Annotated in this window: 36 protein-coding genes; 15 read left to right on the forward strand and 21 right to left on the reverse strand. The window is 76.5% G+C overall.

What is annotated here, in order from left to right; genetic code table 11:
* The 3 genes from VGB14_09965 to VGB14_09975 all read right to left on the reverse strand — a co-directional run.
* The coding region (locus VGB14_09965; protein HEX9993240.1) for a DUF4062 domain-containing protein at positions 1 to 2,205 on the reverse strand (2,205 nt) is incomplete at its 3' end.
* A 20-nt stretch (positions 2,206 to 2,225) separates the two neighbouring features.
* Positions 2,226 to 3,959 carry a glycosyltransferase family 39 protein gene (locus VGB14_09970; protein ID HEX9993241.1) on the reverse strand — a complete coding sequence of 578 codons (1,734 nt, stop codon included), beginning with the start codon at positions 3,957 to 3,959 and terminating at the stop codon, positions 2,226 to 2,228.
* Between the two features lie 3 nt (positions 3,960 to 3,962).
* Positions 3,963 to 4,688: a glycosyltransferase family 2 protein gene (locus tag VGB14_09975; GenBank protein ID HEX9993242.1), complete on the reverse strand. Its 726-nt coding sequence runs from the start codon at positions 4,686 to 4,688 to the stop codon at positions 3,963 to 3,965.
* A 536-nt stretch (positions 4,689 to 5,224) separates the two neighbouring features.
* Between VGB14_09975 and VGB14_09980 the strand changes: the two genes are divergently transcribed.
* Positions 5,225 to 8,404, forward strand: a complete 3,180-nt coding sequence (locus VGB14_09980) for a S8/S53 family peptidase (protein HEX9993243.1) — start codon at positions 5,225 to 5,227, stop codon at positions 8,402 to 8,404.
* Here the strand turns inward: VGB14_09980 and VGB14_09985 are convergent.
* From VGB14_09985 to VGB14_09995, 3 genes are all read right to left on the reverse strand, one after another.
* Entirely contained in the window at positions 8,401 to 9,000 is a 600-nt protein-coding gene (locus VGB14_09985; protein ID HEX9993244.1) for a hypothetical protein, read from the reverse strand. The genes VGB14_09980 and VGB14_09985 overlap by 4 nt on opposite strands.
* Positions 8,976 to 9,275, reverse strand: a complete 300-nt coding sequence (locus VGB14_09990; GenBank protein ID HEX9993245.1) for a hypothetical protein — start codon at positions 9,273 to 9,275, stop codon at positions 8,976 to 8,978. The genes VGB14_09985 and VGB14_09990 overlap by 25 nt, the downstream gene beginning before the upstream one ends.
* A gap of 68 nt (positions 9,276 to 9,343) precedes the next feature.
* Positions 9,344 to 13,243, reverse strand: coding sequence for an amino acid adenylation domain-containing protein (locus tag VGB14_09995; GenBank protein HEX9993246.1), 3,900 nt, complete (start codon positions 13,241 to 13,243; stop codon positions 9,344 to 9,346).
* A 116-nt stretch (positions 13,244 to 13,359) separates the two neighbouring features.
* Here VGB14_09995 and VGB14_10000 point away from each other — a divergent pair, with 116 nt between their 5' ends.
* Positions 13,360 to 15,066, forward strand: a complete 1,707-nt coding sequence (locus tag VGB14_10000; protein HEX9993247.1) for an ABC transporter ATP-binding protein — start codon at positions 13,360 to 13,362, stop codon at positions 15,064 to 15,066.
* A gap of 1 nt (position 15,067) precedes the next feature.
* Positions 15,068 to 15,685, forward strand: a complete 618-nt coding sequence (locus VGB14_10005; GenBank protein ID HEX9993248.1) for an FMN-binding negative transcriptional regulator — start codon at positions 15,068 to 15,070, stop codon at positions 15,683 to 15,685.
* On the opposite strand, the gene VGB14_10010 is transcribed toward VGB14_10005, so the two are convergent.
* Entirely contained in the window at positions 15,621 to 16,922 is a 1,302-nt protein-coding gene (locus VGB14_10010) for a SidA/IucD/PvdA family monooxygenase (GenBank protein HEX9993249.1), read from the reverse strand. The two genes, VGB14_10005 and VGB14_10010, sit on opposite strands and share 65 nt — an antisense overlap.
* A gap of 57 nt (positions 16,923 to 16,979) precedes the next feature.
* On the opposite strand from VGB14_10010, the gene VGB14_10015 reads away from it, so the two are divergent.
* From VGB14_10015 to VGB14_10035, 5 genes are read left to right on the forward strand one after another with little or no spacing between them, the layout of a single operon-like run.
* A complete protein-coding gene (locus VGB14_10015) occupies positions 16,980 to 17,234 on the forward strand; it encodes an acyl carrier protein (protein HEX9993250.1) in 255 nt (84 codons plus the stop codon).
* Positions 17,231 to 18,220: a 3-oxoacyl-[acyl-carrier-protein] synthase III C-terminal domain-containing protein gene (locus tag VGB14_10020; protein ID HEX9993251.1), complete on the forward strand. Its 990-nt coding sequence runs from the start codon at positions 17,231 to 17,233 to the stop codon at positions 18,218 to 18,220. The genes VGB14_10015 and VGB14_10020 overlap by 4 nt, the downstream gene beginning before the upstream one ends.
* Positions 18,220 to 19,236 (forward strand): 3-oxoacyl-[acyl-carrier-protein] synthase III C-terminal domain-containing protein, encoded by a 1,017-nt coding sequence (locus tag VGB14_10025; GenBank protein HEX9993252.1) that lies wholly within the window; start codon positions 18,220 to 18,222, stop codon positions 19,234 to 19,236. The genes VGB14_10020 and VGB14_10025 overlap by 1 nt, the downstream gene beginning before the upstream one ends.
* Positions 19,233 to 20,912 (forward strand): tryptophan 7-halogenase, encoded by a 1,680-nt coding sequence (locus tag VGB14_10030; protein HEX9993253.1) that lies wholly within the window; start codon positions 19,233 to 19,235, stop codon positions 20,910 to 20,912. Before VGB14_10025 ends, VGB14_10030 begins: the two co-directional genes overlap by 4 nt.
* Positions 20,913 to 20,922: 10 nt before the next feature.
* Entirely contained in the window at positions 20,923 to 21,753 is an 831-nt protein-coding gene (locus VGB14_10035) for an SDR family NAD(P)-dependent oxidoreductase (protein ID HEX9993254.1), read from the forward strand.
* Here VGB14_10035 and VGB14_10040 read toward each other — a convergent pair.
* From VGB14_10040 to VGB14_10055, 4 genes are read right to left on the reverse strand one after another with little or no spacing between them, the layout of a single operon-like run.
* Positions 21,716 to 24,892, reverse strand: coding sequence for a BTAD domain-containing putative transcriptional regulator (locus VGB14_10040; protein HEX9993255.1), 3,177 nt, complete (start codon positions 24,890 to 24,892; stop codon positions 21,716 to 21,718). The two genes, VGB14_10035 and VGB14_10040, sit on opposite strands and share 38 nt — an antisense overlap.
* A 52-nt stretch (positions 24,893 to 24,944) precedes the next feature.
* Positions 24,945 to 26,024, reverse strand: a complete 1,080-nt coding sequence (locus VGB14_10045; protein HEX9993256.1) for a hypothetical protein — start codon at positions 26,022 to 26,024, stop codon at positions 24,945 to 24,947.
* Complete coding sequence (locus VGB14_10050; protein HEX9993257.1) at positions 26,017 to 26,547, reverse strand: sigma-70 family RNA polymerase sigma factor; 531 nt, start codon at positions 26,545 to 26,547, stop codon at positions 26,017 to 26,019. The genes VGB14_10045 and VGB14_10050 overlap by 8 nt, the downstream gene beginning before the upstream one ends.
* A 43-nt stretch (positions 26,548 to 26,590) precedes the next feature.
* Positions 26,591 to 27,925, reverse strand: coding sequence for an MFS transporter (locus VGB14_10055; GenBank protein HEX9993258.1), 1,335 nt, complete (start codon positions 27,923 to 27,925; stop codon positions 26,591 to 26,593).
* 29 nt (positions 27,926 to 27,954) lie between these two features.
* Here VGB14_10055 and VGB14_10060 point away from each other — a divergent pair, with 29 nt between their 5' ends.
* Positions 27,955 to 28,329: a VOC family protein gene (locus VGB14_10060; GenBank protein ID HEX9993259.1), complete on the forward strand. Its 375-nt coding sequence runs from the start codon at positions 27,955 to 27,957 to the stop codon at positions 28,327 to 28,329.
* Positions 28,322 to 28,696, forward strand: a complete 375-nt coding sequence (locus tag VGB14_10065) for a PaaI family thioesterase (GenBank protein ID HEX9993260.1) — start codon at positions 28,322 to 28,324, stop codon at positions 28,694 to 28,696. Before VGB14_10060 ends, VGB14_10065 begins: the two co-directional genes overlap by 8 nt.
* Here the strand turns inward: VGB14_10065 and VGB14_10070 are convergent.
* Positions 28,683 to 29,501, reverse strand: coding sequence for an NAD(P)-dependent oxidoreductase (locus VGB14_10070; protein HEX9993261.1), 819 nt, complete (start codon positions 29,499 to 29,501; stop codon positions 28,683 to 28,685). The two genes, VGB14_10065 and VGB14_10070, sit on opposite strands and share 14 nt — an antisense overlap.
* Positions 29,502 to 29,524: 23 nt before the next feature.
* Here VGB14_10070 and VGB14_10075 point away from each other — a divergent pair, with 23 nt between their 5' ends.
* From VGB14_10075 to VGB14_10090, 4 genes are read left to right on the forward strand one after another with little or no spacing between them, the layout of a single operon-like run.
* Positions 29,525 to 30,301, forward strand: coding sequence for an alpha/beta hydrolase (locus VGB14_10075; GenBank protein HEX9993262.1), 777 nt, complete (start codon positions 29,525 to 29,527; stop codon positions 30,299 to 30,301).
* Positions 30,302 to 30,310: 9 nt separating this feature from the next.
* Positions 30,311 to 30,796 (forward strand): inorganic diphosphatase, encoded by a 486-nt coding sequence (locus tag VGB14_10080; protein HEX9993263.1) that lies wholly within the window; start codon positions 30,311 to 30,313, stop codon positions 30,794 to 30,796.
* 3 nt (positions 30,797 to 30,799) lie between these two features.
* Positions 30,800 to 31,309 (forward strand): peroxiredoxin, encoded by a 510-nt coding sequence (locus VGB14_10085; GenBank protein HEX9993264.1) that lies wholly within the window; start codon positions 30,800 to 30,802, stop codon positions 31,307 to 31,309.
* Positions 31,306 to 32,193, forward strand: a complete 888-nt coding sequence (locus VGB14_10090; GenBank protein ID HEX9993265.1) for an NAD(P)-dependent oxidoreductase — start codon at positions 31,306 to 31,308, stop codon at positions 32,191 to 32,193. The genes VGB14_10085 and VGB14_10090 overlap by 4 nt, the downstream gene beginning before the upstream one ends.
* Here VGB14_10090 and VGB14_10095 read toward each other — a convergent pair.
* Positions 32,181 to 32,381, reverse strand: a complete 201-nt coding sequence (locus VGB14_10095) for a ferredoxin (protein HEX9993266.1) — start codon at positions 32,379 to 32,381, stop codon at positions 32,181 to 32,183. The two genes, VGB14_10090 and VGB14_10095, sit on opposite strands and share 13 nt — an antisense overlap.
* Positions 32,381 to 33,595, reverse strand: a complete 1,215-nt coding sequence (locus tag VGB14_10100; GenBank protein HEX9993267.1) for a cytochrome P450 — start codon at positions 33,593 to 33,595, stop codon at positions 32,381 to 32,383. The genes VGB14_10095 and VGB14_10100 overlap by 1 nt, the downstream gene beginning before the upstream one ends.
* A 29-nt stretch (positions 33,596 to 33,624) precedes the next feature.
* Here VGB14_10100 and ligD point away from each other — a divergent pair, with 29 nt between their 5' ends.
* Positions 33,625 to 34,644 carry a non-homologous end-joining DNA ligase gene (gene ligD / locus VGB14_10105; protein ID HEX9993268.1) on the forward strand — a complete coding sequence of 340 codons (1,020 nt, stop codon included), beginning with the start codon at positions 33,625 to 33,627 and terminating at the stop codon, positions 34,642 to 34,644.
* Here ligD and VGB14_10110 read toward each other — a convergent pair.
* The 7 genes from VGB14_10110 to VGB14_10140 all read right to left on the reverse strand — a co-directional run.
* The gene (locus VGB14_10110) at positions 34,634 to 35,803 is read right to left on the reverse strand and encodes a zinc-dependent alcohol dehydrogenase (GenBank protein HEX9993269.1); all 1,170 of its coding nucleotides are present in this window, start codon (positions 35,801 to 35,803) and stop codon (positions 34,634 to 34,636) included. The two genes, ligD and VGB14_10110, sit on opposite strands and share 11 nt — an antisense overlap.
* Positions 35,800 to 36,729 (reverse strand): SRPBCC family protein, encoded by a 930-nt coding sequence (locus VGB14_10115; GenBank protein ID HEX9993270.1) that lies wholly within the window; start codon positions 36,727 to 36,729, stop codon positions 35,800 to 35,802. The genes VGB14_10110 and VGB14_10115 overlap by 4 nt, the downstream gene beginning before the upstream one ends.
* Before the next feature lie 28 nt (positions 36,730 to 36,757).
* A complete protein-coding gene (locus VGB14_10120; protein ID HEX9993271.1) occupies positions 36,758 to 38,767 on the reverse strand; it encodes a copper-translocating P-type ATPase in 2,010 nt (669 codons plus the stop codon).
* A 48-nt stretch (positions 38,768 to 38,815) separates the two neighbouring features.
* Entirely contained in the window at positions 38,816 to 40,003 is a 1,188-nt protein-coding gene (locus VGB14_10125) for a S8 family peptidase (GenBank protein ID HEX9993272.1), read from the reverse strand.
* Positions 40,004 to 40,025: 22 nt separating this feature from the next.
* Positions 40,026 to 41,120, reverse strand: coding sequence for a hypothetical protein (locus VGB14_10130; protein HEX9993273.1), 1,095 nt, complete (start codon positions 41,118 to 41,120; stop codon positions 40,026 to 40,028).
* 22 nt (positions 41,121 to 41,142) lie between these two features.
* Positions 41,143 to 42,789, reverse strand: a complete 1,647-nt coding sequence (locus VGB14_10135) for a RecQ family ATP-dependent DNA helicase (GenBank protein ID HEX9993274.1) — start codon at positions 42,787 to 42,789, stop codon at positions 41,143 to 41,145.
* A gap of 58 nt (positions 42,790 to 42,847) precedes the next feature.
* On the reverse strand, positions 42,848 to 43,429 hold a 582-nt coding region (locus tag VGB14_10140), incomplete at its 5' end, for a hypothetical protein (GenBank protein ID HEX9993275.1).

Here is a 43,429-nt window from a genome sequence, read left to right on the forward strand (position 1 = left end):
GAGGTCCCGCCGGGCCCGCCGGGCGACGGCCTGGTTGGCCCGGCAGGCGGCCAGCCCGTCCCCGTCGCCCGACCGCCGGCACACCGCCTCCTGCTCGGCCAGCGCGGCCTCGGCCCCGCCGAGGTCGTCCACCCCGAGCAGGGCGGCGGCCAGGTTGCCGAGCGCCCCGGCCAGGCGGCGGTCGTCGCCGTCCCGCCGGGCGAGGTCGACCAGCGCCCGGTGGAGGGCGACGGCGTCGGCGGTGTGGCCGGCGTCGGTGAGGAGGCGGGCGACCTGCCAGGCGGCGCCGGGGTCGGCGGCCGGATCGGCCAGCACGGCCGCGTAGGTCGACGGCATGCGGTGGGCGGACCGGGCCTCGAGCGCCGCCCAGGTGGCCCGCAGGTCGGCGAGGTCGCGGCGGTAGGCGGCGTCGAGCACGGCCGGGTCGGCGAGGGCCGCGGCGAGGTCGTCCCACCGCTCGGCCCGGAGGAGCTGCCAGAGGCCCTCGTCGACGGTCCGCGGGGTGGGCGGCCGGGCGAGGAAGTAGTCGGCCAGCCGGGCGTGGGCGGCGGCCGGCCGGTAGCGGTCGGCGACGGCCCGCCGGAACGGGCCCGAGGCCGGGGCGACGAGGCCCGACCGGGTGGCCAGGTGGGCCTCGGCGGCGAGGGACAGCGGCGACCAGGTGGCGTGGGGGAGGGGGCCGTCGGCGCCGGGACCGGCCAGCAGGTCCAGCAGCTCGGGCTCGGACAGCCCCCGCCGGGCCGCCCACAGCAGCGACAGCGCCTCGCCGACGAGGCCGGGGCGGTCCCGCTCGTAGTCCCGCTCCCAGCGGGCCAGCACCCGCTCGAGCAGGTCGTCGACGGTGCCGGCGGCCAGGTGGTGGTCGAGGGCGGCGCCGAGCGTGAAGTGGTCGCCGTGCTGGCGCAGCTCGTCGAGGATGGTGACGAGGGCCAGCGGGTTGCCGGTGAGCGGGGCGGCCACCAGCCGGTCGGTGTGCTCGGCCGACAGCGCCTTGGCCGAGCGGGCGAGGAAGGCGGCGGCCAGGCGGCGGCGCTCGCCCTCGTCGAGGGGCGGGACCCGCCAGGTGGCGAAGCCCCGCTCGGCGGCGGCGTCGAGGGACCGCCCCGGCCCGGCCGACAGCACCACCCGCACGCCCGGCGGCACCACCGGCGGCAGCCAGGCGAGGTCGGGGGCGCCGTCCCGGTCCTCCAGGTGGTCGACCCCGTCGACGACGAGCACCGTCCCCGGCCGGGCCGTGCCGGCGGCGGCGAGGGCGGCGGCGAAGGCCAGCTTCAGCGCGTCCGCCTCGGACGGCGCCTCGCCGGCCGAAGGGTCGAGCCGGGCGACGAGGCGGCGGAGCATGGCGGCCCAGTCCGCGCTCGCGGCCGTCGCCTGCACGTGGTGGACGACGACGGCCGGCTGCCCGGCGGCCCAGGCGGCCAGCACGGCCGACTTCCCCGAGCCCGGCTCGCCGGTGACGACGAGCGCCGGGCCGCCGCCGTCGAGCGCCTCCGCCGCGCCGGGGCGGGGCAGGAACAGGGCCGTGCGCCGCTCGGCCCAGGCGGCCTGCTCGCGCTCCTCCCGCTCCAGCGGGTCGGGGACCTCCTCGGGCGGGAACAGGCGGTCGATCACGGCCAGCAGGTCCTCGCGGACGAGCCGGCCGAGGGTCTCGGGGTCGGGGTAGCCGTCGCGCACCGGGAACCCGCTCGTGCGGATGCGGTCCTTGAGCGCGGCGAGCCGGGCCCTGGCCGCCGGGTCGTCGTCGACCAGCGCCGGCCGCTCGTCGGGCGGCGCCCGGTCCACCCAGGCCGGGTCGCGCAGGTAGAAGTAGGCGTGGCCGGCCATGGCCGGGTCGTTCAGGACGCCGTGGAGGATCTCCAGCTCGGTCACCGAGCGGCCCCGGTCCTCGGCCAGCCAGCCCAGCTGGGCGGCGAGCTCGGCGGGGACCTCGTCGGGCACCCAGCCGTAGCGCTCGCCGAGCAGGCCGATGAACCACGGCCGGCTCCGCTCGATCTCCGCGAGGCAGATGGGCAGGACGGCGCCTTCGGCCTTCTGCTCGTCGGTCACCCCCCAACGCAGGTCGACCTCGGCCCAGGCCACCCCCCGCTCCTCGCAGCGCCGCCGCAGCTCGGGGAAGACCCGCTTGACCAGCTCCTCGCGCTCCTCCTGGAGGTCGCGGAAGGTCGAGGAGATGAAGACCCGCACCGCCCGGCGGTCGTCGCCCACGGGGCGGTATCGAACCACAGCTACCCGGCCACGTCCCCCCGGCGGAGCAGGTAGACGGCGGTCGGCTCGTCCTCCAGCCACGACGAGAACGGGTAGCGAGCGACCACGTCGAAGCCGAGGAGCGGCTCGGACGCCACCACGTGGGTGGCGACCACGCCGGGCGTGTAGAAGCCGACCCACCAGGCGGGCACGTCGTGCTCGCTCAGGATCAGCGGCGGCGGGGGCGGGGGCGGCGCCCCGGGCTCGACCTCGGCCCGGCCCGGGTCGGCCGGCACCGGGACGTCCTCGGGGGCGACGGGCCGGCGGAACACGTGGTAGCCGTCCCACGCCGCGCCGGCGTCGAGCTCGAGCGGGCCGACCCCGGCCGCGAACGCGTCGCGCCCGGCCCGCCAGGTGGCCGACTGGAAGGCGAGGTAGTCGTGGGTGCCGGCCACCGACACGGCGGCCAGCGCGGCGGTCGCCACCCACGCCGGGGCCAGCCGCAGGCGCAGGTCCCGCACCGCCCACAGCACGAGGGCGACGAGCAGGGGCAGCAGCGGCAGCAGGTAGCGGTCGTAGCTGACGACGGTGGCCCGCACCGGGAACGACGACGGGACGACGCCGGCGGCCTGCCAGGTCGCCAGCACGGCGACCAGGCCGGCCGGCCCCCGCCACGCCGGGGCGCGCACGAGGGCCCTGGCCAGCAGCACCGCCGCGGCCACCGAGAGGGCGGCGACCACCCAGCCGACGGCGGCCGTCGTCGAGTACGACAGCAGCGGGGCCCGGCCGCCCCGCAGGTCGCCCGACGGCCCGAGGCCGGCCCGGTCCACGAACTGGGGGACGTAGGGGAAGCCGAGGTGGCGGGTGCGGAAGCCGACGAACCCGTAGGCGAGCACGACCACCCATCCGGCGACGAGCGCCCACCCGAGCCGGGGCATCCTGCGCACCACCCGGGGGAGGGCGACGGCCGCGCCGACGACGAGGGGCAGGGCGAAGAACCCGACCCACTCGAGCTCGACGAAGGCGACCTGGCGGACGAGCGAGAGCGTCCCCCGCACCCCGGCGTCGCCGGCGGCGGCGAGGAAGTCGCCCGAGTTGGACGCCTGGTCGACCAGGCCGGTGACCGTCGCCGCGGTGTAGGCGAGGGCCGTCAGCACGGGCACGAGCGAGACCCGCACGGCCTCCCGGACGGTCAGGCGGCGGGCCACGGCCAGCCACGTGAGCACGGCGAGCGGGATCAGCAGCCCGTGCTGGCGGACGAGGAAGGCGAGGCCGGCGGCGGCCGACCCGGCGACGACCCACCGGCCCGCCCCCTCCCTGGCGAAGCCCCGCACGTAGCCGTAGGCGGCCATCGCCAGCAGGGCGGTGAAGAACCCGTCGGTCATGAACGTGAAGGCGAGGACGTAGCCGAGCGGGTGCCACCAGACGAGGGCCGCGCCGAGCGTGCTCCTCGCCCGGTCCACCCCGAGCTCACGGCACAGCCCGTAGGCGGCCAGGCCGCCGAGCAGCCAGATCACGAACGTCGACACCCGCAGCACCCCGAACGACACGCCGAACACGGCGCCGAACAGCCCGCCCCACAGCACCGGGAACACGGCCGTGGCCGCGGCCGGGAGGATGCGCAGCTCGCCGTCGTGCACGAGCGTCGCCACCGAGCGGGCGTAGATGAAGTCGTCGCTCACGGCCACCGGCGCGAGGGTCGGCACCACGAACGTGGACGCCACGAGCGCGGCGGCGACGAGCAGCAGGGGCCAGTGCCGGCGGGCCAGGTCCACGCGTCAGTCGGGCGCGAGCGCGGCGGACGGCTGGCCCACGGACCGCCGCAGCCGGACCAGCTCGCGGAAGGCCCGGGCGATGACGCGGGGGTCGGCGCCGCTGGCCGTCCCCGCCTGCCGGGGCCGGTGGCTGACCGGCACCTGCTCGATCCGGGCGCCGGCCCGCTGGAGCTTCAGCAGCAGCTCGGCGGAGATGACGGCGCCGTCCGCCTCGAGCGGGCCGACGTCGACCAGCCGGTCGCGGCGCAGGAGCTTGAAGGCACAGTCGACGTCGCGGATGCGCACGCCGAGCACGAGCCGCACGACCTGGGACCACAGCCACGCGTTCACCCGCCGGCCGAGGTGGTCGGCCCGCTCCCTGCGGTAGCCGACGACGGCCTCGGCCCGTTCGGTCAGCGGCAGCAGCAGGCGCAGCTCGGTCGGGTCGAACTGGCCGTCCCCGTCGGTGAGGAACACCCAGTCGCAGCGGGCCGCGCCGAACCCGCTGCGCACGGCCGCCCCGTAGCCCCGGTTGCGGGCGTGGTGGACGACCCGGACGCGGGGGTCGGCGGCGGCCAGCCCGTCGGCGATGGCCGGGGTGGCGTCGGCGCTGCCGTCGTCGACCACGACCACCTCGAAGCGGTCGAGCCCCAGCCCGGCCAGCGCCGCCGTGACCTCGCCGACCGTGCGGGCCAGGTTCCCCTCCTCGTCGTAGGCCGGGAGCACGGCGCTCACCTCGGTCACGGGCACGGCCCGGAACCGTACCGCCGGGCAGGAACCCGGCCGGGCGGTGGCGAAAGGAGGCGCACCGCGAGCCCCGGGAGGGAACGTGCGACACCGACGCCTGCTGCCGGTGGCCGTCGCCGCGACGGCCGTGACCCTGCTGCTCGTCCCCGTGGCCGACGCCGCCACGGGGGCCCTGTCCGTCAACTCGGTGGGCGGCCAGGCCGTCCGCCGGGGCCGGGTGACCAACCCGCTGTCCGGGCCCGTCACCGTGCGGGGCACGGCGTCGGTCACCGACGGGCCCGCCCCCACGCCGGCCACCACCCCGCTGATCGCCGACGCCGGCGACAGCCCCTTCGTCGCCGCCGGCGACCGGGCCACGCTCGCCGGCATGGCCTTCGGGGACGGCGCCGTACTCCTTCGCCTGGTCGACCCCGGTCGGCGCCATCGCCGAGGGCGCCGACTCGGCCACCGCCCTGCTCGACACGGCCGGCGTCGCCCCCGGCACCCACACCCTGTCGTTCACGGTCACCGACGCCGACGGCGCCGTCAGCACCGACACCGTGAAGGTCGTGGTGGCGACGGCGTCGACGTCGACCCTCGTCGACGAGAGCCGGGCCGACACCACCCCCGGCGTCCTCGGCAACGGCCAGCCCGGCACCGTCGACTTCCCGTTCACGGTCGCCCCCGGCACCGACCGCATCGACGTGGCCGCCACGTGGACGGTCCCGGTCAACGACTACGACCTCGTCCTGGTCGACCCGCACGGGGCCGAGCGGGCGCCCGTCGGCGACCCGGCCGGGGTCACCACCGAGGCGACCACCCTGTCCGACCCCGAGGCCGGGAGCTGGATCGCCCGGGTCGAGAAGTTCGCCACCGTGGCCGACACCGTCCACATGGTCGTCACGGCCGCCTCGACCGGCCCCGACCCCCGGCCGGTGGTCGACGCCGGCGGCCCGTACCGCTACCGCACCGGCACGGCCCAGACGCTGGCCGGCACGGTCACCGGCGGCACGGCGCCCGTGGCCGTCGCCTGGGACCTCGACGGCGACGGCCGGTTCGAGACGGCCGGCACCTCGGCCAGGGCCGCCCTGCCCGACGGCCGCCACCTCGTCACCCTGAAGGCGACCGGGGCCGACGGCCTCGAGCGCCGGGAGACGACGTCGCTGCTCGTGGCCGACCCCGCCCGCCTGGCCGCCGAGACCACCCCGCTGACGGTGATCGGGATCGCCGACACCGGCATCAACCCGTACCACCTCGAGTTCTCGGCCACGACCTACCCCGACCCCGACGTGCTGGCCCTCACCGAGAACTTCACCCGCCACCCGTCGGAGTACCTCCCCGGCTACCCGGCCGACGCCGAGGCCCTCGACGTCACGCTCGGCCAGGGCTACTTCCCGGCCGAGGACGCCGACCTGTGGACCCCCGAGCGCATCCAGGAGGGCCGGCTCTACTGGATCCCCGGCACGAAGATCGTGGGCGCCTGGGACGCCGGCGACGCGGCCGGCCTCCAGGAGTCGACCGTCGACGGCAACCCCGACAGCCACCCGATCCTCGACGACAACGGGCACGGCAGCGGCTCGGCGTCGGTGTCGACCGGCAACCGCTACGGCTACTGCCCGACCTGCCTCCTCATGGTCGTCGAGAGCCTCGACGAGACCGTCGCCACCGGCATGCCGTGGGTGGACGTGACCTCCCACAGCTTCGGCTACGTCGGCGGCGCGCCGCTCGGCCCGGCCCTCGGGCCCAACACGGCCACCAAGGCCGCCGTCGAGCGGGGCCAGACGGTGCTGTTCGCCGCCGGCAACGGCGTCGGCAACGCCTTCGACGTCCCCATCTCCACCTACGGCTCGGACCAGACCGGCAACGACTGGACGATCACGGTCGGCGCCCTGCGCCGGGACAACCAGCGGGCCGTCGTCGGCGACGGCATCCCCGTGCACATCTCCGCCTGGGGCGACGGCAACCTGCCGTCGGCGTGCCGGACCGGCACCGTCGGGCAGTGCGCGTTCGGCGGCACGTCGGCGGCCACGCCGTACACGGCCGGCATCTTCGGCACCGTCCTCACCCGGGTCCGCGACGCCATCGGCGACGGCGAGGCCGGCCAGAAGGCCCCGGTGGCGCTGGCCGACGGGCGCACGCAGGGCCAGGTCGTGGCCGAGGGCCTGCCGGTGGACGGCAGCACGTTCCTCGCCGACGGCCTCCTGACCAGGGCCGAGCTCCGCGAGGCCGTGCTGAAGACGGCGTTCCCGTTGGTCGGCGAGACGTCCCCCTACCCGTACCCGCTGACCGCGCCCTACGACCCGTCGACCAACGTGCTGTTCGAGGGGTACGGCGCCGCCACCCCCGAGGGCGCGGCGCGCGCCGTCGACGTGCTGCTCGGCCGCAGCCTGCTGCCCGACCGCTCCGCCGAGGACGAGTTCTTCGCCATGGACGCGGCCGTCCGCGACTCGCTGTACGGCGCCTACGACCGGGACGGCGACGGCGACGAGGACCCGGCCGGCGACCCGGCGGCCTCCGCGGCGGTGGCCGCGCTCGGCCTGACCGCCGCCCAGCTGGCGAGCGTGGACGGCGCGCTGGCCGCCCTCGGCGAGGTCGCCACCCTGCGGCAGGCGGCGGCCAACGAGGCCGCCACCGGCGGGGCGACCACGGCCGCCACCGGCGAACCGGTCATGTACCACCTGCACCGGCGGGTGGCGGCCGAGCCCGACGAGCCCGTCGCCGGGTGCGACGCCGAGAAGAACGAGCAGTACATGGACCGCGAGGACACGTCCGGCGACCTCGAGCCGTGCTTCGAGAACCGGGTGACGACGGTGGCCGCCGCCTACCGGCCGGTCGGCATCTTCGCCTCGTCCGACGTGCTCGACGCCCCGCTGCCGGCCGGCTCGCTCGTCACCGCCGACGTGTACCTCGCCGGCGAGACGCCCGCCGCCGTGCGGCCGACGGCCGTGCTGGTGGCCACCGACCGCGAGATCGCCGAGGCGCCGGGCACGTTCCAGCCGGTGGTCGGCTCCGGCCCCGGCGGGGCGGCGTGCGCCGCCCTCGGCGAGGCGTGCTGGACCCACTACACGATCGGCCTGCGCACCACCCGCCCGGCCTTCGCCGGCGAGCAGGTGACGTTCCAGGTGGCCCTGTTCGGCACCCGGTCGTGGGCCTTCGGCCACGAGGGCGACCACGCCTCCCGGGTCACGATCGTGCCCGCGGCCGTGCCGGCCACCGGGTTCGCCTTCGGCGCCACGGTGACGTCGCCGGCGGCCGGCGAGGCCGTCGAGCAGGGCACCACGGTGGTGGCCGGCGGCTCGTACAGCTTCCCGGACCAGGGCACCGACCCGACCGGCGCCGGCGACCACCCGTCCACCCGCCGGGTGCAGGTGTCCCTCGACGACGCCACGTTCCGCCGGCCGGTCGAGGCCACCCTGGACGACGGGACCTGGTCGGCGCCGCTCGGCCGCCCGGCGCCCGGGGCGCACCGGGTCTACGTCAGGGCGATGGTGGACCGGACGGCGTCGGCCGTGCGGTCGGCCGCCTTCACGGTCCGGCCGTCCACCAGGGTCGAGTGGCAGGTGGTGGAGCGCAACGCCACGCCCGACGCCGCCGCCTGGCGGGACGCCACCGGCCTGTCCACGTGGTCGTACTCGTTCGACACGGCCACGTACGGGACCGGCGCCCGCACCATCGTCACCCGGCTGGTGTCGGCGGGGGAGGTGCTCGCCGAGCAGACGGTGGCCGCCCGCTTCCGCTAGCCCCCGGGCGCGGCGGGGACGGCGAGGAAGGCGGCCCTGAGCAGGGCGGTGCCCTGGGCGTTGGCGCACACGTCGTGGCCGATGCCCGGGGCCACCGCCTCGTCGACCATCGGTGTCCCCGCCGCCCGCAGCAGGGCCTCGTAGGCCCTGGCCTGGTTGACGACCGGGACCGCCTCGTGCTCGCCGAGGAGCACGGTGACCCTGGTCGACTCGTGGAGGAGGTCGGCGCCCGCCGCCCCGACGCTCTCCTCGCCCCACCTGGCCTCGTAGGCCGGGTCCTCCAGCGTGCACGGGCCGGCGAAGTGCTGGAAGCCGCGAGCGGCGTCGATGTTGCGGCGGTTGCCGTCGAGGTAGGCGAGGTCGCCGCGGTCGAGGCAGCCGGCGGCGACGTCGGTGGCGGACGGCCCGCCCGTCGGGATCGCGGCGTCGACGACGGCGTCGAGGCCGTAGTGGGACAGGGCGTGGACCACGGCGTTGGCGCTGGCCGACACGCCGGTGACGCAGTAGCCGCACGCCCCGGGCGACGGCGTCAGCCCGAGCGGGGCGACCACGGTCTCGTGGGCCCAGGCGATCACGGTGGCCGGGCGGCAGGCCATGGCGTGGCTGCCGGCGTCCTCGCCCCGCTCGGCGACGTGCCAGCCGGCTGGGCGACGGCGATCGTGGCGCCGAGCGGGCGCTGCACGCCGGGGCAGGTGACGGTGACGTTCCGGCAGGTGTGGTCGGCCGGGCACCCCGCCCCGGTCACCGGGCGGCCCAGGGTGACGGTGCCGAGCGGGCGGAGGGGCGCCCCGGCGCCGGCCGGGGGCGCGGCCGCGAGGTGGGCGGCCAGCACCAGCGCCAGCACGGGCACCGCCGCGCGCCGCCGCCGCACGGGCGGGCCGGTGGGACCGGGGCGGTCGCGTCGCCGGGCGCCCGGCATGGCGGCGCTGCGGCGGCGCGTCACCGGCCCGTGCGGTCGAGGACCTCGGCGAGGCGCTCGGCGAGGGTGTCGACGTGGGGCGGCTGGAGGACGGTGCCGTGGAACCCGGTGATCCGCTCGGTGGCCACCCCGCCCGTGGCGAAGCGGCCCCAGCCGAGGGTGGGGTCGTCGCCGTCGGACCGGTCGCCCCGCAGGAGGGTCAGCCGGCCCGGGTAGGGCGGCGGCGCGTAGGCCAGCGCGGCCCGCAGGTTCGACCGCTGCACCCGCTTGATCGTGCTCAGCGCCACGCCGTCGCGGCCGGGGCCCGAGCGGCGCTGGCGGCCGTAGCGGGCCCGCGTCCACGCGGCGACGAGGGCCGACGCCCCCGGCACGGTCTCGAGCTCGGTGGTCAGCCGCTTCACCCGGCGGCGCAGCCGGCCCCGCCTGGTCGGGGGCAGGAAGCCGAGCACGCCGGGGGCGAAGCTCTCGACGACGACGGTGGCCGCCACCTCCTCGCCGGCGGCGACCAGCTGGCGGGCCATCTCGAAGGCGATCTGGCCGCCCAGGCACACGCCGGCCACCAGGTACGGGCCGCGGGGCTGCACCGCCCGCACCTCGTCCACGTAGTGGGCGGCCATGTCCTCGATCCGGGTGTCCGGCTCGTAGCCGGCGAGGCCGCGGGGCTGGAGGGCGTAGAGGGGCCGGTCGGGGTCGAGGCGGTCGACCAGGTGGCGCACGTTCAGGCCGGCGACGAGGTGCAGCGGCGCCTTGGTCCCCTGCGTCCTGATCGGGACCAGCGACGCCCGCTCCCCGCCGGCGGTCGCGTCGCGGAGCAGCGGGGCCAGCCGGGCGACCGTGGGCGCCTCGAACAGCGTGACGAGCGGGAGCCGCCGGCCGACGAGGTCCTCGGTGCGGTGCATGACCCGCACGGCGAGCAGCGAGTCGCCGCCCAGCCGGAAGAAGTCGTCGTGCACGCCGACCCGGTCGACGCCGAGGGCCTCGGCCCACAGGCCGGCGAGCGCCTCCTCGAGCTCGCCCGTCGGCGCCACGTACTCGTCGCCCAGCTCGGGCCGACCCGGGTCGGGGGCGGGGAGGGCGGTGCGGTCGAGCTTGCCGCTCGGCGTGGTCGGCAGCGCGTCGAGGACGACGAACGCGGCGGGGACCATGTACGGCGCCAGCCGGCCGGCGAGCCGGTCCCGCAGCTCGGGCAGGTGGGACGGCGCCCAGCCCGGCCCGGGAACGAGGTAGGCGACGAGGCGCTTCTTGCCGGGCTCGTCCTCCCGGGCGACGACGACGGCGTCGGCGACGAGCGGGTGCTCCCGCAGCGCCGCCTCCACCTCGCCCGGCTCGATGCGGTAGCCCCGGAGCTTGACCTGGTGGTCGTTGCGCCCGAGGAACTGGAGGTCGCCGCCCGGCAGGTGGCGGGCCAGGTCGCCCTGGCGGAACATGCGGGCGCCCGGCTCGGGCGCGAACGGGCAGGGCACGAACCGCTCGGCCGTCAGCTCCGGCCGGTGCAGGTAGCCGAGCGCCACCTGGGCGCCGCCGATGCAGATCTCGCCGGGCACGCCGACGGGCACGGGCCGCAGCCTGGTGTCGACCAGGTAGACGGCGGCGTTGGCGATGGGCCGGCCGATCGGCGGCCGGCGGGGCCACGTGGCCGGCGGCCCCTCGAGCGTGTACGAGGTGATGATGAGGTCCTCGGACGACCCGTACTGGTTCTGGAACCGGCATCCGGGCAGCCGCTCGAAGAAGCGCTGCACGGTCGGCGTGATCGTCACCGCCTCGCCGGCCGTGAACACCTCGCGCAGGTGCGAGGGGGCGAGGTCGAGGCGGTCGACGGCGTCGGCCAGCTGCTGGAGCGGCGTGAAGATGGCGTAGAGCTGCTCGACCCGCTGGTCGACCAGCAGGCGCAGGAGCGCCTCGGGGTCGCGGCGCACGTCGCCCTCGGGGAGCACGAGCGTCCCGCCGGCGGCCCACGTGGCGAACAGCTCCTGCATCGAGACGTCGAAGCTGAGCGGCGAGAACTGGAGCGTGCGGGGGCGCTCGAGCGTGCTCGCCTCCCGTACCTGCCAGAGGACCACGTTGACGAGCGCCCGCTGGGGCACGGCCGCGCCCTTCGGCCGGCCCGTCGAGCCCGACGTGTAGATGACGTAGGCGAGGTCGTCGGGGCCGGCCGGGTTGGGCGGCGGGGTGGCCGGCTGGGCGGCGAGGACGTCGTCCATGGCGTCGAGGTGGACGACCGCGTCGGCGGTGGCGGCGTCGAGGTGGCACATGTCCGTCTGGGTCACGAGGACGGCCGCCCTGGCGTCGTCGAGGATGAAGGCCAGGCGCTCGCCGGGGTAGGTCGTGTCGAGCGGGAGGTAGGCGCCGCCGGCCTTGAAGATGGCGAGCACGGCGGCGACGAGGTCGAGGGAGCGCTCGGCGTAGACGGCCACGATGACGCCGGGTCCGACCCCGAGCGAGCGGAGGTGGTGGGCCAGCCGGTTGGCCCGCTCGTCCAGCTGGGCGTACGTGAGCGAGGCGGCCCCGTGCACGGCGGCGACGGCGTCGGGCGTGCGCGCCGCCTGCTCGGCCACGAGGCGGTCGACGGTGCGGTCGGCCGACCAGTCCCTCGCCGTGTCGTTCAGCTCGACCAGCACGTGGTGGCGCTCGGCCTCGGTCAGGAGGTCGACGTCGTCGACGGCCACGCCGGGGTCGGCCACGAACGCGTCGACCACGTTCAGGAAGTGGCCGGCGGCGGCCGCCCGCAGGCGCTCGTCGAACACCCCGGCGTTGAACGTCAGGTCGACCGCGGCCGACCCCGACCCGTCGAGGTCGTGGACCTGCACGCCGAACGTGTGCCGCCCGTCGTTGGCCGACCGGGGGACGAACCGGGTCGTCGTCGGCGCGCCGTCGAAGGGCGGGAACGAGATCGGCAGGTAGTTGAGCATCACGTCGGTGACGGCCGGGTCGCCGGCGTTGCCGGTGCCGGGCGGCGAGTTGGCGATCACCTCCCACAGGCCCCGGAGGGCCTCGGCCGTGAGCGAGGCCATGGTCTCGCCGTCGCCCACCTCGAGGCGCAGCGGGTACACCTGCTGGACGAGGCCGATCGTCGCCCTCGTGGCCCGGTCCCGGTTGTGGAACGGGAGCCCGATCGACAGCTCCCGGGTGCCGCTCACCCGGTACAGGTAGGCGGCGAGGATGGCGCACCACATGCCGAGCACCGAGAGGTCGGCGCTGAGCGACCGGAAGCCGTCGGTGGCGGCGAGGTCGCGCAGCCGGCGGGTCCGCTCGGGCCCGAGGTCGAGCGTCACCCACCGCTCCCCGGTCGTGCGCCGGGCCCGGCTCACGCCGTAGGGCTCGAGCGGCTCGTGCTCGCGCTCGAGCACGGCCCGCCAGTGGGCGTCGGCCCGCCGCCACGCCTCCGTGTCGCGGGCGGCCGCCTCCCTGGCGACGTGGTCGGCGAAGGACGGCAGCGGCGGACGTCCGGCGGGGCCGCGGGCGTACGCCTCGGCCGTCTCCCGGTACACGAGCAGGCACGACCAGCCGTCGTGGAGGAGGTGGTGCAGGTTCAGGTACCACGCCGTCCGGTCGGGGCCCAGGTCGACCAGCACCGAGTCGAACAGCCGCTCGTCGAGGCGCGACGGGCGCCCGGCCCGGTCGGCCGCCCACGCCGGCAGGTCCTCCGCGTCGAGGCGCACGACCGGCGTGCGGTGGGCGAGCTCGGGCAGCACCCGCTGGACGGGCACGCCGTCGACGGTCTCGACGACCGTGCGCAGCGCGTCGCTGCGGTCCACCACCGACTGGAAGGCGGCGGCGAAGCGGTCGGGGTCGAGGCGGCGCTCGACCACGAACGTGGTCGCGTTGTCGTAGCAGGCGACGTCGCCGGCGAGCTGCTGGCCGGCCCAGAGGACGAGCTGCCCGTTCGTCAGGTTGCAGCCCGGCGCGACCCGTGTCGCCATCCGCCCTCCCTCCCCGCGGCGATGACGCGGGCGGACGGTACCACCGGGCGGTGGCTACGCTCCCCGAGCCAGTGGGCCGAGCCGAACCAGCCCGCGCCTGGCGGACCCTCCGGCGGGTGGTGGACGTGCCGCGCCGGCGCGTCGCGCTGCTCGGCGCCACCGCCGCGCTGGCCGGCGTGGCCGACGCCGCCGTGCTCGTGCTCGTCGTCCGCATCGCCGTCGCCGTCGTGGGCGGCGACCGCTCCTCCACGGCGCTCGGGCCGCTCGACCTCGACCGGTCCACCCCGGCCCTGTTCGGGCTGGCCGCCGGCCTCGCCGTCGCCCGCCTGCTGCTGTCGGCCGCGTCGGCCTGGCTGATGGCCGACCTCGCCGCGACCGCCCTCGGCCGCATGCGCAAGCGCACGTTCGCCTGCTTCGTCGAGGCGTCGTGGTCGACCCAGGCGGCCGAGCGGGACGGCCACCTCCAGGACCTGATGACCACCCACACCACGCGGGTGGCGCTCTCCCTCGTCAGCCTCGCCGCCGGCCTGGTCGCCCTCCTCAACCTCGTCGCCCTGCTGCTGACCGCGTTCGTGGTCGACCCGATCGCCTCGCTCGTCGCCATGGCCGGCACGGCCCTGCTGTTCGTGGCGCTGCGCCCGCTCGTGCTCGCGGCCAAGGCGCAGAGCGCGGCGGCCAACGCCGCCAACCTCGAGTACGTGGAGGCGGTGGCCGAGAGCGTGGCCATGGCCGAGGAGACCCACGCGTTCGCGGCCGGCCCGGCGCTGCGCCGGCGGGTCGACCGGCTGGTCGACGCCGTCGTGGCCCGCGTGCTCCGCACCCAGGCCCTCGGCCGGCTGTTGCCGTCGCTCAACCAGTCCCTCGCCGTCGGGCTGGTGCTGGCCGGCCTGCTCGCCGCCCACCTCGCGGGCGGGGCCGAGGCCGCCTCCCTCGGCGCCGTCGTCCTCCTCCTGGTGCGGACGCTCACCTACAGCCAGGGCCTCCAGTCGGCCTACCAGCAGGTCCTCGAGGTGGTGCCCTTCGCCGAGCGGCTGGGCGACGAGCAGGCCCGCTACCGGCTGGCCGCCGTGCCCCGCCGGGGCGCGCCGCTCGGCCCCGTCCGTTCGGTCGCCCTCGACCACGTGTCGTTCCGGTACCGGCCCGGGCCGCCGGTGCTCGACGACGTGTCGTTCACGGTGGCGGCGGGCGAGACGGTCGGGATCGTCGGGCCGTCGGGCGCCGGCAAGTCGACCCTCGTCCAGCTGCTCGTGCGGCTCCGGCCGGCGAGCGAGGGCGCCGTCCTGGTGAACGGGGCCGACGCCTGGTCGTTCTCGCCCGACGACTGGTGCCGCCGGGTCGCCTACCTCCCGCAGGCGCCCCGCCTGTTCGGCGGGACCGTCGCCGACAACATCCGCTTCTTCCGCGACGGCGTGGGCGACGACGCGGTCGAGGCCGCGGCCCGCCTGGCCCACGTGCACGACGAGATCGTCGCCTGGCCCGACGGCTACCGGACGCCGGCCGGGCCGCGGGGCGGCGAGCTCTCCGGCGGCCAGCGCCAGCGCATCTGCCTGGCCCGCGCCCTGCTCCTGCGCCCTGACGTGCTCGTGCTCGACGAGCCGACCAGCGCGCTCGACCCCCACTCGGAGGCGCTCGTGCGGGACACCCTCCTCGCGCTCCAGGGCACGATGACCGTGTTCGTCGTCGCCCACCGCCTGACCGCGCTCACGAACTGCGACCGGATCATGGTCCTCGGCGACGGGCGGGTGCAGGCCTTCGACCGGGCGGCCGACGTGGCCGCCTCGAACCGCTGGTACCGCGACGCCGTGCGCCTCTGGGAGGCCTGACGTGTACCCGCCCCCCGCTTACCACGTGACCGACCCCGAGCTCGCCCACCGGGCCATCGACGCCTTCCCGCTGGCCGCCGTGGTGTCCACCGGCCCGGACGGCCTCGTCGCCACCCACATCCCGCTCCTCGTCGAGCGCACCGGCGGGGCCGGCACGCTCATCGGCCACCTCGACCGCGAGAACCCGCACGTGGGCCTGCTCGACGGCGCCGACGTCCTCGCCCTCTTCCGCGGGCCCGACACCTACATCTCGCCCACGACCTACGTGACCCGGCAGCTGCCGACGTGGAACTACGTGTTCGTCGAGGCGCGGGGGACGGCCCGCCTGGTGGAGGACCCCGAGCGGGTGCGGTCGTTCCTCGTGCGCCTGATCGACCACGTCGAGCCCCGGCCCGGCGGCTGGGCGCTGGCCGACGACGACCGGCGGGTGCCGCCGCTGCTGCCCCACATCGTCGGCGTGGAGATCCCGCTGCGCTCGATCGAGGGCCGGTTCAAGTTCTCCCAGGAGAAGGTCGAGGCCGACCGGGAGCGGGCCGCGGAGCGGATGCTCGGCGTCAGCTCGCCGGACGGGCGGCGCTTCCTCCACGAGGTGCTGGGCTACGACGGCCGAGCCGGGTGAGCAGCGACTCGACGACGGTGCCGGCCCGGAGGGCGACCATGCTGAACGACGCCCCGTCGCTCGGCCCGTGCGTCCGCTCGGACGTGCCGCACAGGTACACCGGCGCGTCGAGGCCGCCCGTCGTCGCCACCCGGTAGTCCCGGCCGACGACCGGCCCGCCGTCCTCGTCGGTCGCCACCAGGTCGGCGAGCGGCGCCAGCGCGGCCGGGAACACGTCCTCGCGGTAGCCGGTGCAGAGGACGACGACGTCGGCCGCCACCTCCTCGCGCTCGCCGGTGTGGAGGTGCTCGAGCACGAGGCGGTGGGTGCCGGCCACCGTCGACGCACCGACGACGCGCCGGCTGGTCAGCACGTCGACCCGGCGGACGCCGGCCACCAGGTCCTCGTACAGCCTGCGGTAGAGCACGTCGGCGGCCTGGGCGTCGACCACGCCGAAGTTCGTCGGCCGGGCCTCGGCGAGCACGGCCCGGCGGGCGGCGGGGCCGAGGGCGTGGAACCGGTCGACGAAGCCCGGGTGGAAGACCTCGTTGCTGAACTGGCACAGGTCGACGTGGCGGAACCCGAGCGTCCGGTGGACCGAGACCAGCCGGGCGCGCGGGAAGGTCGCGTGCAGGTGGGCGAGGACCTCGACCGCGCTCTCGCCCGAGCCGACGACGGCGAAGCGCAGGGCGGCGTCGCGGTCGAGCCCGTCGACGGCGGTCAGGAACGCGGAGGAGTGGAACGCCGTCGGCCCGGCGAGGGCGGCGAGCTCGGGTGGGACGTGGGGCGCCCGGCCCGAGGACAGCACCAGCGCCCTCGCCGCCACCGTCCCGTCGCTCGTCTCGACGGCCAGCCGGTCCCGGCCGAGCGGCCGGACGGCGACCACCTCGGTGCCATAGCGGACGTACCCGGCGAGCTGGCCGGCGGCCCAGCGCAGGTAGTCCGACCACTCCAGCCGGCTGACGGCACCGCCGGCCGCGCCGAGCAGCAGCTCGCCGAACTCGTAGAGGCGCCCGTGCTCGTGGAGGTAGTTGACGAACGTGAACCGGCTCCGCGGGTTCCTCGGCGTGGCGAGGTCGCGGAGGAAGTGGTGCTGGATGTCGGTCTCCCGCAGCAGCATCCCGGGGTGCCAGGCGACCTCGGGCGCCCGCTCGAGGAAGCGCACCCGCCCGAGCGGCGGTCCACCGCTCGCCTCGGCCAGGTCCTCGACGGCGCAGGCGAGGGCGATGCCGGCCGGGCCGAAGCCGGCCCCGAGCACGTCCACCTCCTCCGGTACAGTCCGCCGCGGGGCGGTCACGGGAGGGGGGCCTCTGGGATGGAGCAGGTCGACACCGTCGAGGCGGAGGTCCGCGACTTCCTGGTGGCGACGTTCTGGATGGAGCCGGCGTTCGCCGAGGCCATGACCGACGACAGCGACCTCGTCGACGGCGGCGTCCTCGACTCGATGAACGTCCTCCAGCTGGTCGACTTCCTCGAGGAGCGCTTCGACTTCATGCTCGACCCCGAGGAGCTGTTCCGGCTGACCACCGTGGCGAACATCGCCGCGCTGGTCCGCGAGAAGCTGGCATGACCCCCGTCGGGATCGCCGCCACGGCGACCGCCTTCCCCCCGTCGACGCGCCCCATCGCCGACATCTTCGCCGACGAGGGCGTGGACCTGCCGGGGGAGCTGGCCGAGCGCCTCGGCATCCGGGAGGTGGGGGTCGGCTCGGCGGGCGCCGACCTGGCGCTCGCCGCCGCCACCGACGCGCTGGCCGCCGCCGGAGCGGCGGGCCGGGACGTCGACGTGATCGTCGACTACACGATCCTGCCCCAGGAGTACCTCGTGCCGGTGTGGAACCTGGGCAACCGGCTCCAGCACGAGCTCGGGGCGACCAGGGCGTTCACGCTCGGGTTCAGCGGCGGCGGGGCCACCAACTTCCACGTCGCCCTGCGGGCGGCGACCGACCTGCTGCGGGCCGGCGACGGGCTGCGGACGGCGCTGCTGTTCGGCGCGGACGTCGCCATCCCCGGCAACCGGGTGGTCGAGCGCGACGAGCCCGTGACCGTCCTCGGCGACGGGGCCAGCGCCGTCGTGCTGCGGGCCGGCGAGGAGCACGACGTGGTGCTCGGCGTGGAGCTGGCGAGCGACGGCGCCTACCACGACGTGGCCCACATCCCCGGCGGCGCGCTCGCCCAGCTCGACCACGACCACGACGAGGACCTGTACCGGCTGCGGATCGACGTCGACCGGCTGGCGGCGGCGCCGACGGGCGCCACCGTCGACCGCCTCACGGGCCTGGTGCTCGACCGGGCCGGCGCCGGCCGCGACGACGTCGCCCACTGGGTCTGCCCGAACCTGTCGGCCGCCGACCAGGACGGCTACCGGGCGGCGTGGGGGGCGGCGCCGGCGCCGGCCTGCGCGGCCAACCTGGCCGCCCACGGGCACGTGCAGGCCAACGACCTCGTCGCCAACCTCCGGGCCGTCGTGGCCGACGGGTGCGACGGCGGCGACCTCGTGCTCCTGGCCTCCCACGGGATGGGCTTCACCGCCGGCGCGGCCCTGGTGCGGCACTGATGGGCGCGCCGATCGGGATCCTGGCGGAGGCCTGCTACCTGCCGCCCACCACCAAGTCGATCGACGCCGTGTTCCGGGACGAGGACGTGCCCGACGACCCGCTGCCCGGCGGCGTGGACTTCCGGCGGGACATCGGCATCCGGTCGATCCGGGTGGCGGACGGGGAGACGGCGAGCGGGCTCGCCGTCGAGGCGTCGCGCCGGGCCGTCGAGCGGGCCGGCATCGACCCGGAGGAGATCGACCTCGTCGTCGGGTTCACCAGCATCGCCGAGGACCACGTGGCGCCCACCTGGTCGGCGGCCGGCGTCGTCCAGCGGGAGGTCGGCGCCACCCGGGCCTTCGCCACGTCGGTCAACACCGGCGGCTGCGCCAGCTTCCACGCCACGATGAAGGCGGCCTGCTCGATGCTGGCGGCCAGCGACGAGATGGACACGGCGCTGCTGTTCGCCGGGGACAAGGCACCCCGCCTGAACCACGCCTACTACCCGGTCACCGTCGTGTGTGACGGCGGCAGCGCGGTCGTGCTGCGCAAGGGCCACGACCGCCGGGTGGTGCTGGCCGTGGAGACCGCGACCGTCGGGAAGCTCCACGACGTGCTCTACGCGCCCGGGTTCCCGCACCGCGACCCGTCCGACCCGTGCCGGGACCGGTGGCTGCACATGACCGGCGACTACCGCCGCTTCGGCGAGGAGGTGGTGCCCGTCAACCTGTTCATGTTCCGCCGGGTGATGCGGGCGGCCATGAAGCGGGCCGGCGTCGGGCCCGACGACATCGACGTGTACATCTACCCGACGTTCTCGGCCTGGGACCAGCGGGCCTTCTGCGAGGGCCTCGGCATCCCGCCGGAGAAGGTGTACACGCGGGGGCTGGCCGACCACGGCCACCTCCAGGAGACCGACATGGTCCTCAACCACGTGGACGCGGAGGAGGACGGCACCATCGGGGACGGCGACCTCGTGATGCTGACCACCAACGGGGCCGGGTTCGCGTGGGGGGCCACGATCGTCCGCCAGTGACCGCCGCGGCCGGCGCGGGCGCCGGCGACCGCTACGACGTGGCCGTGCTGGGCAGCGGCATGAGCGGCGCGGCGCTCGCCATCGTCCTCGCCGCGCAGGGCGTGCGAGTGGTGATGGTCGAGTCCGGCGTGCACCCCCGCTTCGCCGTCGGCGAGTCCACCATCCCCCACACCTCGCTGCTCAGCTCGCTTCTGGCCGAGCGCTACGGCGTGCCCGAGCTCGACGTGATCGCCTACCCGGAGCGCATCGCCGCGGAGGTGTGCTCGACGTGCGGGGTGAAGCGGGGCTTCGGCTACGCCTACCACCGCCCCGGCGAGGAGCACGACCCGGCCGAGGGGCTGCTCGTCGGGACGAGCTCGAAAGACGAGACGCACGTGTTCCGCCAGGACGTCGACGCCTGGCTCACGTACATGGCGGTGCGGCGGGGTGCCGACCTGCGCCAGGCGACGGTGGTCGACCGGGTGGAGGTCGACGGGGCCGGGGTCACGCTCGGCACGACCGGGGGCGACGAGCTCCGGGCCCGCTACCTGGTCGACGGCTCGGGCTTCCGCAGCGTGCTCGCCCGCACGTTCTCGCTGCGGGAGGCGCCGGCCCGCTTCGGGCACCACTCCCGCTCGCTGTTCACCCACATGGTCGACGTCGGCACGTTCGCCCCCGACACGCCGATGTCGATCCCGTGGGCGCAGACCACGCTGCACCACGTCTTCGACCGGGGCTGGTTCTGGGTCATCCCGTTCGACAACCGGGAGGGGTCGACCAACCCGCTCGTCAGCGTCGGGCTGACCGTCGACCCCCGGGTGCACCCGAAGCCGGCCGGCGTGGCGCCCGAGGCCGAGTTCCGGGCCTTCCTCGACCGCTTCCCGTCGGTGGCCCGCCAGTTCGCCGGGGCCAGGGCCGTCCGCCCATGGGTGTCGACCGACCGGCTCCAGTACTCGACGACGCGGGGGGTCGGCGAGCGCTGGTGCCTGATGTCGCACGCCTACGGCGCCATCGACCCCCTGTTCTCCCGGGGCCTCGTGAACACCCTCGAGGTCACCGCCGCGCTGGTGCCGACCCTGCTCGACGCCCTCGACGACGACGACTTCTCGGTGGAGCGCTTCACCCACGTCGACGCCCTTCACCGGCGGGTGCTCGACTACAACGACCGCCTGGTCGCCGGCTCGTTCGCGTCGTGGGCCGACTTCGACCTGTGGAACGCGTGGCTGCGGGTGTGGGGGCTCGGCACCATCCCCGTCGAGTTCCGAATGATGAACGCGCTGGCCGACTACACGGCCACCCACGACCCCCGCCACCTCACCGGGCCGGTCGCCGACCCCGTCTTCTCGGACTTCGAGGACCCCGACTACGGCGCCTACTTCGCCGAGGCGGTGGCGCTGATGGACGGGTTCCGCTCGGGCCGGTCGCCGGCCGGGGAGACGGCCGCCGCGCTGTTCGACCTCGGCACGCGCTACGAGATCCCGCTGCCCATGCGGGGCGACGGCCTGCACCGGGCCGGCTGGATCCCGGCCGACGACGCCATGAGCGAGCGGAGCATGGCCTTCGCCCGGGAGGGGTTCAGGTGGGCGCTCACCAACCCCGGCACCCACGACCTGTTCGGCACGACGACGACGTTCTACCGGTGGCGGGCCCGGCGGTCCGACCCGCACCTCGCGGTCGCCGGCCGCGCTCCCGGGTAGGCATCCGGGCATGAGCGACGAGGCACGCACCGTCCTGGTCACCGGGGCGAACTCCGGCATCGGCCTGGCCACCGTGGTCGAGCTGGCGAGGCGCGGCTTCCGGGCCGTCGGCTCGGTCCGCTCGGAGGCCAAGGCCGCCGCCGTGCGCGAGGCGGCGAGCGCCGCCGGGGTCGACGTCGAGACCGTCCTGCTCGACGTGAACGACGCCGAGGCCTGCAAGGAGGTCGTCCCCGGGCTCGGCCCGTGGGGGCTCGTGAACAACGCCGGCTACGCCGTCACCGGCGCCGTCGAGGACGTGGAGGACGAGGAGGCCGAGGCGCTGTTCCAGACCATGGTCCACGCGCCGATGCGCCTGGCCCGGCTGGCTCTCCCGTCGATGCGGGCCGCGGGGGGCGGCCGGATCGTCAACGTCAGCTCGATCGCCGGGCGGGTGACGGCGCCGTTCGCCGGCCACTACACGGCGGCCAAGCACGCGCTCGAGGCGCTCACCGACGCCCTGCGCATCGAGGTGGCGGGCGCCGGCGTGCGGGTCGTGCTGGTCGAGCCGGGCGGGTTCCGCACCGGCATCTGGGAGGAGTTCGAGCGGGACATCGCCAGGCGGGAGCGGGAGGGCAGCCGCTACGTCGGCGCCTACCGCCGCTACCTCCAGGCCCAGCGCCTGGCCGAGCCGCTGATGGGCGACCCGCAGACGTGCGCCCGGGTCATCGCCGGCGCGCTCACGACCCGCCTGCCCCGGTCCCGCTACCTGGTCGGCCTCGACGCCCAGGCCGCCAACCTGGCCGACTCGCTGACCCCGACGATCGTCAAGGACCGCTTCTACCGGCTGACGCTCGGTCTGTAGCGGCGTCCGGCAGGTCGACGCCGAGGTCGGCGGCGACCCGCTCGGCCAGGCGGGCCAGGCCGTGCGCGCCCTGGGCGGTGGCCACCGCCACGGCCTCGGCCAGCCGGGCGGCGGCCGCCTCCCGGTCGCCCCTCGCCGCGGCCACGACGGCCTCGGCCCGGAGCACGACGGGCTCGTTCCAGCGCTCGCCCAGCCGCTCCAGGGTCTCCCTCGCCGTGGCGATCGCCGCCTCGGCCTCGTCCAGGCACCCGGCGCCGGCCGCGGCGACGGCCCAGCTGGCGTCGTGGGTCGGGAGGGCGGCGCCGCCGCCGACGGCCAGGTAGCGGGCCCTCGCCTCGGTGAACAGACGCCGGCCCTCGTCCACCTCGCCCCGGCGGGCCATGGCGGCGGCGAGGCCCATCAGCGCGTGCCCGCCGTAGTACGAGAAGTCGCCGTTGGGGTCGACGGCGAGCAGCGTGCGACCGGCCCGCTCGGCCAGCCCGAGGTCGTCGACGGCCTCGCCCAGCACGGCCGCGAACCCGGCGACCTCGGTGAGCACGAACGAGTCGGCGGTCAGGTCGAGCAGGCGGTGCATGGCCGCCACGGACGGGGCGACATCGCCGGCCAGCGCCCGCATCTGCGCCCGGAACAGCTGGACGAGCAGGGTGCGCTCGCCGGCGAACTCGAGCGACGGGTCGACCGGCGCACCCGCCGCCCGCCGGTCGGCGGCCAGGTCGAGGGACCGGCAGGCGTCGGTGATGCGGCCCTCCTGCCAGGCCTGCACGGCCGTCTGGAGGTGGCCGAAGGCCTGGACGTCGGGGTCGTCGCTGGCCAGGGCCACCCGGGCGAGGGCGGCGGCCAGCGGGGCGGCGTCGGCCACCCTGGCCGCCGTCGCCGCCGCCGACGTCTCCACCCACAGCACGTCGAGCAGCACGTCGTCCCGGCCCGTCCTGGCGGCCAGCTCCTTGGCCCGGTCGATCAGCTGGGGGGTGGTGGCGGCGGCGAAGTAGCGCCGGGCGCGGGCCACGGCCAGCAGGCGGTGGATGGCGAGCAGCTCGGCCTCCTCGTCGGCGGGCGAGGTGGCGGTGGACCGGCGCAGCTCGACCGCCCGGCGCAGGAGCTGCTCGGCCGAGCCGAGGGCCGAGCGGCGGATGGCGACGTCGGCGGCGTGCTCGAGCGCGCTCGCCGCCCGCTGCCCGCCGCCGACGGGCACGGCCCGCCACAGGTGCTCGGCCAGCACCTCGGCGTCGTCGTCGCCCACCCCGGTGACCTCCATGGCCTCGGCGGCCCGGAGGTGCAGGCGGGCCCGGCGCAGCGACGACAGGTCCTCGACCAGCACCTCGCGCACGAGCGCGTGGCAGAACCGGAACGTGGACGGGCGGTCGGGCACGTCGAGCAGGAGGCGGTGGACGACGGCCGGCTCCAGCCGGTCGAGCAGGAAGTCGGTGGACAGGCCCGAGGTGCGGGTCAGCAGGCCGAGCTCGACGTCCCGGCCGAGCACGGCGCCCACGGCCAGCAGCTCCCTGGTCGGCTCGGGCAGGTGGGCCAGGCGCCGGCGGATGACGTCGCCCACCCCGGCGGGCACCACACCGGCGAGGTCGGTGCGCTCGTCGTCGAGCACCAGCCGGGCCAGCTCGGTGGCGTAGAACGGGTTGCCGTCCGAGCGGGCGTGGATGGCGACGGCCACGTCCCGGTCCACGGCCGGGCCGAGGAGGGCCTCGACCAGCGCCACCGTGTCCTCGCGGGGCAGGCGGCGGAGGTGGAGCCGGCGGGAGCCGGGGCGGCGGGCCACGGCGGCCAGCGCCTCCGTCAGGGCGTCGTTGCGGCCGACCTCGAGCCGGCGCATGGTGAGGAGCAGGAGCACGCCCCGGCCCAGGCGGGCGCTCAGGAACGAGAGCAGGTCGAGCGAGGTCTCGTCGGCCCACTGGAGGTCGTCGAGCACGACCACGACCACCCCGGCGGCGGCCGCCGTCCGCTCCAGGAACCGGGCGACGGCCTCGAACCGCTCGAACTGGAGCGCGTTGGTGGGCGTGGCCGCCTCGGGGGCGTCGGTGGCCAGCAGGGCGTCGAGCGACGGGTCGCCGGTGCCGGCGCCGCCGGCCAGGTCCCGCAGGGCGACCAGCCACGGCCACAGCGCGGGCGCGGCGCCGCCCTCGTAGCCCCGGCCCCAGGCGACGGCCCCGCCGCGGGCGGCGGCCTCGGCCCTGAGCTCCTCGGCCAGGCGGGTCTTGCCCATCCCGGGCTCGCCCTCGACGACCACGACCCTCGCCTCGGCCGCCGCCTCGTCCAGGGCGGCCAGCACCTCGGCCAGCTCGTCGCGCCGGCCGATCATCCCCCTCGGGCGGGCCGGGGCCGCAGCCGGCGCGGCGGCGGCCGGCGCCGGGGCGGCCGCCGGCGGCTCGGCGAGGTCGATGGCCGGGTCGTGGCCGAGGATGGCCGCCTCCAGCTCCCGCAGCGGGCGGCTCGGGTCGACGCCCAGCTCGTCGCGCAGGGTGCGGCGGGCGTCCTCCAGCGCCCGGAGGGCGTCGGCCTGGCGGCCCGAGCGGTAGAGGGCGAGGGCGAGGTGGGCCCGGAGGCGCTCGCGGAGGGGATGGGCGCCGACCAGCTCGGCCAGCTCGCCGGCGACGGCGGCGGCGCGGCCGAGGCGCAGGTCGGCGTCGACCCGGTCCTCGGTGGCGGCCAGGCGCCGCTCCTCCAGCCGGGTGGCGAGGCCGGTGGCGAAGTCGCGGTCGAGGAACTCGAGCAGGGCCGGCCCCCGCCACAGGGCGTCGGCGGCCAGCAGGACGTCGCGGGCCTCGGCCGGCCGGCCGGCGTCGAGCAGGGCCCGCCCCTCGTCGGCCAGGGCCTCGAAGCGCAGGAAGTCCACCTCGGCCCCGGCCACGTCGAGGCGGTAGCCGGGGTCCTCCCACAGCAGGCGGGGCGCCGTCGGCCCGGCCCCGAACCGGCGGCGCAGGCGGGACACCGTGCTCTGGAGCGTGCCCATGGCCGTCGCCGGCCGCTCGTCGCCCCACAGCTCGTCGGCCAGGGCGTCCGCCGTCACCAGCCGCCCGCCGGCCGCCAGCAGCACCGCGAGGACGAGCCGGGGCTGGCGCCCGCCCACGTCCACGGGCGCGCCGCCGTCGTCCACCACCTCCAGAGGGCCGAGCAGCCCGAACCTCATTCGCCGTCCTCCCGGCGAGAGTTTCGCGCGGGCGGACGGGCGCGGCGGCGAGCTAGCGGGCGGGCGCCGCCTCGACGGCGACCCCGTCGCCGGTGGTGGGGAGGTCGGCGGCCGCGGGGCCGTCGGCGGCCAGGCGGACGGTGGTGGCGTCGATCCAGCCGAGGCGGCGGGGGACCAGCTCGTCGGGGCCGAACGGCCCGGCCGACCAGCGGACGGTGCCGTCGGACAGGTCGACGACGGTGACGGCGACGGCCGACGCCGGGGGAGGTCCCTCGACAACCGGACCGGGCCCGCCCCGGAGCTCCCACGCCACGGCGACGAGGCGACCGTCGGGCGACACGACCGGGGTGGCGGTCGACGCCGTCCAGCCCGAGGGGCAGCCGCCGTCCACCGCCGGGCCGGCCTCGCCCGACGCCACCGCGGTCACCTCGAGCGCGCACGTCCACGGCCGGACGTGGACGAGGGTGCCGCCGGCGGCGGCGGTGGCGCCGTCCTGGTCCAGCCCGCCGGTCACCGGTCGCTCGGCGCCCGAGGCGAGGTCGTGGACGACGACCCGGGAGGGGCCGGGCACGCCGTCGGGCTGGCGGAGGAGCACGGCCTCGGTGTCGGTGGCGTCGAGGAGGGCGACGTGGTCGCCGTCGACCGGCACCGGGTGCACGGCCTCGACGGCGCCCGCCGGGCCGACGACCTGGAGGGCGACCTCGAGCCCGGAGGGCGTGGCCGCGGCCCTGGCCGTGAGGACGGCCAGCCGGCCGTCGGGCCGCTCCACGACCCGCCCGCCGTACACCTGCCAGCCGGCGGTGGCCCGCCAGCGCTCGGCGACCTCCCCGCCGGCCCGGACCTCCACGACCCGGGTGGCGTCCTCGATCACGAGGTCGGGCTGGCCGGCGACGGCGGCCGGCGCGGCGACGCTCACGGGGGCCGGCGACGACCCCGGCCGGCCGAGGGCCACGACGCCCCCGGCGGCGACGGCGGCCAGCCCCGCCAGCGCGGCGCCCGCCACCCGCTGCCGGCGGCGCCGGGCCCCGGCCCTGGCCCGCACGCCGGCGAGGTCGGCCCTGGCCGGCGGCACGGCGTCGGCCACGGCCCGCACGGCCAGCGCCACGCCGGTGTCGATCCTGGGGTCATCCATCGCCTGCCTCCTCGAGGTCGCGGCGGAGGGCGGCGAGCCCCCGCGCCAGCCGGCTCTTCGCCGTCCCGGTGGGGATGCCGAGGGCCCGCGCCGTCTGGGCCGTGTCGAGGTCGAGCAGGACCCGGCACACGACCACCGACCGCTGGGCGACCGGCAGCCGGCGCAGGGCGTCGACCACCGGTCCGGCCGGCACCGCCTCGTCCCCGACGGCGGCCGGCGCCGTCACCCGGTCCACGAGGTCCTCCCGGCGGCGCTTGCGCCAGCGCGAGGTCGCCCAGTTGACGGCCACCCGGTACACCCAGCCGGCGGCGTCGTCGTACTGCCCGACCGTGCGCCACCGGGCGCACGCCCTGGCCATGGCCTCGTCGACCGCGTCGCGGGCCACCTCGGCGTCGCCGAGGGCGACGGCCACGGCCCGGTGGACCCGGTCGAGGTCCCGCTCGTAGAACGCCTCGAACGACCCGGCCCCGGCGACCACCTCGATCGGCGGGACGGCGGGGAGCGCCTCGACGGTCGGTTCCACGGGGAGCACACGCACGAGGGCCGCTCCCGGTTCCGTCGCCGGCCTAGGGGCTGGGCTCGGGGCGGAGGGTGGCGACCAGCGCGGCCGACTCCTCGGGGGCGAGCGGGTGGTCGGCGGCGGCGACGGCCTCCCTGGCCGCCTTCGCCTCGGCCAGGTAGCGCTCGCCGTGGCGGATCGGGCTGAGCGCGAACGCGGCGGCGATGGCGGCCGTGAGGAGGCCGATGCCGGCGTAGACGGCGGCGACGTCCTCGGTGGCGTCGATGACCCAGGCCCCGGCGAGCGCGCCGAGGGGGATGGCCGACCAGGCGAGCACGCCGGCGATGCTCATCACCCGGCCGAGCATCTGGTTGGGGACGATCGCCTGGCGGAGGGCGCCGGTGTTGATGTTCAGCAGCAGCCCGAAGCCGGTGTAGGCGGCCCAGAGGACGAGCACGAGCGGGTACCAGCGGGCGTAGGCCATCGCCGAGAGCGCCAGCCCGGACACCACGAGGGCGCCGAGGGCGACGACCGGGAACGTCAGCCGCCGCCGGAACGCGCCCGCGACCAGGCCGATCACCACGACCCCCGCCGACCCGGCGGCGAACAGCCAGCCCACCCGGGCGTCGCTCAGGTCGAGCACCGTCTTCCCGAACAGCACCAGCTGGGTCTGGGCCGTGGCCGCCACGAAGTTGATCAGCGCCATCATCAGCGAGATCGAGCGCAGGACCGGGTGGCCCCACACGAACGCCAGCCCCTCGCGCACGTCGGCGACCAGCCGGGCGACGGCCCCGCCCTCCCGCTCCTCGACGGCCTCGGCGGCGTCGAACCGCGTGCGGACGGCGACGAGGGTGGCGGCCGACAGCCCGAAGGTGGCGGCGTCGATCAGCAGGAGGTCGGCCGGCGCCATCACGGCCACCAGCGCGCCGGCCAGCACCGGCCCGAGCACCTGCCCGGCCTGGTTGGTGGCCATGATGCGGCCGTTCGCGGTCACCAGGTCGTCGGTGCCGACGAGGTTCGGGATCGCCGCGAACTCGCCGGCGTCGAAGAGGATGCCGAGGGTCGACTGCACGAAGGCGACGGCGTACACGTGGCCGACCTGGAGGTCGCCGGTCAGGTACAGCACGGGGAGCACGGCGATCACCCCGCCCCTGGCCAGCTCGACGAGGATCATCATCCGCCGCCGGTCGACCCGGTCGACGACCGCCCCGAGCACCAGGCCGAACAGCAGGTAGGGCACGAAGTTGGCCGCCATCGTGATGGCCAGGTTGGTGGCCGACTCGGTGAGCCGGAAGACGAGCAGCGGCAGCGCGAACGCGGTGAACGAGCTGCCCAGCTGGGACACTCCCTGGCCGGCGAAGTACAGCCAGAAGTCGCGGCCCAGGCCGCGCCGGTCGGTCACGGCGCCACTGTGCCTGACAAGCTGGGCCGGTGCTCGACCATCTCGGGATCCAGGTCGCCGACCCGGCGGCCGCGGCCGCCTTCTACGACGCCGTCCTCGCCCCACTCGGCGCCGGCCGCCTGATGGAGTTCGGCGCCGTTGTCGGCTACGGCGTGGCCCCGAAGCCGGACTTCTGGATCAGCCCGTTCGAGGGCGTCGGCCCGGCCAGGGAGTCCCACATCGCCTTCGAGGCCGCCGACCGGGCGGCCGTGCGGGCCTTCTTCGACGCCGCCGTGGCCGCCGGGGCCGAGGTGCTGCACGAGCCCCGCGAGTGGCCCGAGTACCACCCGGGCTACTACGGCGCCTTCGTGCGCGACCCGGACGGCAACAACGTCGAGGCCGTGTGCCACCGGGCCGATGGCTGAGGGCGAGGGGTTCGGGGCGACGGTCGGCGTCGAGCGGGTCGAGGGCGAGGACGGCCGGTCGACGGTCGTGCTCGACGCCGGGCCGGCCCACCTGAACCGCCACGGCTCCGTGCACGGCGGCGCCATCGCCACCCTCGCCGACTCGGCCATGGGGCTCGCCGTCGCGGCCACGCCGCCGGGGGAGGAGCCGGCCGCGCCGGTGACGATCGAGATGAAGGTCACCTACCTCCAGCCGGCCGGCGAGGGGCGGCTCACGGCCACCGGGGTGGTGCGCAAGCGGGGCAAGCGGATCACGGTGGTCGAGGCCGAGATCGAGCAGGACGGCGACGTCGTCGCCCTCGCCCTCGGCACCTTCACGGCCGGCTGAGCCCCAGCCGGTCGGCGTCGAAGGCCGGGGAGCAGAACGGCCCGCCCACGAAGCGGTGCTCCACGGCGCCGGGGTCGGGCTCGCCGAACCGGGCGACGAGCTCGGGGGCGAAGCGCTCGGCGTCGTCGGCCGGCTCGTAGCCGAGCGAGCGGGCGCCGTCGAGGGAGAACCAGCCCCGCGTGTTGGCCGACACCCCCCACACGACCCGGAGCCCGGGCGACGGCGCCGTGAGCGCCGCCTCGAACAGCCGGCCGGCGTCGTCGGGGGAGAGCCACGTGGACAGGGAGCGCAGGTCGGACGGCCGCTCGGTGCACGTGAGGATGCGCAGGCACACGACGTCCATGCCGTAGCGGTGGTGGTGGAGGGCGCCCATGGCCTCCCCGGCGGCCTTGCCGACGCCGTAGTACGTGTCGGGCGCCGGGCACAGGTCGTCGGGCGCCGGCGACGCCGACCTGGGGTGGAAGCCGACGGCGTGGTTGCTCGAGGCGAACACCACGCGGCCGACCCGCTGCCGCCTGGCCGCCTCGAACACGTTGGCCGTGCCGCCCACGTTCACCTCGGCGATCACGTCCCACGGCGCCTCCGTCGGCACCCCGCCCAGGTGGACGACGGCGTCGACGCCCGCGCAGGCGTCGACCATGGCGGCCAGGTCGGTGACCGACGCCGTCACCGACTCCTCGCCCTCGCCCACGCCCTCGACCGGCGCCACGTCGAGCAGGCGCAGCGTCCGCCCCGGCCGGGCCAGGCGGGGGCGGAGCATCGACCCGACCTGCCCGGCGGCCCCGGTCATCAGCACGCGTCCCATGGGCGTGATACTGCTTCGCCCCGATGGCATCGGTCACGGTCGGCGACCTCGAGCTCCACTACGACGAGCACGGCCGGCCCGACGGCCCGCCGCTCGTCCTGCTCCACGGCGCTGGCGGGACGGCCGACGACGCGGACGCCGGCTGGGCCGGGCTGGTGCCGGCGTTCGCGCCCCACTTCAGGGTCCTCGCCGTCGAGCACCGGGGCCACGGCCGCACCGGCAACCCGGCCGGCTTCCTGTCCTTCACGCAGATGGAGGACGACCTGGCCGGCTTCCTGGAGGCCGTCGGCGCCGTGCCGGCCCACGTGGCCGGGATCAGCGACGGCGGGGTCGTCGCCCTCGGCACCGCCCTGCGCCGGCCCCACCTGACGGCCTCGATCACCCTCGTCGGCACCAACCACCGGGTCGACGCCACCACGGCCGCGGTGACGGCGTCGCTCGACCCCGACGCCGTGGAGCGGGAGGCGCCCGAGGCCGTCGCCCGCTTCGCCGCCCGCCACGACCCGTTCCGCCACCCCGGCTACTGGAAGGACCTGATCCGCCAGGTGCAGGCGAACAACACCGACCAGCCGTCGTGGACCGAGGACGACCTCGCCCGGGTGGCCTGCCCCACCCTGCTCGTGGCCGGCGAGGACGACCCGTTCGCCAACGCCGAGCAGATGGCGACGATGAAGCGCTCGATCCCGGGCGCCGAGTGGCTGATCGTGAACCACTCCGGCCACGGCGTGCACGCCGAGCACCCCGAGATCGTCGGGCCGAGGGTCCTCGACTTCCTCCTGCGCCACGCCGCCGCTGGGTAGCGTCCGGGCGTGGACGTCGAGGTCGTCGTCGAGATCCCGCGGGGCAGCCGCAACAAGTACGAGATGGACCACGACAGCGGGGCCGTGTGGCTCGACCGCATGCTGTTCACGTCGACGATGTATCCGGCCGACTACGGCTTCATCGAGGGCACGCTCGGCGAGGACGGCGACCCGCTCGACGCGATGGTCCTCCTCGACGAGCCGACCTTCCCCGGCTGCCACATCAGGGCGAGGCCGGTGGCCGTGTTCTGGATGACCGACGAGGCCGGGCCGGACGCCAAGGTGCTGTGCGTGCCGGCCACCGACCCCCGGTGGCACCACATGGGCGACATCGGCGACGTGCCCGACCACGTGATGGCCGAGATCAGCCACTTCTTCGAGGTGTACAAGGCGCTGGAGCCGAACAAGGGCACCGAGCTGCGGGGGTGGCAGTCGAGGGCCGAGGCCGAGGCCGCCGTCGAGGACGCCCGCCGGCGCCTCGCCGAGCACCGCTGAGCCGTGGGCCCTGCCGTCGCGGGCGCGCCGCTGCCCGACCTCGCGCTGGCGTCGACGGCCGGCGGCCGGGTCGCCCTGCGCCGGCTGGGGCGGCCGAGGGCCGTGGTGTTCGCCTACCCGATGACCGGCCGGCCCGGCGTGCCCCTGCCGGCCGGCTGGGAGGAGATCCCCGGCGCCGTCGGGTGCACGGCCGAGGCGTGCGGCTTCCGGGACCGGCACGCCGCGCTGGCCGGCGCGGGGGTCGAGGTGTACGGGCTGTCCACCCAGGGCGAGGCGGACCAGCAGGAGGCGGTCGGCCGGCTCGGGCTGCCCTACCCGCTGCTGTCCGACGAGGCCGCCGCCGTCGCCGACGCGCTCGGCCTGCCCACGTTCACGGCCGGCGGCCGCCGCCGCTACGAGCGGCTGACCCTCGTCGTCCGCGCCGGCGTGGTCGAGCACGTGTTCCACCCGGTGCCGGACCCGGCCGCCCACGCGGCCGAGGTGCTGGCCTGGCTGGGCGGCGGCGGGTCGTGAGCGAGCGGGTCGCCGTGCTCGGGCTCGGCGGCATGGGCTCGCGCCTGGCGAGGCGCCTGGTCGACGGCGGGTGCGAGGTCGTCGTCTGGAACCGGACGCCGGCGCGGGCGGAGGCGGCGGCGGCGTGGGGGGCGAGGCCGGCGGCGTCGCCGGCCGAGGCGGCGCGCGACGCCGGCCTGGTGGTCACGATGGTGGCCGACCCGGCGGCGCTCGCCGCCGTCACCGAGGGCCAGGACGGCGCCCTGGCCGGCATGCGGGAGGGGTCGGTGCTGGTCGAGATGTCGACGGTCGGCCCCACCGCCGTCGCCCGGCTGCGGGAGGCGGCGCCGCCCGGGGTCGCCGTGGTCGACGCGCCCGTGCTCGGCAGCCTCTCCGAGGCCGACGCCGGCACGCTCCACGTGTTCGTCGGCGGCGACGCCCCGGCCGTCGAGCGCTGCCTCCCCGTGCTCGGGCTGCTCGGGCGGCCCGTCGTGGTGGGCGGGCCGGGGGCCGGGGCGGCGGCCAAGCTGGTGGCCAACACCACGCTGGTCGGCGTGCTCACCGTGCTCGGCGAGGCGATGGCCGTCGGCCGGGGCCTCGGCCTGCCCGACGCCGTGCTGTTCGAGGTGCTGGCCCGCACGCCCCTCGCCGCCCAGGCCGAGCGCCGGCGGCCGGCCGTCGAGTCGGGGGAGTACCCGCTGCGGTTCGCGCTCGGCCTGGCGGTGAAGGACGCCGACCTGATCCGCGACGCGGCCGCGGCCGCCGGGGTGGACGTGCGGACGGTGGAGGCGGCCCGCTCGTGGTTCGCCGACGCCGCCGGCGGCGGCCTGGCCGGCGCCGACTACTCGGCCGTGATGGCCTGGATCCTCGGCCGGGCCGGCCGTGCCGGCGCTCAGGCGGAGTGATCGGCCTCGATGGCGAACTCGGGGCAGTTGTCGACGGCCAGCTGGGCCTGCTCCTCCAGCCCGGCCGGCACCGAGCCGTCGGTGCGCAGGACGGCGTAGCCGTCGTCGTCCGCGTCGAACAGGGCGGGGGCGAGGGCGTAGCAGCGGCCGTGCCCCTGGCACTTCGAGCTGTCGAGCGTGATCCGCATCACCGCACCTCCGTCGCCCGCCTGACCCTGACCGGCAGCACCCTCGGCCCCCGCACCTGGCCGGTCGACCACCGCACGGCGCCGGGGTCGGTCAGCTCGAACTCCGGCACCCGGGCCAGCCACTCCTCGACGGCCACCCGCAGCTCCATGCGGGCCAGGTTCGACCCGAGGCAGCGGTGCACGCCGAGGCCGAACGTGACGTGGCGGTTCCTCGCCCGGTCGACCACGAACTGCCCGGCCCGCTCGAACGCGTCCGGGTCCCGGTTGGCGGCCGGGAACGGCACCAGCACCCAGTCCCTCGGCCGCAGGCACTCGCCGCCGAGCTCCACGTCCTCGGCCACGATGCGGGCCATCGTCACCGGCGCGTAGAACCGCAGCAGCTCCTCGACGGCGAACGGCAGCACCGACGGGTCGCGGCAGATCCGCTCCCGGTCCTCCGGGTGCCCGGCCAGGTGCCACAGGCTGGCCCCGATGGCCGACCACGTGGTGTCGATGCCGGCGATCAGCAGCAGACCGATGGTGCCCCTGATGTGCTCGGTGGACAGGGGCCGCCCGTCCATCTCCGCGTTCAGCAGGAAACCGATGAGGTCGTCGCGCGGCGTGGCCCGGTGGTCGTCGATGACCCGGGTGAGGTACCAGTCCAGCGTGTCCTCGTAGACGAGGCCCTCGATGCCCTCGCCCGGCGTCTCCATGATCCGGTGGATGAACACCCGGAACCGGTCGCCGTCCTCGCGGGGCACGCCGAGCATCTCGGCGATCACCCGCACGGGGATGTGCTGCGCGTACTGGGCGGCGGCGTCGACCACGTCGCCGTCGCCGGCCAGCAGGTCGTCGAGCAGCTCCCGGCACGCCGCCCTGGCCGCCGGCTCCCACCTCGCGATCTCCTTCGGGGAGAACGCCGGCAGCAGCAGGCGCCTGGCCGTGGCGTGAAACGGCGGGTCGGAGGTGATGGGCGGCGCGTAGCCGACCGGCGCCAGGCCCTCCGGCTTCCACCCCGTGACGATCACGCCCTCGGAGCTGAAGTGCTCGGTGTCGTGGGCGATCTCGGCCACGTCCGCGTGGCGGGTCGGCAGCCAGACCCCGCCGAAGCGGTCGGAGTGGGCGACCGGGCACCGCTCCCGCAGCTCGTCCCAGATCTCGGGGGCGCGGGCCGCGTAGTCGGGGTGGGTGTGGTCGAAGTCGGTCGCCCAGTCCGTGATCGGCGGTCGTTCCACCGCCCCATCATGGCGCTACGGTCCGGACGATGAGCGGCGACGGCGTCGTGGTCGAGGCAGCCGGGCGCGAGGTGGTGGTGACCTCGCCGGAGAAGGTGTTCTTCGCCGAGCGGGGCGACACCAAGCTCGACCTCGTCCGCTTCTACCAGGCCGTCGAGGGCCCGCTGATGGCGGCCATGGGCGGCCGGCCCGTGCTGCTCCAGCGCTTCCCGAACGGGGCCGGCGGCTCGTCGTTCTTCCAGAAGCGGGTGCCCGACTCGCGCCCGGAGTGGCTCGAGACGACGATCGTCAGCACCCCGAACGGCACCACCTCCCGGGCGCTCGTCGCCGCCGACCTCGCCCACGTGATCTGGGCGGTGAACCTCGGCTGCCTCGGGTTCCACGTGTGGCCGACGACGGCGGCCGACCCGGACCACGCCGACGAGCTGCGCGTCGACCTCGACCCCACGCCGGGCGTCACCTTCCCGATGGTGCAGGAGGCCGCCCGCGAGGTGCGGGCGCTGTTCGACGAGGTCGGCGTCGTCGGCATGCCGAAGACGACCGGCAACCGGGGCATCCACGTGTACGTGCGGCTCCAGCACCGGTGGTCGTCCTACGACGTGCGGGCCGCCGCCGTCGCCGTGGCCCGCGAGCTCGAGCGCCGCCGGCCGGACCTGATCACCGCGGCGTGGTGGAAGGAGGAGCGGGGCCGGCGGGTGTTCGTCGACTTCAACCAGAACGCGCCCCACAAGACCGTGTTCGGCGCCTGGTGCGTGCGGGCCAGGCCCGGGGCCCAGGTGTCCACCCCGTTCGCCTGGGACGAGCTGGCCGAGGTCCACCCCGACCGGTTCACGATGGCGACGGTGCCGCCCAGGGTGGCCGAACAGGGCGACCCGTGGGCGCCGATGGCCGCCACCCCGCAGTCCCTCGAGCCCCTCCTCGAGCTGCACGAGCGGGACATGGCGAGCGGGCTCCGGGACGCGCCGTGGCCGCCCGTCTACCCGAAGATGCCGGGCGAGCCGGCCCGCGTCGCGCCGAGCCGGGCGAAGAAGCCGCGCCCTACGGAGTGAGGACGATCTTCAGGCAGTCGTCCTGCTTGTGCTTGAAGATGTCGTAGCCGTGGGGCGCGTCCGCGAGGCGCAGCCGGTGGGAGATCACGAAGCGGGGGTCGATCTCGCCGTTGCGGATGCGGGCGAGGAGGGGCCGGAGGTAGCGGTGGACGTGGCACTGGCCCGACCGCAGCGTGATCGACCGGTTCACGATCGACCCCATCGGGAACTTGTCGACGAAGCCGCCGTACACGCCGACGACCGAGACGGTGCCGCCGTTGCGGACGCTCGTGATCGCCTGGCGGAGGGCGTGCGGGCGCTCGGTCTCCAGCCGGGCCGCCTGCTTCACCTTGTCGTAGGCCTCGATCGGGCCGGAGGCGTGGTGGGCCTCCATGCCGACGGCGTCGATCGCCGCGTCCGGGCCCCGGCCGCCGGTCATCTCGGCCAGCGCGTCGGCGACGTCGACGTCCTCGTAGTCGATGGTCTCCGCGCCGATCTCGCTCGCCTTGTCGAGCCGGTACCCGAAGCGGTCGACGGCGATCACCCGGTGGGCGCCGAGCATGAACGCGCTGGCCATGGCGAACAGGCCGACGGCGCCGGCGCCCCACACGGCCACCGTGTCGCCGGGCTGGATGTCGCACATCTCCGCGCCCATGTAGCCGGTGGGGAACACGTCGGAGAGGAACAGCACCTGCTCGTCGGAGAGGTCGGGGTCGACCTTCAGCGGCCCGATGTCGGCGAAGGGCACCCTGACGTACTCGGCCTGGCCGCCGGCGAAGCCGCCGAGCAGGTGGGAGTAGCCGAAGATGCCGCAGGGGGAGTGGCCCCACAGCTTGTCGGCCATGCCCGCGTTGGGGTTCGAGTTCTCGCACAGCGACGTGGCGCCCTGGCGGCACGGCCAGCAGTTGCCGCAGGCGATCGGGAACGGGACGACCACGCGGTCGCCGACGTCGAGGTTGCCGACGCCCTTGCCGACCTCGACGACCTCGCCCATGAACTCGTGGCCGAGGATGTCGCCCTTCTCCATGGTCGGCACGTAGCCGTCGTAGAGGTGGAGGTCGGACCCGCAGATGGCGGTGGACGTGACGCGGACGATGGCGTCCCGGTCGTTCAGGATCGTCGGGTCCGGGACGTCGCGCACCTCGACCCGCAGCGCGCCCATCCAGCAGGTGGCCTTCATCGTCCGCTCCCTCCCACCGGCTGGGCCGGTCGCTGGTGCACCTGGCGCAGCGACCGCGACCCGTCCGGGCTGCCGTCGGACCGCACGACCTCGCCGGTCTCCAGCACCTGCTTGAACCGGCGGAGGTCGTCCTTCACCTGCTGGAGCGGCTCCTCGCCGAACAGCTTGGCCACCGCCGCGCCGAGCGCGCCGGCCGGCGGCGAGTACGTGATCTCGACGGTCACCTCGGTGCCCCGGCCGCCCGGCGCGGGCGCGAACCGCACCGAGCCCGTCGTCTGCACCCTGGACCGCCCGACGGACCGCCAGGCGATGACCTCGCCGGGCCGGTCCTCGACCAGCTCGGCGTCCCACTCGACCGTGCGCCCGGCGGGGGCGTTGGCCACCCAGTGGGAGCGGCCGTCGCCGTCCACCGTCACCGAGCGCAGGTGGTCCATGAACGACGGCAGCCGCTCGAGGTCCCGCCAGAACCGGTAGGCCTCCTCGGGCGACCGGTTGACGGTGACGGCGGCCCAGCCCTGCAGGGCCCCGTCGCCGGCCGAGCGGCCCGACGCCCTCGCCCGGCGGCGGGCGCCGACCACGTCGAGCACCGTGACCCCGGCGACGGCCGCGGTCGCCGCCCGGAGGCGGCCCCGGTCGTTGCCGCCGTCCCGCAGGGCGAGCCCGAGGGCGGCGAGGTCCATGGCGTCGCCGGCCACCCGCGCCCCCATCCACGCCGGCGGCCGGGACCGCCCGGCCAGGCCCAGCGCGCCGGTGAGCTCGCGCACGCCGACGGCCCGCACGAGCGCCCGGGTGCCCTTCGTGTCGGCCACGCCGACGAACCGGGCCACCCGCCCGGGGGCCACGACCTGGGGGACGCCGAGGGCGACGCTGAACCAGGCCATGGTCCTCGCCAGCCCCCGGCCGGCTCGCTGCGACGGTCTCGCCATGGCGCGGACCTGCCCGGTCCCCGCCGGGCTAACCCAAGCGCACCCGCCGGAGGAGCTGGGCGTTCAGGGCCACGACGATGGTGGAGGCGCTCATCAGCACGGCGCCGACGGCGGGGGCGAGGGTGATCCCGGCCCAGGCCAGGGCGCCGGCGGCCAGCGGGATGGCGAGCACGTTGTACCCGGCCGCCCAGGCCAGGTTCTGGAGCATCTTGCGGTAGCTGGCCCGCGAGAGGCGGACGACCGAGGCGACGGCCCTCGGGTCGCTCGAGGCGAGGACGACCCCGGCCGACTCGATGGCGACGTCGGTGCCGGCGCCGATGGCGATGCCCACGTCGGCCCGGGCGAGCGCCGGCGCGTCGTTCACGCCGTCGCCGACCATGGCCACGGTCAGCCCCCTGGCCTGGAGCTCGGCCACCTTGGCGTCCTTGTCCTCGGGCAGCACCTCGGCCATCACCTCGTCCACCCCGACCTCCCGGCCGACGGCCTCGGCCACCTGCCGGGCGTCGCCGGTGATCATCACGACCCGGCGCCCCGACCGGCGCAGCTCGGCCACCGCCTCGGTCGCCTCGGGGCGCACCCGGTCCTCGAGGGCGAGGGCGCCGGCGACCTCGTCGCCGGCCACCAGGTGGAGGACGGCCGCGCCCCGGGCCCGCCACGGGTCGGCGGTGGCCCTGAGCCACTCGGGCTCGGCCAGCCCCCGCTCGCGCAGGAGGGCGGGGCCGCCGACGGCGTACGCCCGGCCGTCCACGACGGCCTCGACCCCCCGCCCGGTGATCGAGCGGAAGTCGGTGGCCATCGGCACGGGGCCCTCGGCCCTGGCGGCGGCGACGATGGCCCGGGCCAGCGGGTGCTCGCTGTCGGCCTCGACGGCGCCGGCCAGGCGCAGGACGCCGTCGCCGGCCACCCCGCTGACCACGTGCTCGCCGGTCGTGAGGGTGCCGGTCTTGTCGAACAGCACGGCGTCGACCGTGCGCATCCGCTCCAGGGCCAGCCGGTCCTTCACGAGGATCCCGTGCCGGGCCGCCAGCCCGGTCGACAGCGAGACGACGAGGGGGATGGCCAGCCCGAGGGCGTGGGGGCAGGCGATGACGAGGACGGTGACGGTGCGGACGACGGCGGCGTCGGCGTCCCCGGCCAGCAGCCAGGCGGCGAAGGTGACGACGGCGGCGCCGGCGGCGACGTGGAAGAGGAGGCCGGCGAACCGGTCGGCCAGGGCCTGGGCCCGGCTGTGGGAGGACTGCGCCTCGGCCACCAGGCGCCGGATGCCGGCGAGGGTCGTGGCCTCGCCGACGGCGTCGACCCTGACCCGGACGGCCGAGTCGGTGGCGACGGTGCCGGCCACCACCCGGTCGCCCGGGCCCCGCCCGACCGGCCGGGACTCGCCGGTGACCATGGACTCGTCGACCTCCGCCCGGCCCTCGACCACGGTGCCGTCGGCCGGCACCCGCCCGCCCGAGCGGACGAGGACGAGGTCGCCGGGGACGAGGGCGTGGACGGGGACGGCCTCGACGGTGCCGCCGGCCGTCAGCCGCTCGGCCTCGTCGGGCAGCAGGTCGGCCAGGGCGGAGAGGGCGGAGCGGGCCTGGCCCAGCGCCTTCATCTCCTGCCAGTGCCCGAGCAGCATGATCGTGATCAGCGCGGCGAGCTCCCACCAGAACTCGAGGTCGAACCAGCCGAGCGTGGTGGCGAGCGAGGCGGCGAAGGCCACGGTGATCGCCATGGCGATCAGCAGCATCATCCCCGGCCGCCTGGCCCTGGCCTCCTCGACCCCGCCGGCGAGGAAGGGCCAGCCGGCCCACACGTAGACGACGGTGCCGAGCAGGGGGGCGACCAGGCCGACGCCGGGCAGGTCGAGGTCGTAGCCGAGCCACTCCATGACCATCTCGCTGGTGGCGATGACCGGGACGCTCAGCAGCAGGCTCCACCAGAACCGGCGCCGGAACACCTCCGCGTGGTCGCCGTGGCCCTCGTGGCCGGCGTGGCCGGCGTGCCCCTCGTCGTGTCCCGCCCGGTGGTGGTCGTGCACCGTGGTCGTCATGGCGGCCAGTATACCCCCCGGGGGTATCCTGAGCAAGCGTCCGGCGGCCTACCCCGTGAACAGGAGGTGGTCGTTGCGGGTGCCGTGGTCGTCGGTGACGACGTCCTTGGTCGTGCGCCGGAACAGCCCGTCGCGCACCTCGGCGGGCGTCGCCGTCGGGTCGCGCTGGAGGTAGAGGGCGGCGGCGCCGGTCACGTGGGGGGTCGCCATCGACGTGCCGCTCATCGTGAAGTCGGCGTCCGGATAGGCGATCGAGGCCGACGTGATGTTCACGCCCGGCGCGTACCAGTCGAGGCAGGGGCCGTGGTTGGAGAACCAGGCGGCGGCGTCCCGCTGGTCGGTGGCCCCGACGGTGATGGCCTCGGGCACGCGGGCCGGCGAGAACGAGCAGGCGTCGAGCGGGTTGCCGGCGTCGTCGCCGTTGCCGGCGGCGACCGCGTAGACCACGCCGTCGGCGATCGAGGCCCTGACGGCCGCGTCGATGGCCGTGTCGCCCCAGCCGATCAGGCTCATGTTGGCGACGGCCGGCTCGCCCGGGTCGTGGTCGCCGGTCACCCAGTCCACGCCGGCGACGATCTCGGCCGTCGTGCCCCAGCCGCCGCAGTCGAGCACCCGGACGGCCTCGATGCGCACGGCCTTGGCCACCCCGAACTTGCGGCCCCCGACCGTCCCGGCCACGTGGGTGCCGTGGCCGTTGCAGTCCGCCGCCGAGCCGCCGGGGGTGACGGCGTCGAACCCGGTCGAGGCCCGCCCGCCGAAGTCCTGGTGCCCGAGGTACACGCCGGTATCGAGGACGTAGGCGGTCACCCCGGCGCCGTCGGCCCGCCAGGTGTAGGTGCGGTCGAGGGGCAGGGCCCGCTGGTCGACCCGGTCGAGGCCCCAGCTGGCCGGGCGGCGCTGGGTGCCGGCGACCGAGTGGCGCAGGTTCGGGAGGACGGCGGCGACGGCGGGGTCGGCCCGCAGGGCGGCGAGGGCGGCGTCGGGGACGGTCGCCGCGTACCCGGCGACGGCGTGGGCGTAGGTGAAGCGGACGTCGACGCCGAAGCGGCGGGCGTGGTCGGCGGCGACCGAGGCCGACCGGGCCGACGGCGACCCTTCGAGGACGACGATCCACTCCGACCCGGCGGCGCGCGGGGCGGCGGCGGTGGCGGGCGCGGCGGCGGCCGCCGGCGCGGCGGCCAGCAGCGCGAGCGCGGCGGCGAGCTTCCTGATCCGGTTCACGGCGCTTCGACGCACGCCGGCCGCTCCTCCTTGCGCGTCACGCCCACGCCAGCAGGGTGTCCCGGGTGAGCGGCACCTGGTGCCACAGCTCGCCCCGGTCGGTCGGGAACACGCCGACCACGACCCGCCCTTCGGCCTGCACCTCGGCCCCCCTGAGCACGGCCGACCACGGCTGGTCGGTGACGAGCGACCGGCCCTCGGCCACCACCCGGCGGAGGGCCTCGGCCCCGGCCTCGGCGCCGGCCGCGTCGGGGTAGCGGAAGGCGACCACGAGGGACGTGCCGCCGCCGTCCCGGCGGACGCCGGTGGCGAGGGCGTCGTACCGGGGGAGGGCCGGCCCGGCGCCGGCGGCGTAGGCGGCGTCGTCGGTCGACAGGAACGCGGCGTGGCAGCCCTCGGCGTCGAGGGCCGCGGCCAGGGCGGCCAGGTCGGCGTCGTCGGCGAGGGCGGCGGCGTCGCCGTGCCAGGCGTCGATGGTGGCCTCGACGGCGGCGTCGGTCCTCGTCCACGCCAGCGCGCCGCCCTCGACGAACAGGCGCCGGGACTCGCCGACCTCGCGGGTGGCGCTGATCCGGCTCACGTCGGCCGCCCCCTCCTCGCCCCACGACCAGTAGGTGGCGCCGCCGTGGTCGACCTCCTGGAGCACGTCGGACCACACGGGGTCGGAGCCGACGGCGGCGCCCACGTCGCTCCGGTCGACGTCGCCGACGACGACCTCGACCTGCCCGGGGGGCAGCCCGGCGGTGGCGTCGGCGTCCACGTCGAGGAGGTCGAAGCCCAGCTCGGCGTCCCACTCGGCCGGGGTGCGGGCCAGCGCGCCGGTGACCGCCGCGGGGGCGAGGAACACGCCGGCGCCCGGCTCGCGGTCGGCGACGATGGCCCTGCGGTAGTCGCCGACGGCCTCCCCGTCGGCCGGATCGGGCACGGCCAGGCCGGCCGCCTCCCTCGCGACGGCGTGGAGGTTGACGACGACGTACCCGCCCGCCCCCTCGACGGCCGGGAGCCGGCCGAGCATGCCGGCGACCGTGGCGGCCGCGTCGCCGGCACCGCCGCCGGCGTCGCCCCGCACCCCGCAGGCGGCGGCGACGAGCCCGGCGAGCACCAGGGCGGCGAGGCGGCGGGAGGTCGTCACCGCTCCATCCTCGCCTCGCCGCTCAGTCGCCGGCCTCCTGGAGCAGCCCGCGAGCCAGCACGGCGCTGATCGACAGGTTGCGGTAGCCGCCCTCGTCGAACAGCACGACGACCGTGTCGGCCTCGGTCCTGATCACCTGCCCTGGCCCCCAGGCCTCGTGCACGACCCGCATGCCGGGCGGGAAGGCGGCCGTGCCGTCCTCCTCCACGTAGGCCTCCGCGGCGCCCGACTCGCAGTTGTCGCAGTGGCCGCACAGGCGGTCGTAGGCCTCGCCGAAGTAGGTGAGCAGGAAGCGGCGCCGGCACGTGCGGGTCTCGGCGTAGCCCCGCATCATCTCGATCCGCGACGCCTCCAGCTCCTTGCGGGCCTGCTCCCTGGCCCCGACCGCCTCGGCCACCTCGTCCACCGGCACGTCCCCGGCCGCGACCAGCCCGCCGTCGGCGACGACCTCCACCGCGCCGACGTCGGCCAGGGTGTTCACCACCTGGGTGACCCGCCGGGCGCCGAGGTCGACCTCGTCGCGCACCTCCTCGACCGTCGTCGGGCCGCCGGCCGACCCGACCGCGTCGAGCACCTCGCCGAGGTCGTCGGTGCGGACGCCGGCGCCGCCCTTCAGGAACCGGCGCAGCGACAGGTCCTCGGCCCGGTAGAAGAGCACGGCCTCGGCCTCCTCGCCGTCCCGGCCGGCCCGCCCGATCTCCTGGTAGTAGGCGTCGAGGGACTCGGCCACGTCGCCGTGCAGCACGAAGCGCACGTCCGGCTTGTCGATCCCCATCCCGAACGCGGTGGTGGCGACGACGACCCGGACGCCGCCGTCGAGGAAGCCGTCGTGGACCTCGTCGCGCCGGCGGCGGGGGAGGCCGGCGTGGTAGGCGGCGGCCGGCGGCCCGAGGCGGCCGATCTCGTCGGCCAGCTCCTCGGCCCGGCGCCTGGTGCCGACGTACACGATCCCGGTGCGGCCGCCGGCGGCCAGCGTGATGGCCCGGTCGACGAGGGCGCCGTCCTTGTCCCTCGCCTCGGCGAACCGCTCGACCGACAGCCGGATGTTGGGCCGGTCGAAGCCGCTGACGACGACGGCCGGGTCGCGGAGGTGCAGGCGCTCGACGATCTCGGCCCGCACCGGCGGGGCGGCGGTGGCGGTGAGCGCGACCACCACCGGGTGGCCCAGGTCGTCGATCACGTCGCCGAGGCGCTGGTAGTCCGGGCGGAAGTCGTGGCCCCAGGCGCTGATGCAGTGGGCCTCGTCGACGACGAACAGCGACAGGTCGGCCCGGCGCAGGGCGTCGAGCGTGTCCGGCCTGGCCAGCTGCTCGGGGGCGAGGAACACGAACTCGAGGTCGCCGGTGGCCAGCCGCTCGAACGCCTCCCGCCTGGCCCGGTCCCCGAGCGTGGCGTTCACCTGGGCGGCGGCGCCCACGTCCTCGTCGGCCAGCCCCTCCACCTGGTCGCGCTGGAGGGCGACGAGCGGCGAGACCACCACCGTGCAGCCGTCGAGGGCGGCGGCCGCCACCTTGTAGACCGCCGACTTGCCGTAGCCGGTCGGCATGACGGCGAGCACGTCCCGCCCGGCGACGGCCGCGTCGGCCGCCTCCCGCTGCCCGGGGCGCAGCCGGTCGAGCCCGAGGCCCTCCTCGGCGATCCGGGCGATGTCGGCTGCGGCGTCGGTCACGTCGTCTCGTCCTCCGGTCGGCGCGTGGAGGGCGTGGACTACCCGGGCCCGGCCGCCGTCAGCCGCCGCCGTCGGTCCGGCCGACCAGGTCGGACCACCACGCGTACAGCGCGGCGTTGTCGTTGTCGTCCCGCTCCCCGGTGCCGAGCACGCCGTCGGCCGGGTCGGTCCACACGATCGTGTAGCGCTGCACGTCCCTGGCGCAGAAGACCTGCCCGGACGCCTCGGTGCCCTGGTAGGCGTGGGCCGCGTACGCCGCGGTGGCGCAGTCGTCGGCCGGCGACGCCTCGAAGTCGGCCTCGTCGAGCAGGCGCCGGTAGGCGTCCTCCAGGGCGCCGGCCGACTCGAACCGGGCGAACGTGGCCGTCGCCGCGCCCGATTCGCCGGGCATCGAGCACGACAGGGCGGCGACGGCACCGGCCGGGCCGGCGGCGTCGCGCCGGCAGCTGTCCTGGAAGGCGGCCGGCAGGGTGCGGAGGACGGCGGCCTCGTCCTCGTCCGGGAAGGCCCCGCCGCCGCCGTCCCCGCCGCCCAGCGCGAGGACGGCGACCAGCGCGGCGACCACGGCCGCCACGCCCGCCGCGACGAGCCACGGCACCCGGTTCCCGGCCCGTCGGGGGGCGGCCGGCGACGCTCCGCT

This window comes from Acidimicrobiales bacterium, assembly GCA_036399815.1.
Taxonomy (GTDB): Bacteria; Actinomycetota; Acidimicrobiia; order Acidimicrobiales; family DASWMK01; genus DASWMK01.

Coding starts and splice junctions, on each gene's coding strand:
- VGB14_09985 (HEX9993244.1), bottom strand. CDS start 9,000: ATGGCCTGCCGCCCGGCCACCGTGATCGCCTGGGCCCACGAGACCGTG.
- VGB14_09995 (HEX9993246.1), bottom strand. CDS start 13,243: ATGGCGACACGGGTCGCGCCGGGCTGCAACCTGACGAACGGGCAGCTC.
- VGB14_10015 (HEX9993250.1), top strand. CDS start 16,980: ATGGAGCAGGTCGACACCGTCGAGGCGGAGGTCCGCGACTTCCTGGTG.
- VGB14_10020 (HEX9993251.1), top strand. CDS start 17,231: ATGACCCCCGTCGGGATCGCCGCCACGGCGACCGCCTTCCCCCCGTCG.
- VGB14_10025 (HEX9993252.1), top strand. CDS start 18,220: ATGGGCGCGCCGATCGGGATCCTGGCGGAGGCCTGCTACCTGCCGCCC.
- VGB14_10035 (HEX9993254.1), top strand. CDS start 20,923: ATGAGCGACGAGGCACGCACCGTCCTGGTCACCGGGGCGAACTCCGGC.
- VGB14_10040 (HEX9993255.1), bottom strand. CDS start 24,892: ATGAGGTTCGGGCTGCTCGGCCCTCTGGAGGTGGTGGACGACGGCGGC.
- VGB14_10045 (HEX9993256.1), bottom strand. CDS start 26,024: ATGGATGACCCCAGGATCGACACCGGCGTGGCGCTGGCCGTGCGGGCC.
- VGB14_10065 (HEX9993260.1), top strand. CDS start 28,322: ATGGCTGAGGGCGAGGGGTTCGGGGCGACGGTCGGCGTCGAGCGGGTC.
- VGB14_10070 (HEX9993261.1), bottom strand. CDS start 29,501: ATGGGACGCGTGCTGATGACCGGGGCCGCCGGGCAGGTCGGGTCGATG.
- VGB14_10075 (HEX9993262.1), top strand. CDS start 29,525: ATGGCATCGGTCACGGTCGGCGACCTCGAGCTCCACTACGACGAGCAC.
- VGB14_10095 (HEX9993266.1), bottom strand. CDS start 32,381: ATGCGGATCACGCTCGACAGCTCGAAGTGCCAGGGGCACGGCCGCTGC.
- ligD (HEX9993268.1), top strand. CDS start 33,625: ATGAGCGGCGACGGCGTCGTGGTCGAGGCAGCCGGGCGCGAGGTGGTG.
- VGB14_10110 (HEX9993269.1), bottom strand. CDS start 35,803: ATGAAGGCCACCTGCTGGATGGGCGCGCTGCGGGTCGAGGTGCGCGAC.
- VGB14_10115 (HEX9993270.1), bottom strand. CDS start 36,729: ATGGCGAGACCGTCGCAGCGAGCCGGCCGGGGGCTGGCGAGGACCATG.
- VGB14_10120 (HEX9993271.1), bottom strand. CDS start 38,767: ATGACGACCACGGTGCACGACCACCACCGGGCGGGACACGACGAGGGG.